We start from the raw sequence: 57,671 nt of genomic DNA, 5'->3' as shown, positions 1-57,671 counted from the left end.
CGAGGCAGAGGCGTAACAACAGCTTCTACCGTTGCGTTGTATTTACCAACACTGTAATAGAAATCCTCTAGCCCTTTTTCAATTTTTCGTAACGTCGTACGATCAAGCGCTTCACCCACTCGCAAACCTGATGCTTCTAAATTTTCTTTTAGCTGCTCAGCTTTGATTGCTTTGTTACCTGAGAAAGTAATATCAGCAATAGTAGGACGCTCTGTTACATCGATCTGAAGCGTATTACCGTCACGATATACTCGAATATTTTCAAAGTTGCCTGAAGAATAAAGTGATTTTATTAGTTCTGAAATATCCTGTTGATCAACAGTATCTCCAACGCGGACAGGCATTTTTAACAATGCCGCACCTAACGTAACACGCTGAAGTCCTTCAAAACGAATGTTATCAACTACAAATTTATCTTCCGCACTATGCGCAACGCTACTGGTTAAAAGCAGCGATGCGACCAACAGTTTTTTAATCGCCATTACTGTTCTGATTATTCCTTGCTAAAAACGCATTATTAAAGACGGGTAAAATCATTGAATAGCGCAACGGCCATTAACGCAACCAAAACGGCTGATCCCACTCTATAGCCAATATCCTGAATTCGTTCTGACACAGGACGACGGGTTACAGCTTCAATGGCGAAAAACATTAAATGTCCTCCATCCAACACCGGAAGCGGTAACAAATTAACTATACCTAAATTGACACTTATCAGTGCTAAAAATCCAAGAAAGTAGACCAGACCAAAGTCGGCGGTCATTCCTGCACCTTTTGCAATGGATATCGGTCCACTGAGGTTTTTAATTGCAACATCACCTGTAAACAGTTTAGTGACCATATCAAAAGTTAGCGTCACTAATTGCTTAGTTTTTTCTGTTGCTTTAACCGCAGCTTCAATTGGACCAAACTGCAAGTTTACTTTATAAGATTCAGGCCACGGTTCAATCGCAGGTGCTAATCCTACATAGCCAACTTGATTACCATCTGGTTCAACCTTGCTACGAGGAACTAATGATAACATCACTGGTTCATCATCTCGCAACACTTCAACTGAAAGCGGTTGCTCAGGGTGCGTACGCACCGCATCAACAAACTGCTGCCATTCAGTTACAGGCTTTTTATCAATTGCTACAATCTTATCATTTAATTTAAATCCTGCATCTACTGCAGCACTATTATCAACCAATTGCGCGACATTTAACGTAATTTTAGGCCGATAAGGCGTAATACCTAATGTTTTTAGTACTTGCTGAGACTCAGGATCATAAGACCAATGAGATAGATCTAAAGTGCGCGTCACGATGACATTACTGTCAGGCTCTGTCGCTGTGATCACCATGCTCTTATCACCAATATGAGAAACCATTGCCATATTGGCTGATTCCCAATCTGATGTTTCGATTCCTGAAATAGATTTAAGTTCCATTCCAGGTGTAATTCCTGCTTGTGCCGCGATCGATTGTGGAGCCACTTCACCAATAAACGGCTTTAGTGCAGGAACCCCAATAAGATACACAACCCAATATGCAAAAATAGCAAAAATAAAGTTAGCTAAAGGACCGGCAGCAACAATTGCACTTCGTTGCCAAAGTTTTTTGTTATTAAACGCCATATGACGCTTTTCTGCAGGCACTTCTTCTACCCGCTCATCAAGCATTTTTACATAGCCGCCCAGCGGGATCATTGCCAATGTATATTCTGTTCCGTCTTTTCCTTTACGACGAAAAAGTGCCTTACCGAAACCAATCGAAAAGCGTTCAACATATACACCGCAACGGCGAGCAACCCAAAAGTGACCAAATTCATGGACAGCAATCAATATTCCTAGAGCAACTAAAAAAGCACTTAAATTGCGGATAAATTCAATCATGCAAATTCCTTGGTGATGACATCTGAAGCAAGTTGACGAGCTTGTTTATCTATTTCCATTACCTCTGCAATATTGTGAGGTTCAACAAGCACGGCTATTTCTAGCACTTTTTGGTTCACTTTAGCAATATCTGTGAAGCAAATTTCACCTGCTAAAAATGCCGCAACAGCCATTTCATTAGCAGCATTTAACGTCGTTGTTGCCGCTTGCCCTTGATAGCACGCATCAATAGCGAGCTTTAAACATGGATAACGATCAAAGTCTGGTTTCATAAAAGTAAATTCACCAATTTGACTAAAATCAAGCGGAGCAACGCCTGCATCGACACGCTCTGGGTATGCCATTGCACAAGCAATCGGCGTACACATATCGGGTAACCCCATTTGTGCAATAACAGAACCATCTTTATATTGCACCATTGAGTGAATAACAGACTGCGGATGAATAATGACATCCATTTGCTCACGACTGGCATTAAATAACCAGCGCGCTTCAATATACTCTAGACCTTTATTCATCATTGTGGCTGAATCCACAGAGATTTTTGGCCCCATTGACCAATTAGGATGAGCAATCGCCATCGCTGGTGTCACATTATCTAACTCTGCAATATCAGTGTATCGAAACGGACCACCAGACCCCGTCAATAGCACTTTACTCACGCCTGATGCTGATAAATCACAACGTCCCATACACTGCTGAATATTGGTCGGCAACGATTGAAAAATTGCATTATGCTCACTATCAACAGGTAATAATTCAGCGCCATACTGTTCACAAGCATCAATGAACATTTGCCCAGTCATCACCAGCGCTTCTTTATTAGCAAGTAAAATACGTTTACCTTTTTTCACTGCAGCCATTGTTGGTAATAAACCCGCTGCGCCAACAATCGCCGCCATTACAGTGTCGACATCATCAAGTGCTGCGACTTCACAAACACCTTGCTCACCAGTAAGCACTGTTGTAGCAATTTCTTGCTGCTTTAATAAGGTCGCCAATTCTGCTGCAGCCTTACTATCAAACATTGCGACAAATTTCGGTTGCCATTGCTGACAAAGCGCAAACATTTTTTCAACATTTGAACCAGCAGCAAGTGCTACTACTTCAAATAGCTCAGGGTTTTTAGCAACGACATTTAAAGTACTGCTACCTATTGAGCCCGTCGCTCCTAGGATCGTTAACTTACGCATAAAATCACTTACATTTACAAAAAAGGCAGCGTAATGGCTGCCTTAGAAAAGAGGTGGCTTACATTAACCAAAGATAAAGTAATGCAAAAACAGGTATTGCTGCGGTTAAGCTATCAATACGATCTAAGATCCCACCATGTCCGGGTAATATGTTACCGCTATCTTTAACGCCAGAAGCACGTTTAAACATGCTTTCAACTAAATCACCAAGCACAGAGATGACAACAGTAATAATAGCTATCGATAACAAGCTTGAAATTGAGACAAACGGGATAGAAAGAAGTTGGGCCATTAGCCAAGTAATAATAACAGCTAAAATTACCCCACCGACTAAACCTTCAATCGTTTTATTTGGGCTAACGGCTGGCGCCATTTTATGCTTACCAAAACGCTTACCTGAAAAGTATGCGCCAGTATCTGCAGACCAAACTAAGAAACAAACCAATAGAACAAGTTTAGCACCATGATACGAATCGATGCTGTAATCTACAGCACGTAACATTAAAATACTCCAAAAAAACGGGAGCAGTGTTAACAAGCCAAAAATCTGTTTAACAAAAGAATTAGATGCCCATAACTTATCAGTTTTAGGATATGTAATCGCTAATATAGATGCAATTAGCCACCATATTCCGCCTACTAATAACATGCCATGTAACCCATTACTCATCGCCGAAAGAGACGCTGTATCTACTGGTAATAACACTAGGCTAGCACCTAATGCAATCACAGGTAGAATCATTGCACGGATGCGAGATGATGTATTAATAAACTGTGTCCATTCCCAAAAACCCAATAATGTTATTGCCGCAATGGCTGCCACAAAGGCTGGAAATGGTAAGAAAAAGATCCCCGCAATAACAAGTGGTGCGAGGATTAATGCGGTAATAATTCGTTGCTTTAGCAAACTGCGTCCTCTATATAATTATTGTATAGGCAAAGGCCATATTTACTGTAAATAATAACGCCAACACACATCACTGTGCATTGGCGAAAAGTAATAACTCTTATTTTAACAATGCTTGTATTTGTTCGCCAGTACAGCCAAAACGGCGTTCACGAGTCACGAACCAAGCAACAGCATTCAATAAACTTGATTCATCAAAATCAGGCCAGTGCTCTTCTGTGAAAAATAACTCCGCATAAGCTACCTGCCATAACATAAAGTTACTAATTCGGCACTCACCACTGGTACGGATCAATAGATCAACCTCTGGTAACCCATACGTTGAGAGCCCTGACTCTAAATCTTGTTCCGTTACGGTTGCGAGATCAAGTTCATTATCAATCGCCTGCTGAGCTAGCTTTTTAGCCGCTTCTAAAATATCCCATTGCCCGCCGTAATTTGCTGCAATGTTCAATACCATACCGGTATTGTCAGCGGTTAATTCCTCTGCCGCTGAAATTTTATCTTGTAAGCGCTGACTAAAACGACGCTTATCACCAATAATACGTAATTGAATATTATTCTTATGTAATCTTTTTACTTCACGACTTAATACCGTCATGAAGAGCTCCATCAATAGTGAAACCTCCGCCTCGGGACGACGCCAGTTTTCACTACTAAAAGCAAATAGTGTCAAAGCTTTTATACCAAGACGATTAGCAGTAGAGACTGTTTTTCGCACGGCTTCTACGCCAGCCTTGTGACCAAACACCCGAGCTTTGCCTTTGGCTTTTGCCCAACGACCATTACCATCCATAATCACAGCAATGTGTTTAGGAAGACAATCTGCCGAAAGCCCAGCCTCGATTGAATGCTCTGCCATCTCTATCCCTCAAAAAAAAGGCGCTGTGCTGCACGCACAGCGCCTCTAGCCATTTAAAACCTAACGAATATAGTTTTAAACTTCCATTAACTCTTTTTCTTTTACTTCAAGAACTGCATCGATATTCTTAATAGCATCGTCGGTTAATTTCTGAATTTCATCTTGTGCACGACGATCATCGTCTTCAGAAATTTCTTTATCTTTTAGTAAACCTTTAACCGTTGCATTTGCATCGCGACGAATGTTACGAACAGCAACACGGCCTTGCTCTGCTTCTGCACGTACAATCTTAACAAGATCGCGACGACGCTCTTCTGTAAGTGGTGGAAGAGGAACACGGATCACAGTACCTGCAGACATTGGGTTTAGACCCAAATCCGACATCATGATCGCTTTTTCTACTTTTGGTGCTAGTTCACGGTCAAATACAGTGATAGCAAGAGTACGAGCATCTTCAGCAACCACGTTTGCCACTTGGTTTAACGGAGTGTTCGCACCGTAGTACTCAACATGAATCGTATCAAGTAGGCTTGGGTGAGCACGACCTGTACGGATTTTTACTAGTTGATTTCGTAGTGCATCAACACTTTTTTCCATGCGCACTTGCGCGTCTTGTTTGATTTCGTTAATCACGATAAATACCCTTGATAATTCGGTCACAGTAAAAAAGTAATCGTACTTTTTTCAATTAATCAGTTGCCCACTTTTGCTTAAGCGCTAGTGATTAGCGTACCTTCTTGCTCACCCATCACTACGCGACGTAGTGCGCCTGGTTTATTCATATTAAAGACACGAATTGGCATATTGTGGTCACGAGCAAGTGTAAAGGCCGCTAAATCCATTACCTTTAATTCTTTTTCAAGTACATCTTGGTAGCTTAGCTTATCACAAAGTACTGCATCTGGGTTCTTAACTGGATCATCTGTGTAAACACCATCCACTTTGGTCGCTTTTAGTACAACATCAGCTTCAATTTCGATACCACGTAAACATGCTGCAGAATCAGTAGTAAAGAATGGGTTACCAGTACCTGCAGAGAAAATCACGACACGGCCCTGGCGTAACTGGCTAATTGCATCAGCCCAGTTGTAGTTATCACAAACACCATTGAGAGGAATAGCAGACATCACTCGAGCGTTCACATAGGCACGATGCAAAGAATCACGCATTGCTAAGCCGTTCATTACAGTTGCTAGCATACCCATGTGGTCGCCCACAACTCGGTTCATACCTGCTTCTGCAAGGCCAGCACCACGGAATAAGTTACCACCACCAATAACTAGGCCTACTTGAACACCCAGTTCAACGAGTTCTTTGATTTCTTGAGCCATACGGTCAAGAACTTGTGCGTCAATGCCGAAACCTTCTTCGCCTTGTAGTGCTTCACCACTTAGCTTAAGCAAAATTCGTTGATAAGTTGGTTTTGGGTTTGTGGTCATGTGTTTTACCTTCCAGGCTAACTTGAGATATGGAGTTGTAAAAAGACCGCAGCCTTGGCTACGGTCTTTGGCATTCTTATAAAGAAGGATTAACCCTTCTGAACAGCTGCTACTTCTTCTGCAAAGCTCATTTCTTGAGCTTTCTCGATACCTTCACCAACTTCTAGACGAATGAAGTTAGTTACTGTAGCACCAGTTTCTTTCAGTACTTCACCAACAGTTTTCTTTGGTTCCATGATGAAAGCTTGACCAGTTAGAGAAACTTCGCCAGTGAACTTCTTCATGCGGCCTTCAACCATCTTTTCAGCGATTTCTTTAGGCTTGCCTTCGTTCATTGCGATTTCAACTTGAACTTCACGCTCTTTAGCAACTACGTCTGCTGGTACGTCAGATGGGTTAACGTATTCAGGCTTAGATGCAGCAACGTGCATTGCGATGTGCTTTAATGTTTCTTCGTCGCCGTTACCAGCAACAACAACAGCGATACGAGCACCGTGAGTGTAAGCAGAAACTTTCTCGCCTTCGATGTAATCTACACGACGGATAGAGATGTTCTCACCAATCTTAGCAACTAACGCGATACGTGCTTCTTCAAATTGTGCTTGAAGCTCTTCGATAGACGCATGGTTCGCAAGTGCTGCATCAGCAACTTCGTTAGCGAATGCTAGGAAGCTACCGTCTTTAGCAACGAAGTCAGTTTGGCAGTTAACTTCAACAAGAGCAGCTTTACCAGCAGCTTCTTTGATGATGATAGTACCTTCAGCTGCTACGTTACCTGCTTTCTTAGCAGCTTTTGCAGCACCGCTCTTACGCATGTTTTCGATCGCTAGCTCGATATCAGCATTAGCTTCTACAAGCGCTTTTTTACAATCCATCATACCTGCGCCAGTACGCTCGCGCAGTTCTTTAACTAGGGCAGCTGTAACTGTTGCCATTGTCATAATCCTCAGATTTAATTCTTCGAGTAAAAATCAGGGGCCCTATCGGCCCCTGGTAACCATTCTTAGTTTACACAAGGTAACTTAAGAGGCTCGGTAAGTAACAAGTACTTATTAAGCTTCAGCTACGAAACCGTCTTCTTCAGCTTGAACAGCGATATCTTGGTTACGAGCTTCTTTAACAGTTTGAGCTACAGCACCAGTGTAAAGCTGGATCGCACGGATTGCGTCATCGTTACCTGGGATAACGAAGTCAACGCCGTCTGGATCAGAGTTAGTATCAACAACAGCAAATACTGGGATACCTAGGTTGTTAGCTTCTTTGATTGCGATGTGCTCACAGTCAGCGCCGATTACGAACATTGCGTCTGGTAGGCCGCCCATGTTCTTAATACCACCTAGTGACTTCTCAAGCTTTTCCATTTCACGAGTACGCATTAGCGCTTCTTTCTTGGTTAGCTTGTCGAAAGTACCATCAGTAGATTGAGCTTCAAGATCTTTAAGACGCTTGATTGATTGACGAACAGTTTTCCAGTTAGTCAACATACCACCCAACCAACGGTTGTTTACGTAGTACTGATCACAGCTGATTGCTGCTTCTTTGATTGATTCGCTAGCTGCGCGCTTAGTACCAACGAAAAGAACTTTACCCTTACGAGCTGCAATTTTTTCAATTTCAGCTAGTGCTGCATTGAACATTGGTACAGTTTTTTCTAGGTTGATGATGTGTACACGGTTACGAGCGCCGAAAATGAATGGCTTCATTTTTGGGTTCCAGTAACGAGTTTGGTGACCAAAGTGTACACCAGCCTGAAGCATGTCGCGCATTGATACAGTTGCCATTGAATAATCCTCTATGGGGTTAGGCGTCCACATATCCCATCTTAAAACCGACCCGATAATAACTATATAAAGCTATTGTTACCTTATTAGGTAACCGAGCACCCCGGCAGATGTGTCGATATGTGTGAATAATAAAATAAGTATGTGTGACTCAATCAAGTCGCACCTTCGTATCTAATATTAGTGCTTACGCAAAAACATATGTTATCGAAAGAAACAAAATTACCGATCACGGCGCGCTTTATACCACATATTTAGGCGCTAAATCTAGTCAAATCTGGTTATGAGAATGAATCTTATCTTTCCATTAGCCCTAAGCGACTGGTAATATAGTGTTATAGCAAAACATACAAATAGAGACGATTATATGAGCATTAAGATCAAAACGGCTGAAGAAATTGAAAAAATGCGCGTTGCGGGCCGTTTGGCTGCTGAAGTGCTAGAAATGATCGAACCCCACGTTAAAGCTGGTGTAACTACAGAAGAGCTTGACCGTATTTGTCATGACTACATCACTAAAGATCAGCAAGCTATTCCAGCACCACTGAATTATCATGGTTTTCCAAAATCAATCTGCACTTCAATTAACCACGTAGTCTGTCATGGTATTCCAGCACTAACTGATGAAGAAGTACCAGAAGCAAATGGCAAGTACATTAAGCCTGCAGTGCTAAAAGATGGTGACATTATTAATATCGACGTAACCGTTATTAAAGATGGTTACCATGGCGATACATCAAAAATGTTTGAAGTAGGTGAAGTATCACTTGAAGACAAGCGTCTATGTCGAGTGGCACAAGAAAGCCTTTACTTAGCCATTAAAAAAGTAAAACCAGGTGCTCGTGTCGGTGATATTGGTACCGCTATTCAGAAGTTTATCAAATCTGGTAATAGCCGTTTCTCTATTGTTAAAGATTACTGTGGTCACGGTATCGGAAATGAGTTCCACGAAGAACCACAAGTAGTTCACTACAAAAACAGCGATCGTACCGTACTAAAAGAAGGCATGTGTTTCACTATCGAGCCAATGATCAACGCAGGTAAATTCGGTTGTGAATCTGATGATCAAGACGGTTGGACTGTTTACACTGTCGATGGTAAGAAATCAGCACAGTGGGAACATACCCTGCTAGTGACAAAAGATGGTTGTGAAATTTTAACACTTCGTACAGAAGAGACACTTCCACGCGTTATGCATAACGCATAACATACCGACTTCGTTAACACGATCATAAAAACCGACCTTCTGTGTCGGTTTTTTTCTCCCTATACATGTTGTTCCTCACTGGTAGTCGTTATAGTAAAGATAAGATTTAGCAATAGCACGGACTGCCATGACAGATACCCTCTCTCTTCAACTTGATCGTTACCTTGATCAAGACATCACCCTCGATAATTTACGTAATGCATTAACCACCTTTGCAGAACAACAAAAAGAAAGTTTTTTTCAGCATGTCCCTATTGCCGATCTAGTTACCGCTCGCAGTAACTACATAGATCAACTACTACAACGTTTATGGCATTTTTATGGATTTTCACAGCAATCAGATTTAGCTTTTGTTGCCGTCGGTGGTTATGGCCGTGGTGAGCTTCATCCCCTTTCGGATGTCGATATTTTAATTTTAAGTGAACAACCCATTAGCGATGAGATTGGCACTAAAGTCAGTGAATTTATTACGCTACTGTGGGATCTTCGATTAGAAGTAGGACAAAGTGTCCGTACTGTTGCTGAATGTATTGATGTAGGCAAAAATGACCTAACCGTTGCAACAAACTTAACCGAAGCCCGTTATTTATGCGGCAATAAAGGCACCTATAATCACCTTATTGAATCCATTAATGATGGCGCATTCTGGCCAAGTCATACGTTTTATAAAGCCAAGTTAGAAGAACAAAAAAAACGTCACGCTCGTTATCACGATACCACCTACAATTTAGAACCTGATATAAAATCTAGCCCTGGCGGACTGCGAGATATTCATACTTTAAGTTGGGTTGCACGCCGACACTTTGGCGCCACCAGCTTATTTGAAATGAGTCGCCATGGTTTTTTAACTGATGCTGAGTATCGTGAACTGGTTGAATGTCAAAATGAGCTGTGGCGAATTCGCTTTGCATTACATATCGAACTTCGTCGTTATGATAATCGCCTTACTTTTGATCATCAGGCATCAGTGGCTAACAACTTAGGTTATCAAGGTGAAAGTAATCGCCATGTTGAAATGATGATGAAAGAGTTCTACCGTACGCTTCGTCGAGTAGCCGAACTCAATAAAATGCTACTACAGCTATTTGAACAAGCGATTATTACTCAACCAAAAGATACCGTACCCACGGTACTTGATGAAGACTTTCAAATTAGGGGGCATTTAATTGAAGCCACCAAGCCAGCGCTATTCCAAGCTCGCCCTGAAACTATTTTAGATATGTTCCTTCATGTTGCTAAAAACTCTGAGATTGAAGGTATTGCGGCGCCAACACTGCGTCAACTTCGCACCGCCCGTCGGCGACTGAATCTCTTCCTAATTGAAATCCCAACCGCTCGTGAAAAGTTCATGGAGTTGGTCCGACAACCCAACGCCTTGCAAAAAGCCTTTCGCTTGATGCATCGTCACGGTGTGTTATCCGCTTATCTACCGCAATGGAGCCACATTGTTGGGCAAATGCAATTTGATTTATTCCACGTTTATACCGTCGATGAACACAGTATTCGTGTGATCAAAAACCTGAATAAATTTAGCGATCCAGAAAATCAACAACGTCACCCGATTTGCTGTGAGATCTATCCCCGCATAGTTAAGAAAGAATTATTAATTCTAGCGGCTATTTTTCACGATATCGCCAAAGGTCGAAAAGGCGATCACTCTGAACTCGGTGCTGTCGATGCCTATGAATTTTGTATCCAACATGGGCTATCACGACCAGAAGCAAATATTGTTTCATGGTTAGTTAAAAAACACCTCCTCATGTCAGTAACCGCACAACGTCGCGATATTTACGATCCCGAAGTGGTCACTGAATTTGCTAAAGAAGTGCGAGATGAAGAACGTCTGGACTATTTAGTCTGCTTAACCGTTGCTGATATCTGTGCCACGAACCAAGACTTATGGAACAGTTGGAAGCGCACTCTCCTCTCCGAGCTTTACCACTCAACCCAAAAAGCATTACGTCGCGGTTTAGAAAATACACCAGATGTGCGTGACCGTATTCGTCACAATCAACAATTAGCCTCTGCTATGCTACGTAGTAAAGGTTTTCAGCCACGAGAAATTGAAGTGTTATGGCAACGCTTTAAAGCTGATTACTTTCTTCGCCATACCCACAAACAACTGGCGTGGCATGCTGAAGCATTACTCACGCACGATCATGACAAACCGCTCATCTTACTCAGTAAAAAAGCAACCCGTGGCGGTACTGAGGTATTCGTGTATAGCAAAGATAAAGCCAAGCTTTTTGCTATCGTCGTTTCAGAGCTAGATAAAAAGAACTTAAGTGTCCATGACGCGCAAATAATGAATAGTAAAGATGGTTACACACTTGATACCTTTATGGTGTTAGATCCTAACGGTAAAGCAATCAATGAAAACCGTCATACCACTATTCGACGCACGTTAACCAAAGCGTTAACCGTGATGAAATCTGAACGAAAAATCCGTCGAGCACCACGTAAGCTATTACACTTTAATGTAAAAACTAAAGTCAGTTTTCTACCGACCAAAACAGGCAAGAAAACGATGATGGAATTAGTTGCGTTAGACATGCCAGGATTATTAGCCAAAGTGGGAGCTGTATTTGCCGAACACAATATTAGTTTGCAAGCGGCAAAAATAACCACGATTGGTGAGCGCGCTGAGGACTTCTTTATTCTGGTTAATGATCAAGGTTGTAATCTTAGCGTTGAGCAGCAAGAAGTATTGGAAGCGTCGCTAATACGCACAATCAATCAACACGCATAACCGATAACGTATTAGGGTAAAAATAACAAAGCCTGCAATTACTGCAGGCTTTCTCTTTTATATCTGTGCAATAAAGGTGTCAAACCAACCTTTAGCGACATCTAACGGCTCAAAATGGATGCCCGCATCAATATCAAGGCGATCTTGTACAGGTTTAGCGCCTAACTCCACTAATAACGCATCAAATTGACGCCCAGCACCACAAAAGCGATCTTCACCATAGCTTGAATCCCCTAACGCTATCACACCAAATTGCTGTTGAGGTAAAAGAGGGAATTGATCTTGCAGTGCAACATAAAGCGGTAACAAGTTTTCAGGGATCTCACCCTGTCCCGTTGTCGATGAAATGATCAGTACATTATCATCTTTGTAATCAAGAAAATCATCTAGCGTGGGGTCAAAATAGACCTGCGTTTCAATTGACGTCGCACTCTCTGCTAATGCTTCTGCCAGATCTTCCGCACCACCATAAACAGATCCGATAAAAATACCTAATCGAGCCATAATGCCCTCCATTGCCACTATAAACTATCACCAATGTGGCAATGATAAGCTTAAAAATCAAGCACTATGATCCGATATAATTAAACTTCAATTAGTCTCGCACTAATAGATTGGGGGACCAATTAAACGCAGTCATGACTTTACGCCACGTCTCATCAATATCTGCACGAATATCAATAGAATCACCTGTGATCGGGTGATCAAATTGTAATCTTGATGCATGCAGCATTAAACGGTGACAATCATAATGTTCACGGAACATACGGTTATGGCGTCCATCACCATGATTTACATCACCAATAATATGATGACTTAAATGATGCATATGTCGACGTAGCTGGTGCTTCCGCCCAGTTTCTGGTTTCATTTCAACTAAACAATAGCGACTGGTTGAGTAGCGCCCTACCGCAATATCTGTTTCAACCGTTGCTAATGGCTCGTAAGCCGTTACAGCTGGTTGTGCTTCTTTCTCTTCTGATGCATTTTTATCAGCGATCTTATCAAGCTCAACCTTCAACGGATAATCGAGCACTGCCGCTTCTTTTATCCAACCACGCACCACGGCATGATACGTTTTATGCATATCGCGCCCAGCAAAAAGTGGCATCATTTGTGATGCAATCTCACTGGATAATCCAAACAACAAAACACCCGATGTTGGGCGATCTAAACGATGTAATGGAAAGACATGCTGGCCAATTTGATCTCGCAATGTTTGCATCACAAAAACAGTCTCATGACTATCTAGCCATGAACGGTGAACCAACATACCGGCAGGCTTGTTAACCGCAATCAAATAGTCATCGCGATATAAAATTTCAAGTTCCATTACATTCACTCAGTGTTGTTTAAATAGTAAATCTAGCTGACGTGTGACCGATAAAATATCGTTAACCCCTACTTTTTCTTTCATTGCTTCTTCAATATAAGGACTAATCTCAAACTGTGCTGGTAACGGTAATTGTAAAGCAATCAGTTGTCCGAATTTGGGAATAAAAATCCATTGTAACCATTGGTGGCAATCTAATGTATCAATTGCAAATGGTTCGGTGCTTGTAAGTAACGGCTCATCAGGAGGCGTTAACTGCCAATGAGAATGTTGACGTAGTACCAACTCTAATTCTTCAAGTAAACGTTGACTATGATGATATTTATCCATCTTCCCCCCTGATAGTAAGCCGCGCAGAATAGCACTTGAAACGAGATGCCCCAAGTAATTCAAGCGTCTTAGCATCGCGGTTATGAAACCTTTAGCCTACCCAATATAAATCCTTTAGTTAATAGGTATGCTTGGCTCACCGCAAAAGTTATACTGACTTTCTGACTTAGGAGCACAGATATGACCATGGATAAATTTCATACCCTGACCCAATTACTTGATAATGCAGGCTGCCAATACAACATTTTTGATCTCGGCCGCCGTGTGAATGAAATTGATGTTTCACAATTTAAAGCTGTCGAAGAAAATCGCCAGCCTTATCCATGGCCATTACAGCAACATGCGCATTTAGCTATTTCTTTTTGGCAACCTCAACATACACCGTGGATCTGGTTTCTTCGATTACCACTCGATGAGCGTGGCTTATTAAAACAAGCAGCTGTTGGTGATTTTATTAAGTATGTGATTGAAGCGATGGGCGCAACACTTAATAGCGAGCCGACTGAAGAAGAACAAGAAAAGCTAGCGGCTAATCCTTACACGTTTAAACCCACCGATGACAAGATGGCTATTTTTCACGCCCAGATCCGTCATCAATTGGATTTACCAGCAAGCCAATATTACGAACATGCTCAGCAATATTTATCCGGTAAATTAGATTGGCAACAGTGGCAAGGTGTTGGTTTACAAGGCATTGCCGATATTTGTGCGCGAATGAAGCAAGAAAATAATGCTACCTTTATTCGTAAAGCAATTGCAAACCTTCCAATGACACCACTTTATGCCTTGCTTGGCTGCTTAGAGCACTGTTCATTACCCGATCCTTTAAGTACTCGTATCAGTGAACATTTAAGTGCTGAAATCAATAGTCAAGATCCGGATCTATTTTTAGTTTCAGCGTTGATCCGTGCAATATCTGGCAGTGATAGCAAAATCTTAAACCTTGCTCTTGAAAGTATTTTAGCCCAACCTGAATTGTGTCATCGTGAAGTGTTAATCGCTATTGCTGGTCGATGCTGGTCGGGGCTATTAACAACAGACAACGCTGCAAGATTTTTATTACGCCTTGCTGAAACAAACGATCAAGCACTGTTCAATCAATTATTTGCAGATTTAGTTATGCTTCCTGTATTACGCGGCACCATGCTTCAAGTATTACATGGTCAAGCTGAACCTGCTTTAGTCGCCGCGATTGAGAAATTACAGCAACATGCTCGTGGGCAATAAGAGAATAGGAATAAAAATTTGGACAATTTATTCGGAATACTGCTTATCGCGATCATCGGTTTTTTATTTTGGCAGCAAAGACGACAAACAGAGCTAGCGCAATATTTTATAGAGCAACGCTGTAAAAATATGGGACTGCAATTACTGAGCTTTGCGAGAGGAACACATAAAATCAAAGATCATCGTGGAGAATGGGGATGGCGTACTATCTTTGTCTTTGAGTTCTCTGCCGACGGGCATGATGCCTATCAAGGTTATTTAGAAATGAAGCGACTTAGAGCAAGCCATTTTTATATTCCCCCTCATCGTCTTCCTGAGGGTGAAGAGTATTAATTTTTTATAGTGATAAAAAGAACGGGCGCAACTTTCGTTGCGCCCTATGGCTTTACATGCAGCATTCCCGCTACTATGGTGCTCCTTGCCATCAATCCTTGATATACTTAAATCCCCAGTGTAGCTCCAAACTCTATCCTAGAGTTGCTCTTCGGTAGTTCCTTGACCCATCAATATTCCAATATTGACTCTCTCTTCCGTCCTGGAGGTGTCCTTTACTTCATCCTAAAGCTGTTCCTGACTTCATCAATGAAGATTAATCCCTACTCAATCCTAGAGTGTTCCACTTACTCCATCCTAGAGCGCTATCCCTAAACTTCATCCTGAAGTGTTCCATGTCATCCAGACCAGTAAATATCCTATTTACCTCACTACATCCTGTAGTTTTCCCTGCACAATCCTTGTTAGATAGCTCCGCTATCTATCCTCATCCTGAGGTAGCTAATCCTTAGCTGTTCCGTTTCCTAATGCCGTTCCCTTTCGACAAGGTAGATATTACTAGATTAGTAATCATGAACAACACATATATAGATTATGAAAAATAAAGACTCTTTATTAAATCGCCAACCGCCAATCTAACTAATTGATCTTAAATAACAATCTATTTCCAATTACTATTTTTACGATTAAAAAAAAGAATTAATCCCACAGTGATGTAAGAGATCTCTTACAAAGTGAATAGATAAAAAGCGATAAAGCATAAAAATAAAGACAAAATAGAGAGAAGAGAGGCGTTGAATGTGAGATTAACGCATTAAAAGAAGTATAAAAAAGAGATATGAAAAGTTAGAAAGGCATAAAAAAGAGCGGGCGCGACTTTCGTCGCGCCCTTAGGTCTTACTTGCAGCATTCCCGCTACTATAGTGCTCCCTGCCTCATTCCTTTGACTGCCGATTCCTTCAGCATTGTCCTTGCGCTTCGTCCTGAAGTTGTTCCTTTGGTTATCCTAACCCGTCACCACATCCTGTTATGACTCTCTTCTCCTTCCTGGAGGTGTCCTTTACTTCGTCCTGAAGTGTTCCTTTTGTCATCCTGACTGGTAAACATCCTGCTTACCGAACTCTATCCTAGAGTGTTCCCTTCACAGTCCTTGTTTGATAAACCATCCTAGCTTATCAACCTCTCATCCTGAGACCACTACATCCTGTAGTATATTCCTGTTCCGTTCCGTCAGTTCCTTCCGACACCATTAATATTACGCCAATCACCTTAATAAACACAGACACCGAAATACATTTATTTTCTATTAAAAATAAACCAAACAGTCACAAAAAAATAAGGCAATAATAATCATACACTTAACAGCATAATGAAGACATCAAACACTGCTTAAACGACAGATATCCTACGCCTTTGTAAGAGATCTCGCACAACGAAACAAGAGATTAACGACATAAAAACTGAAATATTCTTTTATATTTAATCTTTTTACGCATAAATCGACATATACGTTACGCTATAAAAACAACTTTCAGTATAAATAGGAGGAAAAGGAACAAAGATATTTTCCTTTAAACAAAAAGAGAGGGCGTGACTTTCGCCACGCCCTTAGGTCTTACTTGCAGCATTCCCGCCACTATAGTGCTCCCTGCCTCATTCCTTTGACTGCCGATTCCTTCAGCATTGTCCTTGCGCTTCGTCCTGAAGTTGTTCCTTTGGTTATCCTAACCCGTCACCACATCCTGTTATGACTCTCTTCTCCTTCCTGGAGGTGTCCTTTACTTCGTCCTGAAGTGTTCCTTTTGTCATCCTGACTGGTAAACATCCTGCTTACCGAACTCTATCCTAGAGTGTTCCCTTCACAGTCCTTGTTTGATAAACCATCCTAGCCTATCAACCTCTCATCCTGAGACCACTACATCCTGTAGTATATTCCTGTTCCGTTCCGTCAGTTCCTTCCGACACCAATAAGATTACGCGATTTGCTTTTTTAAACAATAAAGCGCTAGCAATTATTTATAAAACATTTTTTGATAAAATAAATATCAATAAATAAGGTATTTAAAATCAATAAGATAAAAAGTTAAGTGACGATAAGTATTATGTTTGTAGGATTGTTTTCTCACGCTGTTGTAAGCGATCTCTCACAACAGGAATAGTAAAAAAGACAGTTTGAATACACTATACTTTGCTTAATATCTCGGTCATGATTATGAGGAAGCGATGATGGAACAATTTCAGCACAATTTATCTCATTTATTCAGCCAATTAGGACTTAATAATTCAGATGAGTTTATACAATCATTTATCATCCAACATCAGCTAGCCCAACATCAGAATATTGCTGAAGCACCTTTTTTCTCAGTTATACAACGTCGATTTATAAAGGAATGCCAAGAACAAGATGCTGACTGGTGCGAAGTGATTGATCAACTTGATGCTTTACTGAGAAAGTAAATGCGTTGTTATATGTAGGATACTTAAAACAATGTCGACAATTACCCAAGAATTAGAAAACGCAATTAATTCTTTAATCTCAGAGGGAAAAGAGCCTTCTGTTGCATTAATAAAGTCACGATTAGCGAGCCCTCTACCGATCCCGGTTATTATCAAAGCGCTTCAAGCATGGAAAAAAAATGCCAAAGTGCCAACGATTGAAAAGCAAACCAAAGCGCTTACCGCTGATGAACGCATCACTCAACTCGAACAACAAATCATCACACTTTCAACTCGCTTAGCTAAATTAGAAGCTCAGCAATAATAACAAGGCTCCTTTGATCAAATCAGGAGCCTTTTATATTATTGATAGTTCCACGATAGGTTTGAAACTAATCGACATTTATCGCACTTGAAATGAAATAAACCATGTAAAGGATCCTCTACACGCCAATCATTATCACATTTAGGACATGTTCGGTTTATTTCACTCTCGAGACTTTCTCCACCCACACGATAGAGGTAGTAATAAGTAGGGATCTGGGTTGTTGATTCGATCTGTTCACGTAATTTCTCACCACGAGAAAATAGTTCACTATCAACCTCACCAATTTCATCTAGTGCCACTTTTATTGCAGCTTGGCTCTTATTTGCCATCTGAATTTCATCAAAGGCTTGCCATTCTGTTTGCCATTTAACCAGTGCTTTATAATCACCATCAAGATGGGCGCCTGTCTGATAGAGTGGGATCGGCAATAATGAATCACCACTACGTAACGGCGAACATGTATGTACATAAGTTGTATAAAGCACTTGCCATGATGGCTTACTCTGCTCAGCTGCCGCTTCTGAGTTTAAATCAACACCTAACACTTTTATTTTTGGTGTCAGTAAACAAGCATCACTCAACTTTTCAATGCAACGTGTCACTTGTTCACTATTGTACTTGGGATGCAGACTGTCTTTTTCAGGGCATACGGCACGTACACGAAAAATCCCATCATCAATCGTAATCGGAAACTCACGTCCTAGCACTTGACCGTTATAACGTAAATCATCCATTAATCCATTAATGGCACGATCCACACGTGATAGCGTTGTATTATCAAAACACTCAAACTGTAACTCTACAACGTACACTATTTATTCCTCTATTATTACGGGGGTTAACTGAGTTAAGAACTCTTCAACATTAACCGCTAACACTTCACGAATATCTTTACCTAGCGTTTCTCGTAAGACATTCCCCGTTAAATTACAGATAGAGATCACTTCAAACTCAGCTTCTAATGCGGCAATAAAGACGGTTGGCTTTAGCTTTAAACGGCGTTGTGTCACTAAGTGGCCTAAAATATTTTGTTGTAAACGATCTATATCATCTTCATTAAAAGCTTGTAGTAAATCCAACTCAATATCACCAAATTTTGCCTGCATATCACCACTAAACTGTGAGCAGTAAAACGCATGAATATCGTCATGCAATGTCAGTTCAATGCCTTTTTCAACCCCGTCTAAACGCCCCATTGGGGTTCTTAGTTCAGGTTTCCATGTCACAGCATCGCCAGAGTCATGAACAACGCAAGGTGAATCTAAGCCAACAAGATCCTGACTTTCTGGAAAACCGCGATCTGCATCACACCATGCTTGCAAATAACGAGAAGAAAAATCAGATAAAGCACAGGTAACTGGATGATTCATTCGCAACCTCATTAAAGATTCAGTAAACTTTAGACTTGAAAACCGTTTTTACGGACTATCAATTCTAATCCAAGAGTGTCATAGACAGTATGAGTAAATATAAAGACGCTAAAGAATTAGCTGGTTTAACCCTTGGTAAAACCACAGAGTATAAAGATCAGTACGACCCATCGCTACTACAAGCAGTGCCGAGAAGCCTAAACCGTACTGATCTCAATATTAGTGATGATGCACTCCCTTTCACTGGCTATGATATTTGGACGTTGTACGAATTGTCATGGTTAAATAGCAAAGGTCTACCACAAGTTGCCATTGGTGAAGTACGTCTACCAGCTTCAAGTCCAAACTTGATTGAATCTAAATCTTTCAAGCTTTACCTTAATAGCTTTAATCAAACACGATTTGAAAGTTGGCAAGGTATCGCAGACACACTGCAGATTGATCTGTCACGTTGTGCAGGTGCTGATGTTGATGTCACGATTCAACCGTTAGAAGATTTTAGCGAACAACCTATCGTGAACTTCTTTGGTACTTGTATTGATGATCAAGATATCGAAATTGAGGATTATGACTTCAACCCTGCACTACTTGAAAATGGTGTCGAGGAGGAAGAAGTAGAAGAAATCCTACATAGCCATTTATTAAAATCAAACTGTCTGATCACCAACCAGCCTGATTGGGGCAGTGTTCGTATTGCTTATAAAGGCAAACGTATTAATCGTGAAAAATTGCTACGTTATGTCGTTTCGTTCCGTAATCACAATGAATTCCATGAGCAATGTGTTGAGCGTATTTTCAGTGATATTATGAAATACTGTAAACCCGAGTTATTGACGGTATATGCACGTTATACACGCCGTGGTGGCTTAGATATTAACCCTTATCGTACCAATATGGGTAAATCACCTAGCGACAACTTCCGTCTCGCTCGCCAGTAATTAGACTCTGTTAGCGAAATCAACATTAAGTCCAGCAAAAAACCTGTCTTTGCTGGACTTGATGCCTTAAGCCAGTAAAATCAACCCTATTCTTTTTTTGTTGTATTGGGATGATATGTTTTTTCGCCGTTTGCTTTGCACTGCTCTCTTTGTGTTCTCAATTTCTTTCAGCCTGCAAGCAAAAACCTACACCGTCCCGATGCTTTCTGAAGCTAACAGCTTGCTACTTAGTCAGCCTGAGCGAGCACTTTCTATCACCCAAAAATACCTTAGCCAACGTCGCTTAAGTAAACCTCAAGACCCAGCTAGAGTGCATATCAATGAAGAAAGTGATCATACTATCCGAACACCATTAAATACGGTGAATGCACTCCAAATTCAAGCTAAAGCGCTCTCGATTTTACAACGTTCAGAACAAGCTATTGGTGTTATCAAAAAAGCTGAAAAAATCGCAACTGAACATCACCTTATTTATCCTTTATATGAAAGCCAGTTATTGCTAGCTACATTCTATTGGGAAAACCTTCGCAATAGCACTACTGCATTAAAAATGCTCGATAATATTGATACTGAAAGTCGTAAAGCTCCCTCACTCAAGCTAACGAAGCAACTTCAAGTCCTTAAATATCGTTCATTAATGTTACGTGCCAACATTGAATCAAGTATTGGTGCTGATGAAAAAGCAGAAAAACTGTATATCAAAGCCAAAGGTTATTTAGTGGCATTAGATGATCAAGACGAGCTCATTAATTACCAATTGAAACTGGGGCAACATTATTTAAAGCATCACCACTATGATATGGCACTCGATCGTCTACTTAGTGGTTATTGGCTAGCGGTAGAAACGGATGATCAAGGACAAATAGCCCAAGCTAACTATTATTTAGCTGAATTATTTGATGAACGAAAAGTATTTGATAAAGCACTCGATCATGCCACCCAAGCGGGGGAGTTTTTCGAGCGCTATAAGCGCAGTCAGCAACTAGCTAAGACATTAACATTAATTGCTTCTATTTATGAACAACAAGGGCGTTATAACTTAGCGCTGGTTCACTATTTCAACGCGCTAGATCAAGAAAACCAACTTGACCACGATGTTCGCTCCGCACGGTTACGTCTAAATATTGCTCGCGTGTATTTGCATTTATACAACTACACCAAAGCAGAAGCTTATATCGTACAGGCACGTAACTTAGCACTACAAACCGGTAATGAAAACATTGTAGCTGAAAGCCAAATATTACAAGGTCAATTAGAGCTTGCTGAAAACAAACTCGATGATGCGGTAACCTCTCTTCAAGCAGGTTTAATTTCAGCCAGTCGTATTGGCGCGGTCAAATTACAACTCCTGGGTGAATCCATTCTTTCTGAGGCCTTTGAAAAACAAAATGATTACTACAACGCGTTATTAAGTCAGCGCCGCTATGAACAGTTATATGCTGGCCAACAAGAAAGTATTGCAAGAAGTAATGTTGAAGTATTTAAACAACAACAAAAAATGATGGAACGCTCGCTTAAGCTTGAAGAGATGGAGCGTGAACAATTTGAAAGTGAAAAAGCCTTATATAAACAGCAAAAAATTACCATGGTTTTAATTGGGGTTTTAGCCTTTATGCTTCTGCTATTACTTCGCCGCCAACATCTGAATAAACAACTTAAGCAACAACTAGCGCAACTGCGAACGGATTATTATACCCATCCCCGTAGTGGTCTACGTAATTTACGGATGCTCAATGCACGTTTAGCAAATTCACTTCAGCAAAGTAGTGCTAACTTTGAGCAGTGGCACTTAGGTGAAATCATCAATGAACCGCTAAGTGACCGATTACGCTTTGCGTTATTTGAAGTCTCTTGTTTAAAGCGAATTTACTTAGAGCAAGGCTATAAGCAAGGCTTAGATGCCGAAAAGGCCTTTGGTTTGTATTTACAAGAACAAGTGTTAGAACCGGCGAGGATCTATCACTTCTCCGATGCCATGTTCTTATATATAGAGCCGAACGCACGGTTAAGTTGCGATCCTAAACAATTAGCGGATTCATTACAGCAACTGGTTGATAACTATGCGCTTAAAAACAATCTCAATAATGATATTCAAATCGGTATGGCAGAGTACCCATTCTTGCCCCGCGCTTATACGGCGATTAATGATCAAGAGCTTATTGATATCTTATTGATGGCAGTCAATGCGGGAGTGAAAATGAATGACAGCGAACCGGGTAGCCATTGGGTACATTTATGCGCTATCGATGCCGCACCGGCAGCCAGCTTTGTCTGTGGTGACATTCGTCGATCTTGCATTGAAGGCATTGATAAAGGGCTGGTGAAAGTACGAAGCTCATCCAAATCCGATATTATCTGGAATAATGATCACAGTACTGACATAAATGTAAGTTAAGTTACTCAAGCTTTTTTTTTTAATGTCGAAAATAGTTGAGATACGTGTAAATTTAAGGGATTGAGGTAATAAACGCTCAATGAAGAAGATAGATATTAATGCTAATGATGAATACGTAATCCTGTGACAGATATTAATTCGGTTGTTTCTGAAGTGAGTAACTTGAAGCAACGCTTAGATCAAGCTCAACTTTCTTATCGTGATGCCTCTTTAAAGTCACGCCGTGAAATCGTGATCTTAAAACGCCTCATTACACGATTAGTTATCGCTTGTAAAGGAATAAATTCTGAACTCGATGAGCGTTTAGAAAGTATTCGTCACGAGTTAGAACAACCGACAGATATCAGTAAACTTATCCCTCGCTTAGCTGTTATTGAACGTTTAGTTAATCAACAAGCGGATATTGTTCATAAACAGAATCTACGTTTAAATCAAAAAATTCATCAAGCGGGAGAAACGCTTTCTCGCCACCGTGATTTACCTGTTCAGTTACGACGTGATCTACGCGCCGTACTGAACCATGACTCAGGTGTTTTACTCGACAACCATCGCCGTATTTTACGTTTGTTAGAACTTTATGAGCGAACGATAAAACTAGGTTCTGCGACCAAAGTTACCCATCCAGCAGACGTTGTAGAAAAGTCGACACATCATCTAGAGCTAGTTGCCGAGTTACAACATCTTATTACTGAAATAGATTTTAACGGTGAGCATGGTAATCAGCTGATTGAGATCAAATCTCAACTTAACAACGAGCTTGATACTCAACAACTGACAAAAATTCAGTTCCAAGTATTGCGTTTGATATTAGATGCCACGTTGTATGAACGCCAAGCTTCACAAAGCTTTCTTAATAATATTAATAGTGACTTAGCCGAACTGCACAAAGATACCCATCAAACTGCAGACAAATCGCATATATTACATCAACACAGAAGCGAGTTGGATAACGAATTATCACAGGTTACCCAACAACTAAAAATAAGCTTATCTGATAACGCCAACCTTGAAGATAAACGTCCAACGCTTCATGCTGCTGCAAACGAGATAGACAGCATTGTTGAAAGAAATATCGCACTTCAAGAACGAGAGCGAGCACTGATTGAGCAACAGCAACATAACGAAAAACAAATTCAACAGTTGATCCAACAAACCCATAATTATCGTCAACGTCTGCATGATCAAGAACAAAGCATGCTACGAGACTCATTAACTCTAGCCTATAACCGTAATGCATTTATGGATCGTATTGAGCATGAATATCACAACTGGAAACGTTATGAATATGCACTACCTGTTGCGCTTATTGATGTTGATAGTTTCGGTGAGATCAACAATAAATTTGGTCACCTTGCTGGTGATAAAGCATTAAAAATTATCGCTAAAAAAATTCAACAATGTTTATCTGACACGGATTATTTAGCACGTTTTAGCAGCGATGAATTTATGCTTATCATGCCAGATTGTGATGAACAAACTCGCAATAAAAAGCTTGCTAATATTCGAGAGGCTATCAGCCAACTCCCCTTCCGATTTAAAGACCAAAACCTGTCTATTTCGGTCTCTATCGGCGCGACCTTATTTGAAGGTAATGATGACCATCATGTTGTTATCGAGCGAACCGTAAAAGCATTAGCAAGCGCAAAAAGTGCTGGCACTAATCGCTTAATTTGGATCTCTTAAAACGCTAAGCAAACACTTTTGCTTAAATACCTTTCTTAAAACGTAATATGATAGTGAAAACAGACGTCTGATTTTTTTTATTAACATCTAGTCAAATGCATATTCACTGTGTATGGTAATAAAAACAAACACTATTTTAGTGCTTCCTCCAAACACCTTCTATCGTAGATACCTGATGGGGGAATAACCTCAAAATCATCAACATACTCTGCTTGATTTTCGCATATAGCAAGAACCAAACTGAGCTTTCATTGTTTCCAGGGAGGTTACTATGATCACACATATCAGTCCTGTAGGGGCTATGTCCCTGCTTTCCCAAATAGAAGTTGATAGCTTAAAAGCAACCGCTTCCAGTGACTTATACCGCCTATATCGTAACTGTTCACTGGCAGTACTGAATTCCGGTAGCCATACCGATAACTCAAAAGAGCTATTAGAAAAAAACAAAGATTTTGATATCAACCTAAAACGTCGCGAACGTGGTATCAAGTTAGAGTTGGTCAACCCACCTGAGCATGCGTTTGTAGATGGTAAGATCATTACGGGTATTCAAGAGCATATGTTCTCAGTATTGCGCGATATTATTTATGTCGATATGCATGTTGCTCGTCGTAACGATATAGATCTTAGTAGTGCGCCACACATCACTGATTTTGTCTTTAGCTTATTGCGTAATGCTCGTACCCTTCATGCTGGTGAAGATCCCAATATTGTTGTTTGTTGGGGCGGTCACTCTATCAACCCTACTGAATACCAATACACCCGTGAAGTGGGTAATGAACTTGGTCTTCGTGAGCTCAATGTATGTACCGGTTGTGGGCCTGGCGCAATGGAAGGGCCAATGAAAGGCGCTGCTATCGGTCATGCGAAGCAACGTTATGGCAGCAGTCGTTTTATAGGGTTAACGGAACCCTCAATTATTGCCGCAGAGCCACCAAACCCAATCGTTAATGAATTAGTAATTCTACCTGATATTGAGAAGCGCCTAGAAGCTTTTGTTCGCGTTGGACACGGTATTATTATTTTCCCGGGCGGCGCTGGTACTGCGGAAGAATTGCTCTATATTCTAGGGGTGCTGATGCAGCCTGAAAATGCCGAACAACCGATGCCGGTAGTATTAACAGGGCCGAAAGAAAGTGAAGATTACTTCCGTACGCTTGATGATTTTATTCAGAATACTTTAGGCGAAGAAGCAACCAAGCATTATCAGATCATCATTGACGATCCTGAACAAGTCGCAAAAGTTATGAAAACCGCTATGACCAAGGTTAAAGAACATCGTCGAGAAATCGGAGATGCTTACTGCTTTAATTGGTCACTCAAGATCCCTGCAGAATTTCAGATGCCTTTTGCCCCCACTCATGAAGCAATGGCAAATTTGGATCTGCATATGGATCAACCCGTTGATAAACTGGCAGCCAACCTTCGCCGTGCTTTCTCTGGCATTGTCGCAGGTAACGTCAAAGAAGAAGGTATTCATGAAATTGAACGCCATGGCCGCTTCAAAATTGATGGTGATAAATATTTAATGGATCGGATGGATAAGCTGTTACAAGATTTCGTTAAACAGCAACGAATGAAGTTACCCGGCAGCAAATATGAACCCTGTTATGAAATTATAACAGCCAATAAAGCAACAAAATAATCACAACATCGATGATTATAATTGCGTACAATAAGGAGCTTTAGTGCTCCTTTTTATTTACAAAGAATTTGTTTATGGCTATCCACCTTGTTGTTATTGATGCTCTTAATCTCATTCGTCGTGTTCATGCGGCTCGTCCCGGTGAACCTGATGTAAAAGCGACAGCTGAGACTTGTTGTCGAGCACTGAAAAAAATCATCAAGATCAGCCAACCAACCCATATTGTGGCAGTATTCGATCATCATGGTGATGATCGTGGCTGGCGAGCTGAACTTCTTCCTCACTACAAAGAAGGAAGAAAACCCATGCCTGATGAACTCATGACAGGAATGGATATTATTCAAGATGCCTTTATGGAGATAGGCATTGATTCACTGCTCTCTGATGGTGATGAAGCCGATGATCTCGTCGCCACCCTTGCGCTAAAAGTCGCCTCTCGCGGTGAGCAAGTCACCATCATTTCAACGGATAAAGGTTACTGCCAGTTATTACAACCGACACTGCGCATTCGTGATTACTTCCAAGAACGCTGGCTCGATAGTGCTTTTATTGAAAAGGAATATGGCGTAGCGCCAGAGAAGCTAACGGATTATTGGGGACTTGCTGGGATAAGTTCGAGTAAGATCCCTGGTGTTGCAGGTATCGGTCCTAAAGCCGCTGTAGAGTTACTCAACCTATACCCAACGCTAGAAACTATTTTGGCAGCAAATGATCTGCCTGCTAAATGGAAAAAGAAAATTGATGGTCACCACGATGTGGCACTTGCAAGTAAAGCGGTATCAAGTTTAAAAACTGATTTAGAGTTAGGTTTTAACCTACAAGATATTCGTTATATCATGCCACAATAAACAAAACATACTAAATATCATAAGCTATCATATTAATAATATGTGATAGCTTATGATTAAAGAATTATTATTCTTTACCCAGCTTTTCTCTAAGAGAGATAATTTTATCATTGATACTTTTGCTAGGTTTAATCTTATTATATGATTTTAATATTTCGTAATTTTTCTTTAATATAAAATTTGATATTAATGTACTTGAAAATTCAAGTAACCCTTTAATATTTTTTTTATTTATATAGCTGGGTAGATTAATATACTCAGCATTACTTTTATTTAAAATAGTTAGATATGAAAAGTCGGTTCTAAAAGTAATCTTATTTATATCTCTACCTGCTCTAATAGATATTAAAGGGTAAGTCACAGGTATATTGTGAATTCCTTTCCTTACCCAGTTTGCAATTATTATACTCAGTATTGCTTGTTCAGGTGTAGAGTGGTGAAATTGCGAATCTAACTCACCATACTGTTTACCGTTTATCCACTCTTCGTTACTACACGCGTCAAGCCACTCTTGTAACAACTGTATGGAGGCTTCCGATTTTCTTATTACAATAAACGCAGCCTGCAGTGCAGGGTATTCATATGAAAAAAAGTTATCCTCTCCGAGTTCTCTAATAATATTTGTTTTAGTTAATTCTCGGTTTTTTATTAAAGAATCATGATGAGGAATAAAAAAATCAAACCCACATAATGTTAAACATTGCTCCGCAATATTTTTAATATCATTATAATTAGATAGCTTTCTATATTTTAGAATATTAGAATCACGGTAAATTAAGATATCACCTTCATTCATCCTTTCCATTTCAAGCAATAAAATAAGTGGACGCCAAGCACAAAAACCAATTTTAGACATTCCAGGGTTTTGAGAGACTAAACCAGAACTATCATATTCTCTTACATAACCTTCAAATCCAAGATCTCTTAACTTTTTAGGCGTGTAGTAACTAATATTATCAACATGATCTTTCGCGGCATCTAGCACTAACTGCTTATTTTCACATAAGTCTAAAGCATTATCATTGGGAGCACCCTCTGAATAAAAAAAGACTAAATTTGTTTTATGTGAGGTTTCTTTGGTCATAAATATCCCCAATAAAAGATAAGCCAAGCAAAATTGGCTTATCTTTTGAATCTATTTTAGTGTGGAGAGCGTGTATCTAGACGCTGAATGTGAACCGTAATTTCTTCGCGATCGTGGTATAAATGCTTAGCCTGTAGCTTGAACTTCACACCATTTTGAATAAGAAATACTTTCAGGTTTTCAATATCTTGAAGCACTTCATCATAACGACCTTTCATAGGTAGTTTTAAGTTAAAGATCGCTTCTTTTGCCCACGCTTTAATTAACCACTCACCCATTAAGTGAGCCACACGCGCTGGCTTTTCAATCATGTCACAAACAATCCACGTAACGTTTTTACGTGCTGGCTCAAATTTAAAACCATCAACGGCATGGTATTTAACTTGACCTGTATCCATCAAGCTTTGTGCCATTGCGCCATTATCAATCGCGTGAACAAACATCGAGCGTTTCACCAATTGATATGTCCACCCACCAGGACAAGCACCTAAATCAACCCCCCACATACCTGGCGCTAAACGCTCATCCCACTCGTGGCGAGGAATAAATACGTGAAATGCTTCTTCTAATTTCAACGTTGAGCGACTTGGCGCATCTGCTGGGAATTTTAAGCGGGGAATGCCCATAAAGAACTGTGAGTTATTCGATGTATATGAATAACCTACAAAACAACAACCCGGTGCGACGAAACACACATGTAGCACAGGCTTTTTGTTGTTATCTTTCGCGTATAAAATCTCACGCTTACGCATTGCTTGACGAAGTGGCACCGTAAACTTACGACAGAATTTTAATAACTCTTTCGCTTCATTGGTATCTGGTGTTTCAACACGGAGATCACCACAACGTGGGAAGTCATCACCAATCACTTCTAAGATCGGAGAAATACGATCATCAGCCGGTAAATCCGTTAACATCTGTGATGCCGCAAACATTTGACGTGCGAAGATTAACTGTGAAAATGGTTGTAGCTGAATAAATTTATCCGCATCACCTGCTTGATAAAATTCAAATAACACATAACCTGAATTGTTTTTTACCCGAGGGAAACCAAACAATTCCAGCGTATTTGCTTTGTCTTGAACTTCACCTGCACATTCTTTTTCAAAGCCAGGACGACAATACAATAAAACATGATTCACGTTGGAACCCTCAAGCTGAACGCCAGGCTGCTACTGCAAGCATTACCCAGCCAATAATAAAACATACTCCGCCCATCGGTGTGATGGGACCAAACCACTTAATGCCTGTTAATGCCAATGCATATAAACTGCCACTAAAACAGATTATACCAAGGGTGAAAAACAGAGCGGCGTATGATACAGCTTTTGAAGACAAAAAGCGTGTCAATATTCCACAACCCAATAACGCGAATGTATGCCACGCTTGATATTGTACGCCAGTCTTAAATACATCGAGTAAATAAGGCGATAAATGCTGCTTTAAGCCGTGTGCAGCAAATGCCCCTAACCCCACCGTTAATGCACCACTCATTGCCGCGACAAAGAGCATCCAACGCGTTCGGTTTTGTAATGGTTCAGTCACCACAGCACTCCTTAATAAACCGCGCTAATCGCTCAATGGCCGTTGCTATATTGTTAGCTTCCGTAAAACCAGAGGCTTTTCGCGGTTTAAAACTATGATCACCGTCAGGAAGAAACGCAACCTCGACATTGGGAGAAAACGCCCATTGTGCTATTTCTGCTTTAGTACCAAACGTGTCTCGCTCACCTTGTAGGATCAATGTGGGTACCGTAATCGACGCCAAATGATCACCACGAAAATTTTCAGGTTTCCCCGGCGGATGAAAAGGAAAACCTAAACACACTACGCCTTTCACCTTCGCTGCGCAGTTTTCTACATCCGGGCTTTGAGCGGCAACCTCTGTTGCCATAATACTCGCCATTCTACCGCCCATTGATTTACCGCCAATGACTAACGAACTGCCTGCAAAGGTTTCGATATGACGTTGAAAATCAATCAAGAGTTTTGGTTGGCGATCAGGCGGTCGCTTTTTACCATCTTCAGCACGTTTAACCATATATGGAAAATTAAACCGTACTACCCGAATATCTTGCAGTGCTAAACCTTCAGCGACTGCCATCATAAAAGCATGATCCATTCCCGCCCCTGCACCATGAGCAAACAAAAATGTTGCTTCAGCGGTACCTGATTTAGGTTCGTTAATTATGTATTCACTGGCTAAGTTCGACATCAGGCATATCCTCTTGTTCACGACGTGCTTTGGCTAACACCCAATCTCTAAATATTTGAATTCGCCCAGTATCAGCTTGGCGCTCTTGGCAAACAAAATAGAACGCGTTTTTACTCACTAACACTTCATCAAATGGACACACCAAGCGCCCAGCTTCTAATTCTGGTTGCGCTAATACATTATTTCCCAGCGCAATTCCCTGGCCATGAGCCGCAGCTTGTAGCACCATGGTTGAGTGACTAAAAATAGGCCCTTGGTTAACGTTAACCCCTTGCACATCATAATGACGAACATAATTCTTCCACTCTTTTCGAGAAGTATCGTGTAACAAGGTGTGTAGTTTTAAATCATCTAATGTGCGCAGCGGTTTCGCCCCTGTCAGCAGCATTGGCGAACAAACAGGCATCATGAACTCTTGATATAATTTATCGGCACGCAGGCCAGACCAATTACCTCGACCATAGTAAATCGCCACATCGACATCGTCGGTGAGCGACCCTTCATCTAAATCGACCGCCTTAATACGCACGTCAATATCAGGGTGTTGTTCATTAAAATCGGTTAAACGTGGTACCAACCATTGGATGGCAAAACTAGGAGGTAAACTAATGGTTAATGCACCTTTAGCACCTCGTTCCAAGACCTTATCAGTCGCATCAGATATCGCTGAAAAGATATCTTTTATATCGAGAAAGTAGCCCTGTCCTTCCTCTGTTAGCAATAGAGAACGATTACGACGGCGGAATAACTTTAAGCCTAGAAATTCTTCTAACGCTTTAATTTGATGACTAACTGCGGCTTGAGTAACAAATAATTCTTCAGCAGCACGAGTAAAACTCAAGTGTCTTGCTGCCGCCTCAAACACCTTTAATGAGTTGAGCGGAGGTAAACGTCTAGACATACTTTTCTCGACTATTTAATGCATTAGTTTTTTTAATCCTGAACATTATAAATTGTCCATTGTTCAACTACTAGAGAAACCCTATTATCTCTACGCAATATTGATTTAATCCTCTGTTCTTTGCCCTCTGGCTAACCAGCTTAATCAATATTGCGTGTTGTGTTTGCATATTATCCGAATCCTTTCGGACGGATGGAATAACCATCCTTTATTTCCTGTATTTTTGACTATAAAGTCAAAGCTATTTTTAGCACTGCGCCCCAACGCAGTGCTATTTTTTTATCAATATAAAGCCATCAATACTTGCTCTCTGACTTATTTATTAGCATGATCCTTCGTTCAATCTTAGCTATGTGAACAACCATGACCTCTCAATTTGATATCTCAACTATTTTGGCTCAATTCCCTGCCTTGCAACACACAGATGGTGAATTACCGCCAGTGTACCTAGACAGCGCAGCAACCGCACAAAAGCCAGCCGTGGTTATTGATACAATCACTGAGTACTATCGTGGTTATAATGCCAATGTGCATCGTGGCAGTCATAGCCTCACAGCAAATGCGACGCTGCGCTTTGAACAAGCAAGAGAAACCGTACAACACTTCATTGGCGCAGCGCACAGCAAAGAAATTATTTGGACACGTGGCGCAACAGAAGCATTAAATTTAATTGCTCAAACTTATGCCCGCGCAAATCTAACGGCAGGAGATGAAATTCTAGTCAGTGAATTAGAGCATCACGCCAATATCGTGCCATGGCAAATGATAGCGGCAGAAACCGGTGCACGCGTCATTAAAATCCCGATGCGCGATGACTGTACTTTAGATCTAGATGCGTTTTATTCGCTCCTATCGGATAAAACAAAAATCGTCGCAGTCGCCCACATTACCAATGTTACGGGTACCCGTAACCCAATTGAAGAAATCATTCACGCAGCTCACCAGCACAGCGCCATTGCTGTAATTGATGGCGCACAAGGTATTGCTCATGAAGATATCGATGTCACTGCACTTGATGCTGACTTCTATGTGTTCTCAGGCCATAAAATTTATGCCCCGGCTGGTATTGGCGTTCTTTATGGCAAGCAAGCGCTACTTGAAACAATGCCACCTTGGCACGGCGGCGGTAAAATGGTGGAAAAAGTCTCTTTTGAAGGTACAACTTTCGCTGCACTACCGGGTAAATTTGAAGCTGGCACCCCAAATGTAGCGGGATGTTTAGCGTTAGCCGCAGCAATTAATTGGCTCAAGAAACTAGATAGACAAGGCGCTGAAGTACATATTGAAAACTTGCGCCACAAAGCCATCGAAGGCATTAAAAATATTGATGGCTTACGTATTATAGGATTACAACCGAAGGCAAGTTTATTCTCTTTTGTCGTTGATGGGGTGCACCATCAAGATATTGCGACCTTGCTTGATCAGCAAAATATCGCGCTGCGTGCTGGTCACCACTGTGCACATCCCATGCTTGATGCACTAGGCTTAACAGGAACATTACGCGTATCATTAGCGCTTTATAACACCGAGCAAGATGTAGAGCGCTTTATCACTGCACTACATAAAGCTTGTGATTTACTTTAATGCGGTTATCTGGATTGAATACTATGACTGAACTTACACTTCCCCATCACCCTTTCGGCACCGACATTTCAGATACAGACATTGTGGCTCAAATGCAAAACGCTTCAGGCTGGGAAGATCGCTACCGTACTGTCATTCAGCTAGGTAAGAAACTGCCGGTAATGGCAGAAGAAGACAAAGATGAGCAGTTAAAAGTCAGTGGTTGTGAATCGCAAGTTTGGCTTCGCCACCAGCAAGTTGGCGATCACTTTTATTTTCAAGCTGATTCTGACGCGCGTATTGTTCGCGGCTTAATAACACTCGTACTTGCCGCTTATCACGGTAAAACGCGTACAGAGATCAGTGAATTTGATATTGATGGCTACTTTGATTCACTCGGTTTAATTGCCCATTTGAGTCCGTCTCGTGGCAATGGGTTAAAAGCGATTGTTGAGCAAATAAAACAACTCGCACGCTAAACAAGATTTATCAGTCCTAGAAATAGCACAGCAACAAAAAAGGCAGATCATATGATCTGCCTTTTTCATGTCACTGCCTATCGATTACTGTTTATGTTTTTCGATAAGCTTACGTAATATTTGTGATACCGCGACAAAACCAAACGTTGCAGTCACAACGGTTGCCGCGCCAAAACCACTCGCGCAATCCATACGCTTGGGCCCTTCTGCTGTCGCTTTTACTGCACACACAGAGCCGTCGGCTTGTGGGTACTTCAGTTGCTCTGTTGAAAATACGCAATCAATACCAAACTTACGTTTTGGGTTTTTAGGGAAGTTATGATGACGACGCAAGGTATCACGTAACTTCTTCGCCAATGGATCTTGGATTGTCTTGGTCAAATCAGCGATCTGAATTTGTGTTGGGTCCATTTGACCGCCAGCACCACCTGTGGTGATCACCTTAATTTTATTACTCTTACAGTATGACAGCAGTGCCGCTTTTGGCTTCATGCTATCTATTGCATCGAGCACGTAATCAAAATCTTTTGACAAGTATTCAGCTTGATTTTCAGGTGTGATGAAATCGTCAATCAAATTGACCTTACATTCAGGATTGATTAGGTGAATACGCTCAGCCATCACTTCAATTTTGCTTTTACCTACCGTCCCTGTCATGGCATGAATTTGACGATTAATATTCGTCACACACACATCATCCATATCAATCAGGGTAAGCTCACCAATACCTGAACGCGCTAACGCTTCTGCCGCCCATGAACCTACACCACCAATACCAATCACACACACGTGTGCAGCACGAAGAATGTCTACTTCGCTATTGCCGTATAAACGACGTGTGCCGCCAAAACGTTGGTTATAACTGTCGGATGCTGGGGTATCAAGTTCGCGCATAGTATTTCTTCACTGATCTGATGGATAAAGAAAGAGTGCGTTTTTATACGCACTCTTAATAGGATTGTCCAGTTGTTAGCATCACTCAAGCTTGTTGGAAATGCTTTCTAACAGTACCAAACTATGGCTTAAGCCAAGGGTCTTGTGTTGCAGTTCCTTCTAAGCCTAAACGCCATACACGACCAAAGTGCTTGTAGTGACCCGCATCAGTGCCTGCTTGCTTACCCATACCATGGTAAAGATCGAGGTGATTTTTCTTCACAGCACCACCCGTGTCTAACGCAAGTAACAGGCGTAAAACGTGTTTACCCGTCCAGTTACCTTGAGCATCAAGCTCGGGTACTTCTGCAAGCAACGCAGAGCCCATAGGAATATATTTTCGATCTGCCGCCACAGCAGCATTAGCAAGCAACGGAATCCCCGCGCTACCCTTAACATCTAACGTTTTCGTTGGTTTAAAGAAAACAAATGATGGATTTTGCTCTAATAGTTCACGTACTTCAGCATCACTATGGGTAGATACCCACTCTTGAATGGCTTTCAGTGACATTTTTTCTTTCGGCACTTCACCACGATCAATCAATACTCGACCAATACTCACATAACGGTGACCATTTTTACCGTTATAACCAAAGTATTCTAATTGATCATTGTCTTCATAATGCACAAAGCCACTACCTTGAACTTCCATCATGAAAATATCTAGCATGGATTTGCTGTAACCTAACTCCAAGCCCTTGCCTTTTAACGCACCATTGTAAATTTCAGCGCGAGATGGGCAACGACCATTACACTTAGGCATTGCATATACAGGGTAACGGAACTCTGCATTTGGTGTATGACGAAGTTCAATAACAGGTGAATAATAACCAGTAAACATTACGTTACCTTTATTATCACCACCGCCCATTTGCGCCGCTTCAATACCGTAACTAGCCAGTTTACTTGGATCACCACCCGCACTGATCCACTTTTCTAGTTGCTTGTATAACGGGCCATATTTGCGTGCCATTGATGGAGAACGTGTGACTACCATTTCAGCTTGGGGAGCAAAGGTTGTGTAATCGCGCTGCTTATCTGACTTAATGGTTGAAACACGATTTAATACATGTGGAAAATAGTTACCAAGATATTGGTGAGCTAATGGATTTTTTTGAATAGCGGTTTGTTCATTGGTTGATTGTGCATCATTATTCGATGCGCAACCAACTAAACCAAACATAATAATAGCGATTGCTGCTTTACGTAACACGATAGATAAGCCTATAAAATTTTAAAATGCGAGATACAGCTAATATGGTAGATATATGTGAATGAAGGCAATAGTAGCAAATCAATAACAATATAACGTAATAATCTTAAGTCATATTTATATCTAAATTTCATTGCAGTGCTTACATTTTCATTCAACGAATATAGATATTTATATTATTAATGATTCATCCAGTGTCATATTATTGTCACATACAAGCGATTTAATAAAATCGTCACAAAAAATAAACAACTCACAAACTAATAATAAAAATAACGCACTCATAAGGATATAAAGAGATGCAATCACCACTTAAAGTTGGCAAAGATACCTTGTTAGATCCCAATGCTATTGAATACCAGTGGATCAGAAATTTAACTAGCGAAGGAGTCCCTCAACACCAAATTAACCACGTGATCCAGCATTGTCTTGGCGGTACGCCACAGATAGCTGATCTCTTGAGACAAATAGCACTCAAACAAAGTTCCATCCATGAGCTACTAAAACTGATCTAATTAAGTAGTAATGGTGTGCGTACAAATGTAGAAATGTAATGTGCAGGCTGCTGACGAATAAAGTTATTATCATGATAAAGATAAGAGTAATGCTGTTCACCTAATTGATAGCTCAATGTTTGACCATCCCAGCAATACTGTGTCGTCACTAGCCTTCCATCACGATAAATACCCAGCGGGCGGATCTCAAAACTTTCTGCCACATATTGCGCGACATCATGCTCTTTCCAATAGCCATATATGGCTTCAGATGAAGGGGGCTTTAGCCAAGAAGATAATGCTGCTTTAGATACAAACAGGCCAGTGAGTGCTAAACCAGCGACTAATAGCAAGATCAAAATAATTGTTTGTGAATGTTTTGTCATCAGATAATAAGTACTGGCTTTAGATGATTGTACTTTATCCAATTATCACCTCCACAAAAACTACTAATACAATTTAAACTAACAGATTGTTCGCAATGTTAATTAAAGATCACCGCCATAACATCTTGTAAATACTATCACTTAAATACTGTACAAATTGACAAATTAATTTACTTTATCCATATAAATTTTTTGTACATGGATGTCAGATAGTGAAAAGACGTAGTACACCGCTGGTTAAAGGATTCAGACAATCAGCTCCCTACCTAAATGCGCATGTTGGAAAAACCATGGTGATCATGGTAGGTGGAGAGGCATTTGCCGATCCCAATTTCGATAATATCGTCAATGATATCGCACTACTTAATAGCCTAGGCATTCAAATCGTTATTGTCTACGGTGCTCGCCCACAAATCAGTACATTACTGGCAGAGCAAGATTGTCATTCTCCTTATCATAAAAGGATCCGTATTACCGATGAACGAGCATTAGAAATTGCCAAGCAAGCAGCGGGACAACTTCAGTTAGATATCACCGCTCGCTTTTCAATGGGGATCCATAATACTCCAATGGCTGGCGCGCAGATTAATATCATTAGTGGTAATTTTATTATCGCCCAACCTCTCGGGGTCGATGACGGTGTAGATTATTGTCATAGTGGAAAAATTCGTCGTATTGATACCGATGCGATTAAACGTCAGTTAGAGCAAGGTTCCATTGTACTACTCGGCCCAATCGCGAGTTCAGTAACCGGAGAATGCTTTAACCTCACCTCTGAAGAAGTCGCAACCCAAGTAGCTATCCGCTTAAAAGCCGACAAACTTATTGGTTTCTGCTCAGAGCAAGGAGTCGTGGGCGATAACAATGAAATTATCTCTGAATTACTGCCAAACGAAGCCGATCATATCCATCAAAAACTTGTCGCACAGCGAGCGCAGGACTGTGGTACTGGGCGTTTCTTACGTGGTGCTATTAGTGCTTGTCGAGCTGGCGTTCCTCGCAGCCACCTGATCAGCTACAAAGAAGATGGGGCATTAATTCAAGAGCTTTTTTCTCTTGATGGTATCGGTACCCAAATTGTAATGGCGAGCGCAGAAAAAGTGCGACGCGCCAACATTAACGACATTGGTGGTATTCTGGATCTGATCCAACCATTAGAGCAAGACGGAATTTTAGTTCGACGCTCCCGAGAACAACTCGAGCAAGAAATTACTCAATTTACGATTGTAGAGCGTGACAATTTAATTATCGGCTGTGCTGCGCTTTATCCCTTTCCTGAAGAGAAAATGGCTGAAATGGCTTGTGTCGCGATTCATTCTGACTTTAGGGATGATAATCGCGGTGTATTACTGCTTAATGAGTTATGCCTACAAGCGCGCCAACAAAACCTCGAACACTTATTTGTATTAACCACTCGAAGCTTACACTGGTTCCGCGAACAGGGCTTTTCTGAATGTGATGTAGATAGGCTGCCAATGGCAAAAAAAGCACTTTATAATTACCAAAGAAGATCAAAAATCCTCATCACAAGAATAAAATAATTGACACAAAATTAACAAAATGGTGACTTAAGAGCGTAAAATTGTCTGTGTAGAGTTATTTTACTAAAAACATGCTCAACTAAGATAACGCTACAAACATTATAAAAACACAAATTACTTCAGGTTAAATCAACTTATGATGAGTTTAATATTTCTATTACTTTTGATTGCAATGGTCAGCGCTTTCATTGGTAAAAAAAATGTAGGATATGCATTCTTTGCCGCATCCGTAATTATTGGTTTGTATTGGTTTCATCACCATGCCACTGATTCACTATCGATTTTATTATAGGGGGGAATGATTAATGAATAATAAACATGTAACCCTTCTTAATAGCTTGGGTCTATTAGGTATTACCTTTGTATTATTAATGGGCTCAGTATTACAAGTCGCTTGGAATGAATTACCTTGTCCACTGTGTTTATTGCAGCGTCTTGGTTTTGTTATGGTAATGTTCGGCTTTATGCTTAATGTCGTTTATGGCACTCAGCAACGCCATTATGGTGTGATCTTAGTCGGTGCATTATTTGGTGCAGCGACAGCGCTTCGCCAAGTATCGCTTCACGTTATCCCTGGCACACCAGGTTTTGGTAGCCCGATCCTTGGTATGCACTACTACACATGGGCATTTGTGATCTTTGCTATGGCTATCGCTGGTGTCGCACTACTTCTCCTACTTTGGAATAAAGAATGGACAAGCGAAAATTATCAAATGAACAAATTTGGTAAGTTTGTTTGTATTCTAGCGATTGTTGCCGTTCTAATTAATGTTATTTCTACATTCCTAGAATGTGGCCCTTATCAATGTCCAGATAACCCTGTTAGTTACTGGCTATTAGACATGTTTAAGTAACACCTTAAATAACGAACAATAAAAAACGCCAGCACAAATGCTGGCGTTTTTTATTGATAAATACAGGTTTACACTAACAATTCAGATAAGCCACTTGCCCGCTCAGTTCTTACTTGCACACTACGACGAATAACGTCTGGTTGAGCGTAAAGATACAATCTCGCTTTTGCACGTGTAATACCGGTATAAATCAACTCTCGAGTTAAGATCGGTGTAAAGTCATTCGGCAACACCATTACGGTATCAGCAAATTCAGATCCTTGTGATTTATGGATAGTCATCGCATACACCACTTCATGCTCTGGAATACGACTAGGCAAGAATCCACGGATCGTACCATCAGGCATCTCAAAATAGACCTTCAAACGACGCACACCATCGACGGCATCCGTTTCTGGCTCTAACATAGTGATACCAATATCACCGTTATATAAACCAACGGCATGATCATTTCGGGTGATCATAATTGGGCGACCTTGATACCACGTATCGTCTCCTGGGTTAATTTTACCGCGGTGAGTTAACTCTTTTTCTATCCGGTAGTTTAACCCTACAACACCAAAATCACCTTCGCGCAATGCACATAACAAGCGCACATTCGCAAACGCATCTAGCACCAATTTAGGCTCACGTTGTGCGGCAATCGCATCTAAATAATCAAAGTAGAAGGTCGTCACCTGATTAATCATCGACTGATAACTGTCAGAAGATAAGGCGTAATGATGAATATCTTTAAAGCCTTGCTGCCAGACTTTTTCCACCAACGCAGGACGACCGCTGTTAATTGCTTTCGCTAACTGACCAATACCAGATTGAGCGTGGAAACGGTAACTCTTTTGTAGCATGCATAAACAATCGGCCACCAAACTTAAATCGAGTGAGGTGCTATGGAGATCATAGCCCGTCAACTGGCTAAGCACTTGCCCTTGCGTTCCACTATAACCTTGATTAGCAAATGAGCAAATATCACCGAGCACAGCCCCCGCTTCAACCGATGCCAACTGATCTCTATCCCCTAATAAAATCAGTTTCGCGCCAGCAGGCATCGCATCGAGCAATCGCGCCATCATAGGTAAATCAACCATTGAGGCTTCATCAACCACTAACACATCAAGGTGTAAGGGATTATCTTTATGATGACGAAATTCAACGCGTCCCGGAATTGCCCCCAATAAACGGTGGATCGTACTCGATTGAGTCGGAATACGCTCTTTCACTGATGCCGCTACGGGCAATGATTTCACCGCAGAACTAATCGATTCTGTTAAACGTGCCGCCGCCTTACCTGTCGGTGCCACCAGCATAATATTAGGTACATGCTCATCACCGGCTTGCATTACTAATGCCGCAAGTAATTTAGCGACGGTGGTTGTTTTACCCGTACCTGGGCCGCCAGAAATCACTGCAAACTGACGTGTCAATGCCACTGCAGCTGCCACTTTCTGCCAATTTAAGCAGGCATCAAGTGGTATCACCCCATCTAATTGAGACAGATCTTTTTGCGATGTCGCATTGACTAAAATATGCTCGACTTTCGCCCAATCAACTTGCTCTGGTTTCACCACATCAAGCATGTCACACACTAATCTCTGGCGTGCATCAGCTGTTGTCGCGGTTGATAAGGCTTCATACAAGTAACCGTAAGTAACAGGAAATAAATCATCTAATGCCTGATGCATAACGTTGAGCTCAGTCGTACTAAATCGTACATCCTCTGCTCCTGCATTGTTTGCCATCATGAGGATTTTATTGGCAACGGTTTGTTCAAATTGCCAATAACGACTTAGGTACAAACGGCCATGTTCAATAACTAAGGGGGTCGCTTGCACCTTGCCTGTTTGCACGGTCGATACCACCGCAAAATGGCTTAATAGCTCTCCCCATTGTGAAGGCTCAGGCACGCCTTCTAACAACTCAATTGCAACACGTGATGGCAAACTAAACAAACGCTGAGGCGAAAGTGTATCTAGCACTACGCAAACATGTCCCTTACCTAATTCATTACTGGCAAGAGCTGCCACAAGTGCGGCTAAATCAGCTTGATCTGCGGGGCTATGATGCGCGACAAATTTTGCGAACTGATAATCAAGCTGACGCAACACACCTTGTTTGGTTAACGCTTGAAGTCGTTTAAGCATGAGGTAATGCTCCATCAATTAATAAATCCAGTTCTTCTAACAATGCTTGCGATGGTTTCGCATGGAAAATTCCACTGTCACTACCAGCTTGAATGCCACGTAGGAACAAGTAATACACACCACCGAAATGGGTCTCATAGTCGTAGTTTGGAATACGGCTACGCAAGAAACGTTGCAGCGCTAAGGCGTAAATTTGATACTGCAAGTCATAGCGGTGATCGCGCATCGCTTCAACCAACTGCTCACCACGATACACCTGTGGATCATCACCAAGATAATTCGATTTCCAGTCTAATACGTAATATTTACCCTGATGTTCAAACACCAAGTCAATAAAACCTTTAAGCATACCGCTGACCGTACTAAAGCCTAGCTCGCCAGCTTTAGCGGAAATAGAATCATGCTTAGCAATGACTTTATTGAGTAGCGGTGATTGCAACATTTCAATCGGGAGTAAAAACTCCATTTCCGTTAAACGTTGTTGTGGTGTTTTTTCTGCCAATCGCAATTTTTCGCCGTCTAATGGACAGTGCAAAACATCGTTAATTAATTGCTGTAATACAGGTAGCCACGCTAACTCGTAATGTTCAAGTTGCAATAGCTCCGTCAGTTTAGCGACAGTTTCTGGGCTATCGACAGGACGCGTAAACTCGATTTCTTCAAACACCGTATGTAAAAATGTCCCCGGACGCGCACCGCGAGGGAAAGTGTAAATAGAGTATTCAGGCTCTAATTCCACCTCCGTTTCACTGTTTTCTGGCGTTTCTTTCTGCACAGAATCGATATCAAATCCAGGAAGATCTAAACTGCTATCATGATGCGCTTGATGGCCTTGCTTCACCAAGTTGGAGTAACTGGTCATCCACCAATTACGTTCAATCTGACGCTCAAATTCACGACGATTCAACGCCTCAGTTTGCTCATTTTGTCCTGCCCACTTATCGACAGGTAATACTGGAGGTTCAGCAATAGTGATTGTCGGTTGCGCTTCAGATAACTTAGCCAGTGCTAATTCTAGTGCTGCAACACCGCACTCTTCTCCATTTTGAATTAAATACCCCATCGCTGATTTGTGTAATCCAGTCGGCTCTTTGCTACTGCGACCATTACGTACAGGTGCCATACCAACAAAACAGCCATAAACTGCACGAGTTAACGCTACATAAATTAAACGTAAATCTTCTGCGAGGCGTTCTTTATCAGCTTTAGAAATAGAATCAGCATGCTTGGTAATATCTAAAATCGTCACGTTATCGTCTTCATCGTGATACTTCACTTCGCCTTTACTATCGACTTCACGATAGCTACAAACAAACGGCATAAAGACTAAATCGTATTCCAATCCTTTTGATTTGTGGATGGTAACAATCTGCACCAAATTACGTTCGGACTCTAAACGCAAAATTTGCTCATCAGAATTACCGTTTGGCTCAGCTACATTTTCAGCCAACCAACGTAATAGCGCATAATCACTGTCTAAGGTTTGACTCGCTTCTTGCAGTAATTCACCAATATGAAGTAAGTCAGTTAAACGACGTTCACCGCCTTCTTCCACTAATAAACGCTCAGCAATATTGTTTTTCGCCATCACGCTTCGTAGCATAGGCATCACGCCACGCTTGAGCCATTGTTGACGGTATTGCTTAAAGCTATTTACTGCAATTTCCCACTCATTCTCATCATTATTAAGCGTATCGAGCTCTATTGCGGTTAAAGAAAACAACCCTGACGCCAACGCAGCACGCAATGCGCGATCGTCATCAGGTGTTAGTACCGCTTGTAATAATCGCTGTACATCAGCCGCTTCTGCAGTAGAAAAAACGCTATCACGATTAGATAAATACACACTGGCAATCCCTTGTTTTGCCAGTGCTTCACGCACCAACTTACCTTCTCGTCCTGTACGTACTAACACCGCAATATCACCCGCTTTCACTGGGTGTTGAGTTTCTTTATCTAAAAAGTAGCCTTGCCCTTGTTGTGACTGCTCTAAAATATGCTGAATGTGTGCCGCTGTCGCCGTTGCCATCGTCGACTCATAATCGCCCTTGGTAATAGGCTTACCATCGAGGCTATCTTGCAACCAGAACGTGAGCGCGTGTTGTTGTTCGCCGTTTAGCCACCAGCTACGATCTGGTGCTTTCGGACTATGACCAACAGGATCAAAGGTAATATCTTGATCATAAATAAACGGGCTATTAGGTGTATCAAAGACGCTATTTACCGACGCAATCATATCTGCCGTTGAACGCCAGTTGGTACCTAATGTGTAATGATCTTGAACCTGACGACGGGCTTGAATATAAGTAAAAATATCTGCCCCACGAAACGCATAAATCGCCTGCTTAGGATCACCGATCATAAACAATCCGCATTCAGGGTGATCGTGATACACCGAACTGAAGATACCGTACTGCAAGGGGTCGGTATCTTGGAATTCGTCGATCATCGCAACTGGATATTGGCTGCGGATCTTACTTGCCAAGAGATCATCTTGATCGTTATCGATCGCAGCGCCTAACTGCGTTAAAAGATCATCAAACGATAACCACCCTTTATGGGCTTTTGCCTGCGCCAATAAAATACGACAATGTTCAATCGCGTGCGCTAATAAGGGATCGCGTAATGTCGCTGGGTTATCAAGTAAATCTGCAACCGCAACAAATACCGCATGCTGTGGTGCTTCACCTGTCGGGGTTTTAGTGATCAATTCCTGTTGATGAAACTTCTCTAATTTATCCGGTAAATCATAATTCTCAGTCGGTTGATTAGCCCATTCATTCACTTGAGCGAGCCACGTTGGTAGGCTCTTTTTGGTATAGCTACGTTTATTCACGTCAGAGTTTGCAATTAACGCTTCTAAATCAGCGAAGTGCTGTTTCCATAATGCTTTAAATTCATTAATGCGTTCGATATTTTGCTGATGTAACTGCTCTAAACTTGCCGTCATAGCCGCTACAGAAAGTTTAACGGGGGCACCTGTTAAGCTATTGCCAATATCTTTTAATAGCGCATGCGGCGATGACCATAAATCACGGATCTGGCAAGCAAGCGCTCGTGGTAACTGATAGAAATGACTACGCCAGTAATCCGCTACCACCAAGTTCTTCAATTGGCTTTCATCGGTGACAAATTCATTGTTGAAACGACAGCCTGATTCAAACGCGTTTTGAGTCAACATTCGCTGACAAAAACCATGGATGGTATAAATAGCTGCTTCATCCATTTGACGTTCAGCTTGCAGTAAAATATTGGCTGCCGCTTTATGATCGGGATACTCTTGCAGTAACGGGGCTATAACGGGATCGCCACTCACACCACGACTAAACGCTAAACGCGCATCGTGAATACGGCCACGAATACGATCGCGAAGCTCTGCCGTTGCCGCTTCGGTAAAAGTCACCACCAGTATTTGATCAACCGTTAATTCAACAGCATGACGCGTTTCTGCATTACCATGACCGAGTAATAGACGCAGGTATAAACTGGCAATAGTAAATGTTTTGCCCGTACCGGCAGAGGCTTCAATTAAACGTGTACCATGCAATGGAAAGGCCATTGGCTGCAAAATATTGGTTTGCGTTTGTACCGTCATGATTTTACTTGTCCCATATCGTAAAACTCGATCACTCCAATGATCCCTTGAAGCTCAAGGTGATCTTGCTCACATCACTACTGTGATCAAACACTTATAAGCGAATATTGAGCGATCAAATCTTGTTATATTCTAATATTGTGAGAACTTACTCACGGTTTGTATTACAGCGGTTGGTTAGTATCAGCGCCAGAAACTTGGTCACCTCTGGACCGGTGGCCGTACAGCAAGCACCCTACAACTAATAATGATTTGCTGGCGGCCACACTACCCCTTATTCCGGCTTTACTTCTTCACTATTTAATACCGCAGCCTGAAGTACTTTCAGTGCCAACACATAGCTATTCTGTGCAAGTTCATCATTCCAATGTGTCCATACTCGATTGATGTATTCATCCGCGCCTTCACCTGCAAAGAAGTAACCATCGTTAAAACAATCTGCCATTTTGCTGTAGGCTTTCTCGATGGTTTGTTCATCGTCTTTCCAGTTACCTTGCTTATCAACACACGCTTGAATACCTGCATGTGCTGTTTTCGGAAAATACGCTAAAGGTTGATTCAAACCTTGGTAATACAACTCGATAAGCTCTTGTAAATAACCTTGTGCTTTACTTGCTTCGATCGCATTAATGACAAGGTGCTTATCGGTACCAATAATATGTGTTTTCTGGTTCAATTCTGGCTGGCTAATCGCTAAACATAAGTGATCACACCAAGCCGCGAGTAAATCTACCGAGCGCACTTTACCACTACGAAAACGCATTAAACCTGATTGATAGCGCTGTTTCAGCCAACCTTGAAGTAATACGGCATGACCATTTATCGTTAGTGTTATTGCCACTTCCTGATCATCTAATGGCGCATGAATTAATGGCTCAATCTGGCTCACTAACTCACGTACTGCTAGACGACTGGCATCTAAATCAATATCACCAAATGCCGCTACAGGTAACTTGCCCGCTGCTTTTTGCTCTTGAGCGAAATGACTGAAGATCTGATCCGGATCTTTATTGGTCATTTGAGCATCAAGCAATAATGCTAATAGCTCATCTTTAACGTGATAACTTTCAAGATGATTCAGCACAAACGGTTCATCATCTTCCAATAATCCCATTGGCGGCTCAAAGTAGACTTTCAAACGACGGTTAAAGAAATAACGTACCGGTAAACGCCAGAAACGCTGCAACTCAGCAAGCTCTAATACTTGTTGTTGCTCATCGGCAATCGGTTCTGGAGGAAGTTCACCTAATTGGAAAGGTTGGCTCGCTTGCCCTTCACGAGCAGCAGCGGGTAGCCATTCAATGGCATAACTGCTATTACTCCCGATAAAAGCACTCGGACTAAATGGCACTAAGGGATGGTGCTCAATCAGTTTTTGTTTAATGTTTTCGGCTGATTGATCGACAGGAAGAGATTCATCCCCCTCTAAGCAATAACCTTGCTGACAATATTCCACCAGCTCACTGACTAGCACAGACGCAATTTTTTCTGCGTTGTCTTGAATTGAGCGACCCACGTAGCTGATATATAAGGTTTCTTGCGCTGATAATAATGCTTCAAGGAAAAGATAACGGTCATCATCACGACGAGAACGATCGCCCGCTTTAGTGCGACCATTCATTAAATCAAACCCTTCAGGGGCAATATTTCGAGGGTAAGCACCATCATTCATGCCAAGCAAGCACACCACATCAAAGGGGATCGAACGCATTGGCATTAAGGTACAAAAATTCACTTGTCCAGCAAGGAAGCGTTGGCTTACTCGCTCACCCGATAACTTATCGCGTAAATATTGAGTTAGCACTGCTGGTGTGATCTCACCTTGATAACCCGCATCATCGAGTTGTTCGTGCAAGCGGTGTAAGTTATCGCGAATAGATTTAAGAACCAGTTCGCCTTCTAATTCCACCGCGAAAAAATCATCCAGCATTTGGTTAAGTGTATCCGCCCACTCTGTCACCAAATGTGGCAGTGCTAACACTTCACGGTAACTAATTAAGCAATCAATAAAGCCAGCTAACTGCCCAGCTAACTCCGCATCAATCCCCTGTACTTGATCGTAAGCAGAAATGCCTTCAAACAAACCAGTATTATGGGGCATGGCATAACCTAACAGCATGCGCTGAATACCAAACAGCCAAGTATTTTGCATCTGCTCAGGAAGATTAAATTGGCTCGATGTATGCTGATCTAAGCCCCAGCGAACTCCCGCTTCTTCGATCCACTGTTTTACTTTCTCAAAGCTTTGGCTATCAAAACCAAACTTATTCATCACCGCAGGCACTTCTAATAGCTCTAACAGTTCAGAAGCATGACAGCGACTATCAGGCAAAGTTAATAAACGTAAAAACGCCAACAATATCGGGTTTTCTTGCTCTGCGGTTCGGTCAGAAATCGAAAATGGAATATAACGATTACCCGGCGCATTACCAAATACCGCTTGGATGGCGGGGCTGTAGGCATTGATGTCAGCCACCATCACGATCACATCACGTGGTTTCAGATCAGGGTTTGCCTCAAACATCGCTAACAGCTTGTCGTGAAGCACTTCAACTTCACGCATTGGGCTATGACATGCATGAATAGAGAGTGAGTTATCATCTGCAGCAATTGGGAATTTATGCTCGCTAGAATCTAATTGGGTATCATCTTGGCGATCAACCAAGTTTAAGATGTCAGCTTGAATGGCATGTAATAAAGTATCTGATTCAATATCAACGAAACCGGCATCCACTTCGTTAACTTGCATCTCCGATAACAAATACATGTTATCGCGACCAAGCTTACCCATAGAGGCTAATAAGCTATTACCGACCATGCCATTTTGCATCTCATCATCATAGTGGCTTTCATCGTTGTCTTTTAGTACTTCAATCGTGGCATCAATATCTTGTTGCTCTTTGATATTATGAAGTTTGACCCGCTTACTGGCAGCGAGTCGCGCAAGGTGTTTACGATCGCGAATATCTCCCCAATAATAACGACAAGGGTTAGTAAACATTAAATGCACATCAATATGCTCACCAATAGCAGCAAGTGCATCTAGATAACGTGGGGGTAATGATGAGATACCAAACACAAATAAACGCTGCGGTAAGCCTGCTGCTATTAATGCTTCTTTACCTTGTGATGCGTTGTAGTTTTGTAGCGTTTCAATAAAGTGTTCGTACAAGTTGGCACGATGATAAGGCGATTGTCCAAGTGCCAAGGTTTGATCATACAGTGCTTGCCATAAAATAGGCTGCCAAGGATGCTCATCTTCTAATTCAGCGACAACTTCCCCCGCTTCCCATTGTTGGATCCACTCAGGGCGATACACTAAATATTGGTCAAAAATATCGGCAATTTTTTCAGCTAACTGATAGCACTTTAAATTGTCGTCATCACCGTCTAAATACCGCTGTAGCGCTTCAAATTCAGGTTGCTCAAACTGTGCTGGTAGCACTTGCATTAACTTCCACGTCATCGCTTCTTTGTTAAATGCACTGCGCTCTGGTACATCAGCGAGGACCTGGGTAAACATCTTCCAAATAAAGGTCGCTGGCAGTGGAAAATCGATATTAGCAGCCACACCCAATGACTTTGCTAATTCCATTTTTAACCATTGCGACATTCCTGGACTTTGTACCAGAATCTGTTCTTTTTCAAATGGATTGGCTAATGGCTTTAGCTTAATAAGCTCCACCAGCAAAGATTTAAGCAAGTCGAGTTGATTTGAATGGTAGACGGTAAACACTAAGGTATCTCACAGCAGGTGATGAATAACTAAATTGTCTACCATGAATTGAACACTGTAAATACATACAGGCAGAAATATTAACAATATTGTCTTAGCCCTAAAACAAAAAAAGCCCGATCTTTCGATCGGGCAACACACAAAACATCAGTGATAGTACAGGCAAATAATCTTAACTCATCTGCCTGTATTACCATCGCTATCAGACATTTTGTGGACAGTGTTCACTGTTATTTTTAAGAAGTCCGAATGGACGATAAAATGCTAAATAACGAATTGCTACATAGCCAATGATAATCGTTGCGATATAAAGCTCAATGGTTGCTAGACCGTGAACTTGTGCCACATAGTGAGCATCAAAGCCGTAATTTTTCATCCACGCTGCAGTTTTAAATAGTGCTGTTGCACCAATTGCCATTGGGAACGTAAAAGCTGCGTAACCTGGGCTGAACTCTAAGCGTAATAAACGGAAGAAAGCTAAGTAAATTACCGCTGTCATCAATACTGCAATACCGGCTAGTAATGCAACCACTACTGGTGATGGGTTTGCCGTTACTGTTAAATAACCTGCGAGTGATAGGCTAGCTGGCGCTGCCATAATCGCAATGGTTGGTTTTGCAGCATCTGGCACTTCATCACGGAACATAAAGCGGTAAATCATCATTGGAAGCATGACTGCGTATGACAACATACCAAAGATTAACAATACGTTTGCTAATGGGTGTAGCTCTGCAATACCTGGGAACGACACATCAGCAACAATAATACCGATTGGCGGTACAAACCAACTTGGCACCATGTGGTGAAGATGGAAGTCACATGCACGGTGGTAAATAAATAGTGTTAAGAAAATAACGTGTAAAATTACCGCGAATAACCAAAGGTAAGCACCTGCTTGCGCTGATACATATAAACCAATCGCTTTTGATACCACCATTAATGCCATCGCAAATGTTGGTACAACACTACCCACTACATGGTGAGATAAATCACCCCATAATAATTTTGGATGGAATATAAATTTTGCAACTAAAACGAGTAGCATCAATGCCGCAATGACTGCACCTGTCATTTGTGCATAACCATGAAGTGTGGCACCATTTTCCCAGCACCATAAAACACTACCAATACCGAGTGCTAAACCTGCCATAGGCGTTGGCGCCCCTGCTACTTTTCTTTTCGTCGTCTTAATCATGTTCTCTCTCCGCCTTTATCTGATAGCTCTTAGCGAATTGTCTGTTTCTTTTGATGTAACTAAGTATATCCAGCTTGATTGTTTTAGAATATCTGAATATATTTAACCACATGTTAAGTTAAACTTAACCAATATTTTAAAGGCGAAATTTTACCGTCATTAATGATAAATAACGACCTTGCACAATGAGTTTTCAACAAAGGATAGTTATGAATATAGCGCTAAAACAATTGAAAGTTTTCGTAACCGTTGCCCAAGAACGTACCATTACCGCAGCCGCAGAAAAGTTATTTCTATCCAAGCCAGCAGTGAGCATGGCATTGTCTGAGCTAGAAAAGCAACTTGATCATAAACTGTTTGATCGCAACAACAACCGCTTACTGATCAACGAACAAGGTAAGAAACTACTGCCTTTGGCTGACGAACTGTTAGCGCGTTCTAACACTATCGAAAAACTGTTTGATCAAGACGATGTTATTGCTGGTGAGCTAAAAATCGGTTCAAGTGATACTGTAGGCAATCAGCTAACACCTTTTTTAATTCGAGATTTCCGCTCAGCGACCCAACATCGTCACCAAAAACTGTTTATTTCTAACACCGCGCAAGTATGTCAGAAACTCACTGAATTTGAATTAGATGTGGGCTTTGTTGAAGGTAAAGTACAGCACCCGGATCTTATTGTGCAGCCGTGGCTCGAAGATAATATGGTGGTGGCTTGTCATCCTAATCATCCACTGACAAAAATTGAAGCATTACGCTTATCTGATCTGGAAGATTCTGAATGGGTTCTGCGCGAAACAGGCTCTGGCACACGTGAGTTTTTCTTAAATCGCTTAGCGCCACGTTTAGAGCATTGGACGCCAGCTTTTGAGCTAAATACTACAGAAGCGATCATCAATAGTGTTTCCGCAGGACTTGGGATCACCTGTATTTCACAACGTGCGGCATTACATGCCGTTGAAGAAAAGCGCATTGTATTACTGCCAATGCCATTAGATATGCGCCGCCAATATTGGCTGATTTTCCATAAAGAGAAGTACCAAAGTCCATTGCTAGAATCTTTTATTCAATTTAGCCAACAATGGACATTTGATTAACCGTCATACTCGTCTTAAATACATCAGTTAAACACGATTATCACCCACACTGTAAGCAATGATTTGGCTGATCTCAGTTAATGATCGGCCAGATTCTTGTTGCCAATCATTAAACGCATGTTGCGCATTTCGCCATGATTTTAATGTGTCTCGTCCACCATCAACAATATCCGTATGACGCAAATAACTTTCCACATCTTTGGTAAACAAGAAACTGTCTTTCCCCATCGCACGTAAACTATAAGCACCGGTTTTGCCGCCTAGACGTTTGCCATGTTTTTTTAAGTACAACCATAAGCCAACGATATCTTGCTCTGGCCACTCGGCAACCATATTGGCAAATGAACCATGCTCGACTGCTGCACGGTGGATCATATTGGCGTTTTCAGGGATCGTCATTACCTTCTTTAAATCACGAATAATTTCGGGATTTTGCGCTTTACGTTCCCACATTTCCTCAGGCATTAAACCCATTTTTTCAATATTAAAACCAAAAAATACCTCTTCAAAGCCAGCCCATTTATTGCGTACAACCTGCCAGCGAATCCCGCACTGAAAGATTTTTTGAGTTAAACACGCAAGCCACCGATCATCTGTGATCGCTTTTAATTCGTTGCAACTAAGTGGCAATGATAATCGCTGTTCTAATGCGATATCGCCCCCTTTTCTTTCTGCTGCTCTGATGTAAATTTGGTCAAATTTTTCTTTGGTCATCACATTAACACGCTTAGCACTGGACGAAGCTAGTATGCTACTGTATAAACAGCCAGTAAATCAATTTCGGAGAGGATGACCATGGCTGTTATCGTCAAATATGTAGTTGAGCGCAACGGAGAAGAAAAGATGACTTTCACCTCTAAATCCGAAGCCGACGCATACGACAAAATGCTAGATATGGCTGACGAGATGTTTACTTTACTTAGCGAAAGTGAGCTTTTCGAAGATGAAGCCAAGCAAGAAGAACTATCTATGTTCTTAGCGCAAAAGCGTGAAGAAGTATTAATTGCGTTAGGCGCGAAAAAAGCAAAACCAGTAGCAAAAAAGAAGGTCGCAAAACCTGAAGTTGTTGCTGATACCCCAGAGCAAGAAGACGCAGCATAATTTTTAAAATTATCCCGTTCGCTGTTGAAAGCCTCCTCACTGGAGGTTTTTTTATAACTCAGCAATAAAAACTCAATTCTACAGCAAATATCAGCCAGTAATTTGTCCCATCTTAAAGGGCTATTCCCTTCTTTTAAGCCAACAGATTCGTAAAAAAAACATCATTTTGCTCTGATTTTTCTTTCGGCTCTTCTATATCTTACCAAGTGTCTTTATTATGGTTTTATTAATCGGGAGTTATCTGCTCGTTGCAAATGATTTCTCGGGCTTATCTTGATGTTCCACCTTACTGTAAGGTGTATTTAACATCACATTTTTTGTAATGGAGAACAGGTAACCATGTCTAGCTTTTCACTTGCCCTAGGTACAGCCACTAAAAACCGTGATGGAAAAATCATTGAAGCGTTTTTCCCAACCCCAACGCTTCATCCATCAGAACAATTAGTAAAAGATATTGCGACGATTGTTGGCTACCGTGGCGGCAACCAAGCGATTGAAGTAACACCAGAACAATGTGCAGCTATCGCTTCAGCATTTGAAGATGCAGACGATGAAGTAAGTGCACAGTTTGCAGCAAAAGCAACACTGTCTTCTCAGCCGCTTGTTATGGTGATGCTAAAAACAGATCTCGCTCCATCATCTGTTGCTGAAGGTTTCTTAAAGCTGCAACTTATCTCGCACCGTTTAGTGAAGCCTCATGGCGTTGTGCTTGACGGTATCTTCGGCTTACTGCACAACATCGCATGGACAAACAAAGGTCCAATTGATCTTCCTGAGCTTGCTGATCGTCAAATGGAAGCCCGTTTAAACGGTGAAACGATCACTGTCGATTGTGTTGATAAATTCCCTAAAATGGTGGACTACGTGGTACCAACAGGTGTTCGTATTGCTGATACATCTCGTGTACGTCTTGGCGCACACGTGGGTGAAGGTACGACAGTTATGCACGAAGGTTTCATCAACTTTAACGCAGGTACTACTGGTGTAAGTATGGTCGAAGGCCGTATCTCTGCAGGTGTTGTTGTGGGTGATGGCTCTGATATCGGTGGGGGTGCATCTATCATGGGTACCCTTTCTGGCGGTGGTAAAGTAGTGGTTTCTATCGGTGAAAACAGCCTACTAGGTGCCAACGCGGGTCTTGGTTTCCCTATGGGGGATCGTTGTACTATCGAATCTGGTCTATATGTAACTGCTGGCTCTAAAGTACAAATGCTTGATGCTAACGGTAAGCCTGTAGAAGTGGTTAAAGCGCGCGATCTTGCTGGTAAGCCTGATCTACTGTTCCGTCGTAACTCTATGACAGGTCAAATCGAATGTCTAACCAACAAAACTGCGATTGAGCTAAACAGCGAATTACACAGCAATAACTAATTTTATTGTCGATAGATAATCGATAACAAAAAGCGGCTCACTATTTTAGTGAGCCGCTTTTTTATAAAAGATTAATACTTATTTTTCTGGTTTAGTGTTATCTACTTTCTTTTTAATAATATAAATAAACGGATTATTAAAAGAAAATTTACTACCTTGAGTCGTTAGTCGACGATCTTTCATCGCCCCTAGTACTTCTTTCTGCGCTTTAATTAAAGCAAAAAATCGCAGCATGATAAAACCTATAAGTACCGGTAAAAAGATTGAACCAGCCTCATTAGATTTCAAAATAAAACTAATAGCTAACCAGCCAGCAATCATTGCTAATAACAAATAAAAAGGGGCGGTCTTCAGTTCTATACGTATTTCAGAGTCCGTTTCACTGCGTTGAAAAAAGAATTTCACTATATTATCCATCTATTAAATCCTTAAACTTAGAATCTCATAGACCGATTAATGCTATCAAGTAAATTTATTTGTTCTATTTCTAATAAGCGCTCATTTAATTTAGATAAGCATAAAAAACAACCACTTCTACTCTTTTTATTCATTAAAACAACATTAATATTTGCAACTTAAAGTATTTTTTTTAGGAATGTTAAATGCAAATGCTTGATGCTACTTTTCTTGCCATTAGGTAACACCTGTCTCCATATAACGTTTATTAAAATGTTATACGCCTACAAGGACACCTAACCCACGCATGTTAAATATGGAAATATAAGTAGGTTTTTATGGCTAGTAACGACAAAATAAATAAAGGGAGGATCGGCGTATTTGCCTTAGCAATGTTAAACATTGTTGCCGTGGTGAGTTTACGTGGTCTTCCTGCTGAAGCGGAATATGGTTTAAGTTCAATCTTTTATTATATTTTTGCTGCGGTTGTTTTTCTTATTCCTGTATCACTGGTTGCCGCAGAGCTCGCAACAGGTTGGTCGGAAAAAGGTGGTATCTTCCGCTGGGTAGGTGAAGCATTTGGTCCAAAACTGGCGCTTGTTGCTATTTTTATGTTGTGGATTGAGGTGACCGTTTGGTTCCCAACAGCACTAACATTCGGTTCTGTTTCCCTTGCTTTTATGGGACCTAACCATACCTTTGACCAAGCCCTATCAGAAAATAAATTCTTCGTACTTGCCATTGTTCTCGCTATTTATTGGATAGCCACTTTCATTGCTCTACGTGGTACTGAAGCTTTCTCTAAAGTCGCTAAATGGGGCGGTTTAATTGGTACTGTTATTCCTGGTATCGTATTAATTGTATTAGGCTTTTCTTATTTCTTCGCCGGTAATACGCCACAAATTCAATTAGGCTGGGATAAACTCATTCCTGACTTCTCTAACTTTAATAATGTTGTTCTTGCTGCCAGCATCTTCTTGTTCTACGCCGGTATGGAAATGAACGCTATTCACGTTAAAGAAGTTGATGATGCGCCACGTAACTACCCTATCGCTATCGGTATCGCTGCACTTGGTACGGTATGTGTATTCGTACTCGGTACATTAGCGATTGCGTTTGTTATCCCTCAAAAAGACATTAGCTTAACTCAAAGCTTACTTGTTACTTACGATGACATGTTTGCTTGGGCTGGTATTAGCTGGGCTGCGCCTGTCATGGCTGGATGTTTAGCTCTTGGCGTACTAGCGGGTGTTGTTGGTTGGGTTGCTGGTCCTTCTTCAGCACTACTTGTTGTGGCAAAAGGCGGTTACTTACCTCGTTTTTGGCAATACACAAACAAACACGGCATGGCATCACATATCATGTTGATGCAAGGTCTACTTGTTACCGCTCTATCAGTCGTATTTGTGGTACTTCCTTCTGTACAAGCGGCTTATCAGATCTTAAGTCAGCTTACAGTGATCTTATATCTTGTGATGTACCTATTGATGTTTGCTGCTGCCATTCACTTACGTTATAGCCAACCAAACCGCCCTCGTGCATTCAAAATCCCTGGTGGTAATGGTGGTATGTGGTTTGTTGGTGGCGTAGGTTTTGTTGGCTCTTTAACTGCCTTCATCTTCTCATTCATTCCACCCGGTCAGATCTCTGTCGGTAGCCCTCAAGAATACGTAGGTATCTTAGTTGTGCTAACCATCATCTTTGTATCTGTTCCGCTATTTATCTACAAAGCCCGCAAACCTCACTGGAAAGATCCAGCGGTTACAGACTTTGCGCCATTCACTTGGGAAATTGAAAACGTTCATCCAGGTGTAATTAACCCATCAGACAAAGTTACTCACACATTGAATCAGTAAGGAAATGAATATGTCGTGTTGTAAAAAAGATGTCGCTGCCGTTATGCAACAAGCGTTTGATTTGCATAAAGGCAACAAAGATGGCGCTAATGCTTCTTACATCCCGTTCCTAGCATCGGTTCCATCTGATTTATGTGGATTGGCTTTCGTCTCTGTCACCGGCGAAGTCATTAAAATCCAAGATGTTGACTATAAATATGCCATTGAATCTATCTCAAAGATCATGACATTAGGGTTAGCACTAGAACAATCAGGTGCAGATGCCATTCACAGTAAAGTCGGTGCTGAACCAACGGGCTTACCGTTTAATTCAGTGATGGCGCTTGAACTCCATAACGGTAAACCACTGACACCGCTTGTAAATGCAGGTGCAATGGCAACGGTAAGCCTAATTGAAGCTGATGATAAAGAACAACGCTGGCAGAAAATTCTCGCGTTTCAATCAGCGCTAGCTGGGGCGAACATTGAGCTTTCAGAGGATGTGAATCAGTCAGAGCAAACAACCAATGCCCATAATCGGGCAATTGCTTTGTTACTAGAATCATCAAACCGTATCTACTCTGATCCACTTGAAGCGTGTGATGTTTATACCCGTCAGTGTTCGACGCTATTAAATACTGTTGAATTGGCAACGGTAGGTGCCACTTATGCTAATGGCGGTAAAAACCCAATTTCAGGACAACAGCTTGTTAGCCCTGAAAATGCCTCTCATATCTTAGCTGAAATGATGATGGAAGGGCTTTACGACACATCGGGCGACTGGGCTTATGATGTTGGTTTACCAGGAAAAAGTGGTGTTGGTGGTGGTTTAGTTACCATTATTCCAAACGTAGGTGCACTCGCTGCATTCTCACCTCGTATCGACCAATTTGGTAATAGCGTACGCGGACAATTAATGATCAAACATGTCGCTCAAACTATGGGCTGGAACTTATTTAACAGTAAGCAACACTAAGGTAGGAAGAAAATTATGGCTCTTCATGAAGTAACACGTAAAACTGGTAATGATCCAATCTATGGCTCAGATACTATTCATAACGTTGCGGCAACTACCAAGCTACCACAGCAAGAACAAGCACCTAACGTGATCTATCAAATGATCCGTGACGAACTTTATCTTGATGGTAATGCACGTCAAAACCTTGCCACCTTCTGCCAAACATGGGAAGAAGATGAAGTGCACAAATTAATGGATCTATCCATTGATAAGAACATGATTGATAAAGATGAATACCCTCAGTCTGCTGAAATAGAAGGTCGCTGTGTTCATATTTTAGCGGATTTATGGAATTCACCAGAATCAGTAACTACCGTCGGTACTTCAACTACAGGCTCTAGTGAAGCATGTATGTTAGGTGGTTTGGCTGCCCTATGGCGCTGGCGTGAAAAGCGTCGTGCTCTTGGTCAACCAACCGATAAACCAAACATGGTTTGTGGTCCAGTCCAAGTTTGTTGGGAAAAATTTGCCCGCTACTGGGACATTGAAATGCGTGAAACAAAAATGGCTGATGGTCATTACTGTATGACGCCAGAAGACATGTTAGAGCTTGTCGATGCAAACACTATCATGGTGGTACCGACTTTCGGTCAAACTTTCACCGGTTTATACGAAACAGTAAAACCGTTATCTGATGCACTAGATACTTACGAACATGATACTGGTAACTCTATCGATATCCACGTTGACGGTGCAAGTGGCGCAATGCTAGCACCATTTTGTGCTCCAGAAATTGATCCTTGGGACTTCCGTTTAGAGCGTGTTAAATCAATAAGTACTTCTGGCCATAAATTCGGTCTAGCACCTTTAGGCTGTGGTTGGGTTGTATGGCGTAGTAAAGAAGATTTACCTGAAGGCTTAGTATTCCATGTTAACTACTTAGGTGGTGACATGCCGACTTTCGCCTTGAATTTCTCTCGCCCTGCAGGACAAATCATTGCGCAATACTACAACTTCCTACGTTTAGGTTATGAAGGCTACAAACGTATTCATGATGCAAGTTACGATGTATGCGAATACCTCGTCAAAGAGTTAAACAAATTTAATCTGTTTGAATTCTTGTTTGACGGTAACCGTGAAAAAGGTATTCCAGCAATTTCATGGCGCTTAAAAAATGATGCTGATGTTTCATTTAGCCTATATGACTTAGCAGATCGTCTACGGACTCGTGGCTGGTTAGTGCCTGCTTATAGCTTACCTGCAAACGCGCAAGATCTTGTGGTACAACGTATCTTAGTTAAACAAGGTCTAACGATTGATTTAGCTAATTTATTGATTGCTGACTTTAAACGTTCAATTGATTTTCTAAATACACATGCACAAGCTAAATGCACTGCTGAAGATGTAAAAACATTTGATCATAGTGGTCGCTAATTATATTTACATCTATTTTAAATAAAGGCTGGTTTTGCCAGCCTTTATTTAACTAATATTAATAAACCAAAATCGCCTACTATTATTAATCGCCAAATTCTCTTTAATATTATCAAAGTAACCTTTCAATCGCCCCTTCAGCTTATCTGCAGATAAAAACAAATAAAAAGAGTCTTAATAAATAATTTAAACCCTCCTATAAAATAACCTAAAAACAGTCACTAAAAACAGTCACTAAAAACAGTCACTAAAAACAGTCACTAAAAACAGTCACTAAAAACAGTCACTAAAAACAGTCACTAAAAACAGTCACTAAAAACAGTCACTAAAAACAG

At 41.2% G+C, this 57,671-nt stretch carries 51 protein-coding genes (1 of these 51 running past the window's edge); 23 read left to right on the top strand and 28 right to left on the bottom strand.

Features of this window, described 5'->3' with window-relative positions:
- The 9 genes from bamA to rpsB form a co-directional block, all read right to left on the bottom strand.
- Positions 1-482 carry the 5' portion of an outer membrane protein assembly factor BamA gene (bamA, locus tag C9J40_RS17145; RefSeq protein ID WP_107207718.1) on the bottom strand. The gene continues 1,945 nt to the left of window position 1, outside the view, so the window shows 482 of its 2,427 coding nt (coding positions 1-482); the start codon lies at positions 480-482; its stop codon lies beyond the left edge, outside the window.
- A 35-nt stretch (positions 483-517) separates the two neighbouring features.
- A complete protein-coding gene (gene rseP, locus C9J40_RS17140; protein ID WP_107247520.1) occupies positions 518-1,873 on the bottom strand; it encodes a sigma E protease regulator RseP in 1,356 nt (451 codons plus the stop codon).
- Complete coding sequence (gene ispC, locus C9J40_RS17135; protein ID WP_107247519.1) at positions 1,870-3,066, bottom strand: 1-deoxy-D-xylulose-5-phosphate reductoisomerase; 1,197 nt, start codon at positions 3,064-3,066, stop codon at positions 1,870-1,872. Before ispC ends, rseP begins: the two co-directional genes overlap by 4 nt.
- 58 nt (positions 3,067-3,124) lie before the next feature.
- Positions 3,125-3,973 carry a phosphatidate cytidylyltransferase gene (locus C9J40_RS17130; protein WP_107207721.1) on the bottom strand — a complete coding sequence of 283 codons (849 nt, stop codon included), beginning with the start codon at positions 3,971-3,973 and terminating at the stop codon, positions 3,125-3,127.
- Between the two features lie 100 nt (positions 3,974-4,073).
- Positions 4,074-4,835 (bottom strand): isoprenyl transferase, encoded by a 762-nt coding sequence (locus C9J40_RS17125; RefSeq protein ID WP_107207722.1) that lies wholly within the window; start codon positions 4,833-4,835, stop codon positions 4,074-4,076.
- A gap of 75 nt (positions 4,836-4,910) precedes the next feature.
- Positions 4,911-5,468, bottom strand: coding sequence for a ribosome recycling factor (gene frr / locus C9J40_RS17120; RefSeq protein WP_107207723.1), 558 nt, complete (start codon positions 5,466-5,468; stop codon positions 4,911-4,913).
- A 77-nt stretch (positions 5,469-5,545) separates the two neighbouring features.
- A complete protein-coding gene (gene pyrH / locus C9J40_RS17115; RefSeq protein WP_005371658.1) occupies positions 5,546-6,274 on the bottom strand; it encodes a UMP kinase in 729 nt (242 codons plus the stop codon).
- An 89-nt stretch (positions 6,275-6,363) separates the two neighbouring features.
- Positions 6,364-7,209 carry a translation elongation factor Ts gene (gene tsf, locus C9J40_RS17110; RefSeq protein ID WP_107207724.1) on the bottom strand — a complete coding sequence of 282 codons (846 nt, stop codon included), beginning with the start codon at positions 7,207-7,209 and terminating at the stop codon, positions 6,364-6,366.
- A gap of 117 nt (positions 7,210-7,326) precedes the next feature.
- Positions 7,327-8,055, bottom strand: coding sequence for a 30S ribosomal protein S2 (rpsB, locus tag C9J40_RS17105; RefSeq protein ID WP_005371655.1), 729 nt, complete (start codon positions 8,053-8,055; stop codon positions 7,327-7,329).
- A 367-nt stretch (positions 8,056-8,422) separates the two neighbouring features.
- On the opposite strand from rpsB, the gene map reads away from it, so the two are divergent.
- Both map and glnD read left to right on the top strand, forming a co-directional pair.
- On the top strand, positions 8,423-9,262 hold the full coding sequence (gene map / locus C9J40_RS17100) for a type I methionyl aminopeptidase (protein ID WP_107207725.1): 840 nt from the start codon (positions 8,423-8,425) through the stop codon (positions 9,260-9,262).
- A 127-nt stretch (positions 9,263-9,389) separates the two neighbouring features.
- Positions 9,390-12,011 carry a bifunctional uridylyltransferase/uridylyl-removing protein GlnD gene (glnD, locus tag C9J40_RS17095; protein ID WP_107247518.1) on the top strand — a complete coding sequence of 874 codons (2,622 nt, stop codon included), beginning with the start codon at positions 9,390-9,392 and terminating at the stop codon, positions 12,009-12,011.
- A gap of 57 nt (positions 12,012-12,068) precedes the next feature.
- Here the strand turns inward: glnD and C9J40_RS17090 are convergent, their stop codons facing one another.
- The 3 genes from C9J40_RS17090 to C9J40_RS17080 form a co-directional block, all read right to left on the bottom strand.
- A complete protein-coding gene (locus C9J40_RS17090; protein WP_107207727.1) occupies positions 12,069-12,515 on the bottom strand; it encodes a flavodoxin in 447 nt (148 codons plus the stop codon).
- A gap of 91 nt (positions 12,516-12,606) precedes the next feature.
- On the bottom strand, positions 12,607-13,344 hold the full coding sequence (gene truC, locus C9J40_RS17085) for a tRNA pseudouridine(65) synthase TruC (protein WP_105060867.1): 738 nt from the start codon (positions 13,342-13,344) through the stop codon (positions 12,607-12,609).
- A gap of 9 nt (positions 13,345-13,353) precedes the next feature.
- Positions 13,354-13,674: a YqcC family protein gene (locus C9J40_RS17080; protein WP_107247517.1), complete on the bottom strand. Its 321-nt coding sequence runs from the start codon at positions 13,672-13,674 to the stop codon at positions 13,354-13,356.
- Between the two features lie 186 nt (positions 13,675-13,860).
- Here C9J40_RS17080 and C9J40_RS17075 point away from each other — a divergent pair, with 186 nt between their 5' ends.
- The 4 genes from C9J40_RS17075 (at position 13,861) to C9J40_RS17050 (ending at position 17,935) form a co-directional block, all read left to right on the top strand.
- The gene (locus C9J40_RS17075) at positions 13,861-14,901 is read left to right on the top strand and encodes a DUF3549 family protein (protein ID WP_199187114.1); all 1,041 of its coding nucleotides are present in this window, start codon (positions 13,861-13,863) and stop codon (positions 14,899-14,901) included.
- A gap of 18 nt (positions 14,902-14,919) precedes the next feature.
- Complete coding sequence (locus C9J40_RS17070) at positions 14,920-15,234, top strand: DUF3301 domain-containing protein (protein WP_107207728.1); 315 nt, start codon at positions 14,920-14,922, stop codon at positions 15,232-15,234.
- 2,166 nt (positions 15,235-17,400) lie between these two features.
- A complete protein-coding gene (locus C9J40_RS17055; protein ID WP_005371635.1) occupies positions 17,401-17,631 on the top strand; it encodes a DUF2789 domain-containing protein in 231 nt (76 codons plus the stop codon).
- A gap of 31 nt (positions 17,632-17,662) precedes the next feature.
- Positions 17,663-17,935: a hypothetical protein gene (locus C9J40_RS17050; RefSeq protein WP_107207729.1), complete on the top strand. Its 273-nt coding sequence runs from the start codon at positions 17,663-17,665 to the stop codon at positions 17,933-17,935.
- Between the two features lie 38 nt (positions 17,936-17,973).
- Here the strand turns inward: C9J40_RS17050 and C9J40_RS17045 are convergent, their stop codons facing one another.
- The gene (locus C9J40_RS17045; protein WP_107247515.1) at positions 17,974-18,750 is read right to left on the bottom strand and encodes a Zn-ribbon-containing protein; all 777 of its coding nucleotides are present in this window, start codon (positions 18,748-18,750) and stop codon (positions 17,974-17,976) included.
- A gap of 3 nt (positions 18,751-18,753) precedes the next feature.
- Positions 18,754-19,308, bottom strand: coding sequence for a SecY-interacting protein (syd, locus tag C9J40_RS17040; protein WP_107207731.1), 555 nt, complete (start codon positions 19,306-19,308; stop codon positions 18,754-18,756).
- A gap of 89 nt (positions 19,309-19,397) precedes the next feature.
- Here syd and queF point away from each other — a divergent pair, with 89 nt between their 5' ends.
- The 5 genes from queF to xni all read left to right on the top strand — a co-directional run bounded on the left by queF (position 19,398) and on the right by xni (position 26,817).
- Positions 19,398-20,246, top strand: a complete 849-nt coding sequence (queF, locus tag C9J40_RS17035; protein ID WP_107247514.1) for an NADPH-dependent 7-cyano-7-deazaguanine reductase QueF — start codon at positions 19,398-19,400, stop codon at positions 20,244-20,246.
- Positions 20,247-20,361: 115 nt separating this feature from the next.
- Positions 20,362-22,641, top strand: a complete 2,280-nt coding sequence (locus C9J40_RS17030; protein WP_107207733.1) for a tetratricopeptide repeat protein — start codon at positions 20,362-20,364, stop codon at positions 22,639-22,641.
- A 123-nt stretch (positions 22,642-22,764) separates the two neighbouring features.
- Entirely contained in the window at positions 22,765-24,324 is a 1,560-nt protein-coding gene (locus C9J40_RS17025) for a GGDEF domain-containing protein (RefSeq protein WP_107207734.1), read from the top strand.
- 271 nt (positions 24,325-24,595) lie between these two features.
- Positions 24,596-25,969, top strand: a complete 1,374-nt coding sequence (gene ppnN, locus C9J40_RS17020; protein ID WP_107247513.1) for a nucleotide 5'-monophosphate nucleosidase PpnN — start codon at positions 24,596-24,598, stop codon at positions 25,967-25,969.
- A gap of 74 nt (positions 25,970-26,043) precedes the next feature.
- Entirely contained in the window at positions 26,044-26,817 is a 774-nt protein-coding gene (gene xni, locus C9J40_RS17015; protein ID WP_107247512.1) for a flap endonuclease Xni, read from the top strand.
- Between the two features lie 67 nt (positions 26,818-26,884).
- Here the strand turns inward: xni and C9J40_RS17010 are convergent, their stop codons facing one another.
- The 5 genes from C9J40_RS17010 to C9J40_RS16990 are packed head-to-tail and all read right to left on the bottom strand — an operon-like array spanning position 26,885 to position 31,017.
- On the bottom strand, positions 26,885-27,901 hold the full coding sequence (locus tag C9J40_RS17010) for a hypothetical protein (protein WP_107247511.1): 1,017 nt from the start codon (positions 27,899-27,901) through the stop codon (positions 26,885-26,887).
- A gap of 56 nt (positions 27,902-27,957) precedes the next feature.
- Positions 27,958-29,043: a 23S rRNA (cytidine(2498)-2'-O)-methyltransferase RlmM gene (rlmM, locus tag C9J40_RS17005; protein ID WP_107207738.1), complete on the bottom strand. Its 1,086-nt coding sequence runs from the start codon at positions 29,041-29,043 to the stop codon at positions 27,958-27,960.
- Between the two features lie 10 nt (positions 29,044-29,053).
- Positions 29,054-29,413, bottom strand: coding sequence for a DUF423 domain-containing protein (locus tag C9J40_RS17000; protein WP_039872794.1), 360 nt, complete (start codon positions 29,411-29,413; stop codon positions 29,054-29,056).
- Between the two features lie 25 nt (positions 29,414-29,438).
- A complete protein-coding gene (locus C9J40_RS16995) occupies positions 29,439-30,116 on the bottom strand; it encodes an alpha/beta family hydrolase (RefSeq protein WP_107247510.1) in 678 nt (225 codons plus the stop codon).
- Positions 30,097-31,017: a transcriptional regulator GcvA gene (locus tag C9J40_RS16990; protein WP_005371607.1), complete on the bottom strand. Its 921-nt coding sequence runs from the start codon at positions 31,015-31,017 to the stop codon at positions 30,097-30,099. The genes C9J40_RS16995 and C9J40_RS16990 overlap by 20 nt, the downstream gene beginning before the upstream one ends.
- A gap of 363 nt (positions 31,018-31,380) precedes the next feature.
- On the opposite strand from C9J40_RS16990, the gene csdA reads away from it, so the two are divergent.
- Positions 31,381-32,601 carry a cysteine desulfurase CsdA gene (gene csdA / locus C9J40_RS16985; protein ID WP_107247509.1) on the top strand — a complete coding sequence of 407 codons (1,221 nt, stop codon included), beginning with the start codon at positions 31,381-31,383 and terminating at the stop codon, positions 32,599-32,601.
- A 23-nt stretch (positions 32,602-32,624) separates the two neighbouring features.
- Entirely contained in the window at positions 32,625-33,059 is a 435-nt protein-coding gene (gene csdE / locus C9J40_RS16980) for a cysteine desulfurase sulfur acceptor subunit CsdE (protein ID WP_105060883.1), read from the top strand.
- 84 nt (positions 33,060-33,143) lie between these two features.
- Here csdE and tcdA read toward each other — a convergent pair whose 3' ends face one another.
- Together tcdA and mltA are read right to left on the bottom strand one after the other, a co-directional pair.
- Positions 33,144-33,953 carry a tRNA cyclic N6-threonylcarbamoyladenosine(37) synthase TcdA gene (tcdA, locus tag C9J40_RS16975; protein WP_045084836.1) on the bottom strand — a complete coding sequence of 270 codons (810 nt, stop codon included), beginning with the start codon at positions 33,951-33,953 and terminating at the stop codon, positions 33,144-33,146.
- Positions 33,954-34,074: 121 nt separating this feature from the next.
- The gene (mltA, locus tag C9J40_RS16970) at positions 34,075-35,205 is read right to left on the bottom strand and encodes a murein transglycosylase A (protein WP_107207741.1); all 1,131 of its coding nucleotides are present in this window, start codon (positions 35,203-35,205) and stop codon (positions 34,075-34,077) included.
- Positions 35,206-35,504: 299 nt separating this feature from the next.
- On the opposite strand from mltA, the gene C9J40_RS16965 reads away from it, so the two are divergent.
- Positions 35,505-35,720 carry a hypothetical protein gene (locus tag C9J40_RS16965; protein WP_005371580.1) on the top strand — a complete coding sequence of 72 codons (216 nt, stop codon included), beginning with the start codon at positions 35,505-35,507 and terminating at the stop codon, positions 35,718-35,720.
- Here C9J40_RS16965 and C9J40_RS16960 read toward each other — a convergent pair.
- A complete protein-coding gene (locus C9J40_RS16960; RefSeq protein ID WP_107247508.1) occupies positions 35,717-36,127 on the bottom strand; it encodes a DUF2850 domain-containing protein in 411 nt (136 codons plus the stop codon). The genes C9J40_RS16965 and C9J40_RS16960 overlap by 4 nt on opposite strands.
- A 170-nt stretch (positions 36,128-36,297) precedes the next feature.
- On the opposite strand from C9J40_RS16960, the gene argA reads away from it, so the two are divergent.
- From argA to C9J40_RS16950, 3 genes are all read left to right on the top strand, one after another.
- On the top strand, positions 36,298-37,626 hold the full coding sequence (argA, locus tag C9J40_RS16955) for an amino-acid N-acetyltransferase (protein ID WP_107247507.1): 1,329 nt from the start codon (positions 36,298-36,300) through the stop codon (positions 37,624-37,626).
- A gap of 136 nt (positions 37,627-37,762) precedes the next feature.
- Positions 37,763-37,918 (top strand): DUF5993 family protein, encoded by a 156-nt coding sequence (locus tag C9J40_RS22280; RefSeq protein ID WP_005371575.1) that lies wholly within the window; start codon positions 37,763-37,765, stop codon positions 37,916-37,918.
- A 13-nt stretch (positions 37,919-37,931) separates the two neighbouring features.
- Positions 37,932-38,480 (top strand): disulfide bond formation protein B, encoded by a 549-nt coding sequence (locus C9J40_RS16950; protein ID WP_005371573.1) that lies wholly within the window; start codon positions 37,932-37,934, stop codon positions 38,478-38,480.
- Positions 38,481-38,548: 68 nt separating this feature from the next.
- Here the strand turns inward: C9J40_RS16950 and recD are convergent, their stop codons facing one another.
- From recD to C9J40_RS16930, 4 genes are all read right to left on the bottom strand, one after another.
- Positions 38,549-40,618: an exodeoxyribonuclease V subunit alpha gene (gene recD, locus C9J40_RS16945; RefSeq protein WP_107247506.1), complete on the bottom strand. Its 2,070-nt coding sequence runs from the start codon at positions 40,616-40,618 to the stop codon at positions 38,549-38,551.
- Complete coding sequence (gene recB, locus C9J40_RS16940; protein WP_107247505.1) at positions 40,611-44,213, bottom strand: exodeoxyribonuclease V subunit beta; 3,603 nt, start codon at positions 44,211-44,213, stop codon at positions 40,611-40,613. Before recB ends, recD begins: the two co-directional genes overlap by 8 nt.
- Positions 44,214-44,487: 274 nt before the next feature.
- Positions 44,488-47,949, bottom strand: a complete 3,462-nt coding sequence (recC, locus tag C9J40_RS16935; protein WP_107247504.1) for an exodeoxyribonuclease V subunit gamma — start codon at positions 47,947-47,949, stop codon at positions 44,488-44,490.
- A 202-nt stretch (positions 47,950-48,151) separates the two neighbouring features.
- Positions 48,152-49,144 (bottom strand): TDT family transporter, encoded by a 993-nt coding sequence (locus C9J40_RS16930; RefSeq protein WP_107207747.1) that lies wholly within the window; start codon positions 49,142-49,144, stop codon positions 48,152-48,154.
- Between the two features lie 209 nt (positions 49,145-49,353).
- Between C9J40_RS16930 and C9J40_RS16925 the strand changes: the two genes are divergently transcribed.
- A complete protein-coding gene (locus C9J40_RS16925) occupies positions 49,354-50,241 on the top strand; it encodes a LysR substrate-binding domain-containing protein (protein ID WP_107247503.1) in 888 nt (295 codons plus the stop codon).
- A gap of 27 nt (positions 50,242-50,268) precedes the next feature.
- Here C9J40_RS16925 and C9J40_RS16920 read toward each other — a convergent pair whose 3' ends face one another.
- The gene (locus C9J40_RS16920) at positions 50,269-50,955 is read right to left on the bottom strand and encodes a DNA-3-methyladenine glycosylase I (RefSeq protein WP_107207749.1); all 687 of its coding nucleotides are present in this window, start codon (positions 50,953-50,955) and stop codon (positions 50,269-50,271) included.
- A gap of 81 nt (positions 50,956-51,036) precedes the next feature.
- Between C9J40_RS16920 and C9J40_RS16915 the strand changes: the two genes are divergently transcribed.
- Positions 51,037-51,342 (top strand): YebG family protein, encoded by a 306-nt coding sequence (locus tag C9J40_RS16915; RefSeq protein WP_107207750.1) that lies wholly within the window; start codon positions 51,037-51,039, stop codon positions 51,340-51,342.
- A 339-nt stretch (positions 51,343-51,681) separates the two neighbouring features.
- On the top strand, positions 51,682-52,713 hold the full coding sequence (dapD, locus tag C9J40_RS16910; RefSeq protein ID WP_005371559.1) for a 2,3,4,5-tetrahydropyridine-2,6-dicarboxylate N-succinyltransferase: 1,032 nt from the start codon (positions 51,682-51,684) through the stop codon (positions 52,711-52,713).
- Positions 52,714-52,791: 78 nt separating this feature from the next.
- Here the strand turns inward: dapD and C9J40_RS16905 are convergent, their stop codons facing one another.
- Positions 52,792-53,130: a hypothetical protein gene (locus C9J40_RS16905; protein ID WP_107207751.1), complete on the bottom strand. Its 339-nt coding sequence runs from the start codon at positions 53,128-53,130 to the stop codon at positions 52,792-52,794.
- 317 nt (positions 53,131-53,447) lie between these two features.
- Between C9J40_RS16905 and gadC the strand changes: the two genes are divergently transcribed.
- From gadC to C9J40_RS16890, 3 genes are read left to right on the top strand one after another with little or no spacing between them, the layout of a single operon-like run.
- Positions 53,448-54,965 carry a putative glutamine/gamma-aminobutyrate antiporter GadC gene (gadC, locus tag C9J40_RS16900; protein WP_107247502.1) on the top strand — a complete coding sequence of 506 codons (1,518 nt, stop codon included), beginning with the start codon at positions 53,448-53,450 and terminating at the stop codon, positions 54,963-54,965.
- A 10-nt stretch (positions 54,966-54,975) separates the two neighbouring features.
- Complete coding sequence (gene glsA / locus C9J40_RS16895; protein WP_045153922.1) at positions 54,976-55,920, top strand: glutaminase A; 945 nt, start codon at positions 54,976-54,978, stop codon at positions 55,918-55,920.
- A gap of 15 nt (positions 55,921-55,935) precedes the next feature.
- Positions 55,936-57,336 carry a glutamate decarboxylase gene (locus C9J40_RS16890; RefSeq protein WP_045084825.1) on the top strand — a complete coding sequence of 467 codons (1,401 nt, stop codon included), beginning with the start codon at positions 55,936-55,938 and terminating at the stop codon, positions 57,334-57,336.
- Positions 57,337-57,671 lie beyond the last annotated feature (335 nt).

Origin of the sequence: Photobacterium sp. GB-72 (assembly GCF_003026095.1) — a bacterium.
In the GTDB taxonomy this organism is placed as follows: Bacteria; Pseudomonadota; Gammaproteobacteria; order Enterobacterales; family Vibrionaceae; genus Photobacterium.
This window is presented reverse-complemented; position numbering and strand designations above follow the sequence as displayed.

Coding starts and splice junctions, on each gene's coding strand:
- rseP (WP_107247520.1), bottom strand. CDS start 1,873: ATGATTGAATTTATCCGCAATTTAAGTGCTTTTTTAGTTGCTCTAGGA.
- ispC (WP_107247519.1), bottom strand. CDS start 3,066: ATGCGTAAGTTAACGATCCTAGGAGCGACGGGCTCAATAGGTAGCAGT.
- C9J40_RS17125 (WP_107207722.1), bottom strand. CDS start 4,835: ATGGCAGAGCATTCAATCGAGGCTGGGCTTTCGGCAGATTGTCTTCCT.
- pyrH (WP_005371658.1), bottom strand. CDS start 6,274: ATGACCACAAACCCAAAACCAACTTATCAACGAATTTTGCTTAAGCTA.
- tsf (WP_107207724.1), bottom strand. CDS start 7,209: ATGGCAACAGTTACAGCTGCCCTAGTTAAAGAACTGCGCGAGCGTACT.
- rpsB (WP_005371655.1), bottom strand. CDS start 8,055: ATGGCAACTGTATCAATGCGCGACATGCTTCAGGCTGGTGTACACTTT.
- map (WP_107207725.1), top strand. CDS start 8,423: ATGAGCATTAAGATCAAAACGGCTGAAGAAATTGAAAAAATGCGCGTT.
- glnD (WP_107247518.1), top strand. CDS start 9,390: ATGACAGATACCCTCTCTCTTCAACTTGATCGTTACCTTGATCAAGAC.
- C9J40_RS17090 (WP_107207727.1), bottom strand. CDS start 12,515: ATGGCTCGATTAGGTATTTTTATCGGATCTGTTTATGGTGGTGCGGAA.
- truC (WP_105060867.1), bottom strand. CDS start 13,344: ATGGAACTTGAAATTTTATATCGCGATGACTATTTGATTGCGGTTAAC.
- C9J40_RS17080 (WP_107247517.1), bottom strand. CDS start 13,674: ATGGATAAATATCATCATAGTCAACGTTTACTTGAAGAATTAGAGTTG.
- C9J40_RS17075 (WP_199187114.1), top strand. CDS start 13,861: ATGGATAAATTTCATACCCTGACCCAATTACTTGATAATGCAGGCTGC.
- C9J40_RS17055 (WP_005371635.1), top strand. CDS start 17,401: ATGGAACAATTTCAGCACAATTTATCTCATTTATTCAGCCAATTAGGA.
- C9J40_RS17050 (WP_107207729.1), top strand. CDS start 17,663: ATGTCGACAATTACCCAAGAATTAGAAAACGCAATTAATTCTTTAATC.
- syd (WP_107207731.1), bottom strand. CDS start 19,308: ATGAATCATCCAGTTACCTGTGCTTTATCTGATTTTTCTTCTCGTTAT.
- queF (WP_107247514.1), top strand. CDS start 19,398: ATGAGTAAATATAAAGACGCTAAAGAATTAGCTGGTTTAACCCTTGGT.
- C9J40_RS17030 (WP_107207733.1), top strand. CDS start 20,362: ATGTTTTTTCGCCGTTTGCTTTGCACTGCTCTCTTTGTGTTCTCAATT.
- ppnN (WP_107247513.1), top strand. CDS start 24,596: ATGATCACACATATCAGTCCTGTAGGGGCTATGTCCCTGCTTTCCCAA.
- xni (WP_107247512.1), top strand. CDS start 26,044: ATGGCTATCCACCTTGTTGTTATTGATGCTCTTAATCTCATTCGTCGT.
- C9J40_RS17010 (WP_107247511.1), bottom strand. CDS start 27,901: ATGACCAAAGAAACCTCACATAAAACAAATTTAGTCTTTTTTTATTCA.
- C9J40_RS17000 (WP_039872794.1), bottom strand. CDS start 29,413: ATGCTCTTTGTCGCGGCAATGAGTGGTGCATTAACGGTGGGGTTAGGG.
- C9J40_RS16995 (WP_107247510.1), bottom strand. CDS start 30,116: ATGTCGAACTTAGCCAGTGAATACATAATTAACGAACCTAAATCAGGT.
- C9J40_RS16990 (WP_005371607.1), bottom strand. CDS start 31,017: ATGTCTAGACGTTTACCTCCGCTCAACTCATTAAAGGTGTTTGAGGCG.
- csdA (WP_107247509.1), top strand. CDS start 31,381: ATGACCTCTCAATTTGATATCTCAACTATTTTGGCTCAATTCCCTGCC.
- csdE (WP_105060883.1), top strand. CDS start 32,625: ATGACTGAACTTACACTTCCCCATCACCCTTTCGGCACCGACATTTCA.
- tcdA (WP_045084836.1), bottom strand. CDS start 33,953: ATGCGCGAACTTGATACCCCAGCATCCGACAGTTATAACCAACGTTTT.
- C9J40_RS16965 (WP_005371580.1), top strand. CDS start 35,505: ATGCAATCACCACTTAAAGTTGGCAAAGATACCTTGTTAGATCCCAAT.
- C9J40_RS22280 (WP_005371575.1), top strand. CDS start 37,763: ATGATGAGTTTAATATTTCTATTACTTTTGATTGCAATGGTCAGCGCT.
- C9J40_RS16950 (WP_005371573.1), top strand. CDS start 37,932: ATGAATAATAAACATGTAACCCTTCTTAATAGCTTGGGTCTATTAGGT.
- recD (WP_107247506.1), bottom strand. CDS start 40,618: ATGCTTAAACGACTTCAAGCGTTAACCAAACAAGGTGTGTTGCGTCAG.
- recB (WP_107247505.1), bottom strand. CDS start 44,213: ATGACGGTACAAACGCAAACCAATATTTTGCAGCCAATGGCCTTTCCA.
- C9J40_RS16930 (WP_107207747.1), bottom strand. CDS start 49,144: ATGATTAAGACGACGAAAAGAAAAGTAGCAGGGGCGCCAACGCCTATG.
- C9J40_RS16925 (WP_107247503.1), top strand. CDS start 49,354: ATGAATATAGCGCTAAAACAATTGAAAGTTTTCGTAACCGTTGCCCAA.
- C9J40_RS16920 (WP_107207749.1), bottom strand. CDS start 50,955: ATGACCAAAGAAAAATTTGACCAAATTTACATCAGAGCAGCAGAAAGA.
- C9J40_RS16915 (WP_107207750.1), top strand. CDS start 51,037: ATGGCTGTTATCGTCAAATATGTAGTTGAGCGCAACGGAGAAGAAAAG.
- dapD (WP_005371559.1), top strand. CDS start 51,682: ATGTCTAGCTTTTCACTTGCCCTAGGTACAGCCACTAAAAACCGTGAT.
- C9J40_RS16905 (WP_107207751.1), bottom strand. CDS start 53,130: ATGGATAATATAGTGAAATTCTTTTTTCAACGCAGTGAAACGGACTCT.
- gadC (WP_107247502.1), top strand. CDS start 53,448: ATGGCTAGTAACGACAAAATAAATAAAGGGAGGATCGGCGTATTTGCC.
- glsA (WP_045153922.1), top strand. CDS start 54,976: ATGTCGTGTTGTAAAAAAGATGTCGCTGCCGTTATGCAACAAGCGTTT.
- C9J40_RS16890 (WP_045084825.1), top strand. CDS start 55,936: ATGGCTCTTCATGAAGTAACACGTAAAACTGGTAATGATCCAATCTAT.